Origin of the sequence: Streptomyces griseosporeus (assembly GCF_014656055.1) — a bacterium.
GTDB classification, from domain to species: Bacteria; Actinomycetota; Actinomycetes; order Streptomycetales; family Streptomycetaceae; genus Streptomyces; species Streptomyces griseosporeus.
The window spans coordinates 57672-115342 of the sequence record NZ_BNBR01000003.1 but is presented as its reverse complement, the minus strand read 5'-3'; the positions used below and the strand labels follow the sequence as shown (position 1 = coordinate 115342).

General features: G+C 72.3%; 48 protein-coding genes and 2 pseudogenes (2 of these 50 cut by a window edge). 33 read left to right on the top strand and 17 right to left on the bottom strand.

Annotation, left to right across the window (positions count from 1 at the left end; all coding sequences use genetic code 11):
* The 9 genes from frr to IE308_RS15200 form a co-directional block, all read left to right on the top strand.
* On the top strand, positions 1-387 hold the 3' portion of the coding sequence (frr, locus tag IE308_RS15240) for a ribosome recycling factor (RefSeq protein ID WP_110637143.1). It extends 171 nt beyond the left edge of the window; 387 of the gene's 558 nt are visible here — the last part of the coding sequence; its start codon lies beyond the left edge, outside the window; it ends in the stop codon at positions 385-387.
* A complete protein-coding gene (locus IE308_RS15235) occupies positions 387-1514 on the top strand; it encodes a phosphatidate cytidylyltransferase (RefSeq protein WP_110631172.1) in 1128 nt (375 codons plus the stop codon). The genes frr and IE308_RS15235 overlap by 1 nt, the downstream gene beginning before the upstream one ends.
* Before the next feature lie 159 nt (positions 1515-1673).
* Positions 1674-2123, top strand: a complete 450-nt coding sequence (locus tag IE308_RS15230; RefSeq protein ID WP_190218385.1) for an SRPBCC family protein — start codon at positions 1674-1676, stop codon at positions 2121-2123.
* A 39-nt stretch (positions 2124-2162) separates the two neighbouring features.
* Positions 2163-2684 (top strand): NUDIX domain-containing protein, encoded by a 522-nt coding sequence (locus tag IE308_RS15225; protein ID WP_190218384.1) that lies wholly within the window; start codon positions 2163-2165, stop codon positions 2682-2684.
* Between the two features lie 50 nt (positions 2685-2734).
* A complete protein-coding gene (gene rlmN, locus IE308_RS15220; protein ID WP_110631188.1) occupies positions 2735-3841 on the top strand; it encodes a dual-specificity RNA methyltransferase RlmN in 1107 nt (368 codons plus the stop codon).
* Positions 3842-4086: 245 nt separating this feature from the next.
* Entirely contained in the window at positions 4087-5169 is a 1083-nt protein-coding gene (locus IE308_RS15215) for a thiamine ABC transporter substrate-binding protein (protein WP_190218822.1), read from the top strand.
* Positions 5145-6812 (top strand): ABC transporter permease, encoded by a 1668-nt coding sequence (locus IE308_RS15210; protein ID WP_190218383.1) that lies wholly within the window; start codon positions 5145-5147, stop codon positions 6810-6812. Before IE308_RS15215 ends, IE308_RS15210 begins: the two co-directional genes overlap by 25 nt.
* A complete protein-coding gene (locus IE308_RS15205) occupies positions 6813-7832 on the top strand; it encodes an ABC transporter ATP-binding protein (RefSeq protein ID WP_190218382.1) in 1020 nt (339 codons plus the stop codon).
* Between the two features lie 25 nt (positions 7833-7857).
* Positions 7858-8649 carry a maleylpyruvate isomerase family mycothiol-dependent enzyme gene (locus tag IE308_RS15200; protein ID WP_190218381.1) on the top strand — a complete coding sequence of 264 codons (792 nt, stop codon included), beginning with the start codon at positions 7858-7860 and terminating at the stop codon, positions 8647-8649.
* A 59-nt stretch (positions 8650-8708) separates the two neighbouring features.
* On the opposite strand, the gene IE308_RS15195 is transcribed toward IE308_RS15200, so the two are convergent.
* From IE308_RS15195 to IE308_RS15165, 7 genes are all read right to left on the bottom strand, one after another.
* Complete coding sequence (locus IE308_RS15195; RefSeq protein ID WP_110631196.1) at positions 8709-9407, bottom strand: LAETG motif-containing sortase-dependent surface protein; 699 nt, start codon at positions 9405-9407, stop codon at positions 8709-8711.
* A 157-nt stretch (positions 9408-9564) separates the two neighbouring features.
* Positions 9565-10695, bottom strand: a complete 1131-nt coding sequence (locus IE308_RS15190) for an LOG family protein (RefSeq protein ID WP_190218380.1) — start codon at positions 10693-10695, stop codon at positions 9565-9567.
* 38 nt (positions 10696-10733) lie between these two features.
* The gene (locus IE308_RS15185; protein WP_110631202.1) at positions 10734-11141 is read right to left on the bottom strand and encodes a VOC family protein; all 408 of its coding nucleotides are present in this window, start codon (positions 11139-11141) and stop codon (positions 10734-10736) included.
* Positions 11142-11289: 148 nt separating this feature from the next.
* Positions 11290-12753 (bottom strand): hypothetical protein, encoded by a 1464-nt coding sequence (locus IE308_RS15180; protein WP_190218379.1) that lies wholly within the window; start codon positions 12751-12753, stop codon positions 11290-11292.
* Entirely contained in the window at positions 12735-13475 is a 741-nt protein-coding gene (locus IE308_RS15175; protein WP_110631208.1) for an ABC transporter ATP-binding protein, read from the bottom strand. Before IE308_RS15175 ends, IE308_RS15180 begins: the two co-directional genes overlap by 19 nt.
* 185 nt (positions 13476-13660) lie before the next feature.
* On the bottom strand, positions 13661-15025 hold the full coding sequence (locus IE308_RS15170; RefSeq protein ID WP_190218378.1) for an aspartate aminotransferase family protein: 1365 nt from the start codon (positions 15023-15025) through the stop codon (positions 13661-13663).
* A gap of 20 nt (positions 15026-15045) precedes the next feature.
* Positions 15046-15573, bottom strand: coding sequence for an Lrp/AsnC family transcriptional regulator (locus IE308_RS15165; protein WP_110631213.1), 528 nt, complete (start codon positions 15571-15573; stop codon positions 15046-15048).
* 175 nt (positions 15574-15748) lie between these two features.
* On the opposite strand from IE308_RS15165, the gene IE308_RS15160 reads away from it, so the two are divergent.
* On the top strand, positions 15749-17188 hold the full coding sequence (locus IE308_RS15160) for a gamma-aminobutyraldehyde dehydrogenase (RefSeq protein ID WP_190218377.1): 1440 nt from the start codon (positions 15749-15751) through the stop codon (positions 17186-17188).
* A 76-nt stretch (positions 17189-17264) separates the two neighbouring features.
* Here IE308_RS15160 and IE308_RS15155 read toward each other — a convergent pair whose 3' ends face one another.
* Positions 17265-18173 (bottom strand): DUF8832 domain-containing protein, encoded by a 909-nt coding sequence (locus IE308_RS15155; protein ID WP_190218376.1) that lies wholly within the window; start codon positions 18171-18173, stop codon positions 17265-17267.
* Between the two features lie 147 nt (positions 18174-18320).
* Here IE308_RS15155 and IE308_RS15150 point away from each other — a divergent pair, with 147 nt between their 5' ends.
* Both IE308_RS15150 and IE308_RS15145 read left to right on the top strand, forming a co-directional pair.
* On the top strand, positions 18321-18845 hold the full coding sequence (locus IE308_RS15150; protein WP_110631221.1) for an HXXEE domain-containing protein: 525 nt from the start codon (positions 18321-18323) through the stop codon (positions 18843-18845).
* A 65-nt stretch (positions 18846-18910) separates the two neighbouring features.
* On the top strand, positions 18911-19441 hold the full coding sequence (locus tag IE308_RS15145) for a hypothetical protein (protein WP_190218375.1): 531 nt from the start codon (positions 18911-18913) through the stop codon (positions 19439-19441).
* A gap of 42 nt (positions 19442-19483) precedes the next feature.
* Here IE308_RS15145 and IE308_RS15140 read toward each other — a convergent pair whose 3' ends face one another.
* Positions 19484-19843 carry a winged helix-turn-helix transcriptional regulator gene (locus IE308_RS15140; RefSeq protein WP_190218374.1) on the bottom strand — a complete coding sequence of 120 codons (360 nt, stop codon included), beginning with the start codon at positions 19841-19843 and terminating at the stop codon, positions 19484-19486.
* Positions 19844-19912: 69 nt separating this feature from the next.
* On the opposite strand from IE308_RS15140, the gene IE308_RS15135 reads away from it, so the two are divergent.
* The gene (locus IE308_RS15135; RefSeq protein WP_190218373.1) at positions 19913-20515 is read left to right on the top strand and encodes an NADPH-dependent F420 reductase; all 603 of its coding nucleotides are present in this window, start codon (positions 19913-19915) and stop codon (positions 20513-20515) included.
* On the opposite strand, the gene IE308_RS15130 is transcribed toward IE308_RS15135, so the two are convergent.
* Entirely contained in the window at positions 20512-21234 is a 723-nt protein-coding gene (locus IE308_RS15130; protein WP_190218372.1) for a glycerophosphodiester phosphodiesterase, read from the bottom strand. The two genes, IE308_RS15135 and IE308_RS15130, sit on opposite strands and share 4 nt — an antisense overlap.
* 69 nt (positions 21235-21303) lie before the next feature.
* Positions 21304-22483: pseudogene (locus IE308_RS15125) on the bottom strand (adenosine deaminase); the annotation flags it as partial.
* 64 nt (positions 22484-22547) lie between these two features.
* On the opposite strand from IE308_RS15125, the gene IE308_RS36930 reads away from it, so the two are divergent.
* The gene (locus IE308_RS36930) at positions 22548-23588 is read left to right on the top strand and encodes a DUF4190 domain-containing protein (RefSeq protein WP_229908895.1); all 1041 of its coding nucleotides are present in this window, start codon (positions 22548-22550) and stop codon (positions 23586-23588) included.
* Positions 23589-23653: 65 nt separating this feature from the next.
* Here the strand turns inward: IE308_RS36930 and ybiA are convergent, their stop codons facing one another.
* The gene (ybiA, locus tag IE308_RS15115; protein WP_229908894.1) at positions 23654-24241 is read right to left on the bottom strand and encodes a riboflavin biosynthesis intermediates N-glycosidase; all 588 of its coding nucleotides are present in this window, start codon (positions 24239-24241) and stop codon (positions 23654-23656) included.
* A 211-nt stretch (positions 24242-24452) separates the two neighbouring features.
* Here ybiA and IE308_RS15110 point away from each other — a divergent pair, with 211 nt between their 5' ends.
* The 8 genes from IE308_RS15110 to IE308_RS15075 all read left to right on the top strand — a co-directional run bounded on the left by IE308_RS15110 (position 24453) and on the right by IE308_RS15075 (position 34079).
* Positions 24453-25961, top strand: coding sequence for a gamma-aminobutyraldehyde dehydrogenase (locus tag IE308_RS15110; RefSeq protein WP_190218371.1), 1509 nt, complete (start codon positions 24453-24455; stop codon positions 25959-25961).
* A 53-nt stretch (positions 25962-26014) separates the two neighbouring features.
* The gene (locus tag IE308_RS15105; protein ID WP_190218370.1) at positions 26015-27262 is read left to right on the top strand and encodes a polyamine ABC transporter substrate-binding protein; all 1248 of its coding nucleotides are present in this window, start codon (positions 26015-26017) and stop codon (positions 27260-27262) included.
* Positions 27259-28413: an ABC transporter ATP-binding protein gene (locus tag IE308_RS15100; protein ID WP_110631249.1), complete on the top strand. Its 1155-nt coding sequence runs from the start codon at positions 27259-27261 to the stop codon at positions 28411-28413. The genes IE308_RS15105 and IE308_RS15100 overlap by 4 nt, the downstream gene beginning before the upstream one ends.
* Entirely contained in the window at positions 28413-29342 is a 930-nt protein-coding gene (locus IE308_RS15095) for an ABC transporter permease (protein WP_190218369.1), read from the top strand. Before IE308_RS15100 ends, IE308_RS15095 begins: the two co-directional genes overlap by 1 nt.
* Positions 29343-30143, top strand: a complete 801-nt coding sequence (locus IE308_RS15090) for an ABC transporter permease (RefSeq protein ID WP_190218368.1) — start codon at positions 29343-29345, stop codon at positions 30141-30143. It abuts the gene before it with no gap.
* Positions 30144-30165: 22 nt separating this feature from the next.
* Entirely contained in the window at positions 30166-31593 is a 1428-nt protein-coding gene (locus tag IE308_RS15085; protein WP_190218367.1) for an NAD(P)/FAD-dependent oxidoreductase, read from the top strand.
* Between the two features lie 134 nt (positions 31594-31727).
* Entirely contained in the window at positions 31728-32180 is a 453-nt protein-coding gene (locus tag IE308_RS15080; protein WP_190218366.1) for a hypothetical protein, read from the top strand.
* 93 nt (positions 32181-32273) lie between these two features.
* Complete coding sequence (locus IE308_RS15075) at positions 32274-34079, top strand: chitinase (RefSeq protein WP_190218365.1); 1806 nt, start codon at positions 32274-32276, stop codon at positions 34077-34079.
* Here the strand turns inward: IE308_RS15075 and IE308_RS15070 are convergent.
* Positions 34018-34860: a phosphatase PAP2 family protein gene (locus tag IE308_RS15070; protein WP_229908893.1), complete on the bottom strand. Its 843-nt coding sequence runs from the start codon at positions 34858-34860 to the stop codon at positions 34018-34020. The two genes, IE308_RS15075 and IE308_RS15070, sit on opposite strands and share 62 nt — an antisense overlap.
* Positions 34861-35002: 142 nt before the next feature.
* A complete protein-coding gene (gene gabT, locus IE308_RS15065; protein ID WP_110631271.1) occupies positions 35003-36337 on the bottom strand; it encodes a 4-aminobutyrate--2-oxoglutarate transaminase in 1335 nt (444 codons plus the stop codon).
* Between the two features lie 296 nt (positions 36338-36633).
* On the opposite strand from gabT, the gene IE308_RS15060 reads away from it, so the two are divergent.
* The 5 genes from IE308_RS15060 to IE308_RS15040 all read left to right on the top strand — a co-directional run bounded on the left by IE308_RS15060 (position 36634) and on the right by IE308_RS15040 (position 44084).
* Positions 36634-38754, top strand: coding sequence for an ATP-binding protein (locus IE308_RS15060; RefSeq protein ID WP_110631274.1), 2121 nt, complete (start codon positions 36634-36636; stop codon positions 38752-38754).
* Between the two features lie 114 nt (positions 38755-38868).
* Positions 38869-40539 (top strand): PucR family transcriptional regulator, encoded by a 1671-nt coding sequence (locus IE308_RS15055; protein WP_190218363.1) that lies wholly within the window; start codon positions 38869-38871, stop codon positions 40537-40539.
* A 40-nt stretch (positions 40540-40579) separates the two neighbouring features.
* A complete protein-coding gene (locus IE308_RS15050; RefSeq protein ID WP_190218362.1) occupies positions 40580-41146 on the top strand; it encodes an EF-Tu C-terminal domain-related protein in 567 nt (188 codons plus the stop codon).
* A gap of 216 nt (positions 41147-41362) precedes the next feature.
* On the top strand, positions 41363-42808 hold the full coding sequence (locus IE308_RS15045) for an aldehyde dehydrogenase family protein (RefSeq protein WP_190218361.1): 1446 nt from the start codon (positions 41363-41365) through the stop codon (positions 42806-42808).
* 286 nt (positions 42809-43094) lie between these two features.
* Positions 43095-44084, top strand: coding sequence for an SMP-30/gluconolactonase/LRE family protein (locus tag IE308_RS15040; protein WP_190218360.1), 990 nt, complete (start codon positions 43095-43097; stop codon positions 44082-44084).
* A gap of 78 nt (positions 44085-44162) precedes the next feature.
* Here the strand turns inward: IE308_RS15040 and IE308_RS15035 are convergent, their stop codons facing one another.
* Positions 44163-46994, bottom strand: a complete 2832-nt coding sequence (locus IE308_RS15035; RefSeq protein ID WP_190218359.1) for a glycoside hydrolase family 3 protein — start codon at positions 46992-46994, stop codon at positions 44163-44165.
* A gap of 324 nt (positions 46995-47318) precedes the next feature.
* Here IE308_RS15035 and IE308_RS15030 point away from each other — a divergent pair, with 324 nt between their 5' ends.
* The 6 genes from IE308_RS15030 to IE308_RS15005 are packed head-to-tail and all read left to right on the top strand — an operon-like array spanning position 47319 to position 56050.
* Positions 47319-49007 (top strand): extracellular solute-binding protein, encoded by a 1689-nt coding sequence (locus tag IE308_RS15030; protein ID WP_190218358.1) that lies wholly within the window; start codon positions 47319-47321, stop codon positions 49005-49007.
* A gap of 31 nt (positions 49008-49038) precedes the next feature.
* Positions 49039-50073 (top strand): ABC transporter permease, encoded by a 1035-nt coding sequence (locus IE308_RS15025; protein WP_190218357.1) that lies wholly within the window; start codon positions 49039-49041, stop codon positions 50071-50073.
* Positions 50070-51017 (top strand): carbohydrate ABC transporter permease, encoded by a 948-nt coding sequence (locus IE308_RS15020; RefSeq protein ID WP_190218356.1) that lies wholly within the window; start codon positions 50070-50072, stop codon positions 51015-51017. Before IE308_RS15025 ends, IE308_RS15020 begins: the two co-directional genes overlap by 4 nt.
* Complete coding sequence (locus IE308_RS15015; protein WP_190218355.1) at positions 51014-53017, top strand: beta-galactosidase; 2004 nt, start codon at positions 51014-51016, stop codon at positions 53015-53017. The genes IE308_RS15020 and IE308_RS15015 overlap by 4 nt, the downstream gene beginning before the upstream one ends.
* The gene (locus IE308_RS15010) at positions 53014-55290 is read left to right on the top strand and encodes a glycosyl hydrolase family 95 catalytic domain-containing protein (RefSeq protein ID WP_229908892.1); all 2277 of its coding nucleotides are present in this window, start codon (positions 53014-53016) and stop codon (positions 55288-55290) included. Before IE308_RS15015 ends, IE308_RS15010 begins: the two co-directional genes overlap by 4 nt.
* 46 nt (positions 55291-55336) lie before the next feature.
* Entirely contained in the window at positions 55337-56050 is a 714-nt protein-coding gene (locus IE308_RS15005) for a glycoside hydrolase family 12 protein (protein ID WP_110631308.1), read from the top strand.
* A 61-nt stretch (positions 56051-56111) separates the two neighbouring features.
* Here IE308_RS15005 and IE308_RS15000 read toward each other — a convergent pair whose 3' ends face one another.
* Together IE308_RS15000 and IE308_RS36925 are read right to left on the bottom strand one after the other, a co-directional pair.
* On the bottom strand, positions 56112-57128 hold the full coding sequence (locus IE308_RS15000; protein WP_190218354.1) for a LacI family DNA-binding transcriptional regulator: 1017 nt from the start codon (positions 57126-57128) through the stop codon (positions 56112-56114).
* A gap of 438 nt (positions 57129-57566) precedes the next feature.
* Positions 57567-57671, bottom strand: a pseudogene (locus tag IE308_RS36925) (NUDIX domain-containing protein) (its annotated part continues 93 nt past the right edge of the window); the annotation flags it as partial.

Sequence of the window (57671 nt, the reverse complement as noted above, 5' to 3'; positions counted from 1 at the left end):
TCCGTGCCGGAGCCGCGCATGGCGGTCGTGACGCCGTTCGACAAGAGCGCGCTGCGCAACATCGAGCAGGCGATCCGCGACTCCGACCTCGGCGTCAACCCGAGCAACGACGGCAACATCATCCGTGTGGTGTTCCCGGAGCTGACCGAGGAGCGCCGCCGCGAGTACATCAAGGTCGCCAAGGGCAAGGGCGAGGACGCCAAGGTGTCCATCCGCTCCGTCCGCCGCAAGGCCAAGGACGCCATCGACAAGCTGATCAAGGACGGCGAGGTCGGCGAGGACGAGGGCCGCCGTGCGGAGAAGGAGCTCGACGACACCACCGCCAAGTACGTCGCCCAGGTGGACGAGCTCCTCAAGCACAAGGAAGCAGAGCTGCTCGAGGTCTGATGAACGACTCTTCCTGGGGGGCGCCGCCGCAGACCGGGCAGCCTGGACACACCGGGCAGGCCGGGTACTGGGGTCCCGCGCACCAGGGGCACATGGACGGAGGACCCGTCCAGGGAGCCGCCCCGGCGGGTCCCGCGTACGATGCGCAGGACGCGCCGCACACTCGCCCCATGCCCATCGTGCCCGAGGTGTCCGCCCACGGCGGAGACCAGGACGACGACCGGGGGGCCGCTCGGCTGAGCGGCCCCTTGTTCCGCGACGAGAATCCGGAGCCCATGCACGACGCCCCCCAGCCCACGCCCGCGCCGAAGAAGAGCGCCGGCCGTGACCTGGGCGCCGCCATAGGGGTCGGCGTCGGACTCGGCGCGGTGATCATCGCGTCGCTGTTCGTCGTCAAGGCCGTCTTCGTCGGCGTCATCGCGGTCGCCGTGGTCGTCGGGCTGTGGGAGCTGACCAGCCGGCTGCAGGAGCGCAAGGAGATCAAGGCGCCGCTCGTACCGCTCGCGGTCGGCGGCGCGGCGATGGTGGTCGCCGGTTACGTCCGCGGCGCCGAGGGCGCGTGGGTGGCGATGGCGCTCACCGCGCTGGCGGTCCTGGTCTGGCGGATGACGGAGCCCCCCGAGGGCTACCTCAAGGACGTCACGGCCGGGGTCTTCGCCGCGTTCTACGTCCCCTTCCTGGCGACGTTCGTGGCGATGATGCTCACCGCGGACGACGGCCCCTGGCGCGTCCTGACGTTCCTGCTCCTGACGGTCGTCAGTGACACGGGGGCGTACGCCGTCGGCTGGCGCTTCGGCAAGCACAAGCTCGCGCCGCGCATCAGCCCCGGCAAGACCCGCGAGGGCCTGCTCGGCGCGGTCGCCTTCGCGATGCTCGCGGGCGCGCTGTGCCTGCAGTTCCTGATCGACGACGGCGTCTGGTGGCAGGGCCTGCTGCTGGGCCTCGCGGTCGCCGCGAGCGCCACGCTGGGCGACCTCGGCGAGTCGATGATCAAGCGGGACCTCGGCATCAAGGACATGGGCACGCTGCTGCCGGGCCACGGCGGCATCATGGACCGCCTGGACTCCCTGCTGCCGACGGCGCCGGTGGTGTGGCTGCTGCTGGTGCTGTTCGTGGGCTCGGGCTGACCGACACGTTCGTACGGGCCTCCGTCCTGCCGGGACGGGGGCCCGTTGCCGTATCCGGAGGCATGCCGGTTGTCGTCGCCCGGGGGATGACGACCCGGCGGGCCGGTGGGACGATTCGGCTGTAAGCCCCTAAAGGGGACCGCCCGGGAAGGGGGCATCATGTCCGGCTTCCACGAAGAGATCGACCTCGACTGCCGCCCCGAGGACGTGTGGACGTACGTCATCGACCCCACCCACCTGCCGGAATGGCAGGCGAGCGCGGTGTCGGCGGAGCAGCTCGACGACGGCCCGTTCGGGCTCGGCTCCCGCGTCCGGGTCACCCGGCACGTGGGCCGGCGCGAGATGCCGATGACGATGGAGTGCACTCAGTACGAGCCCTACCGCTCGTGGAGCGTGCGCGGCATCGACGGCCCTGTGCGGGGCAAGTTCCACGCCGAGATCACCCCGCTCGACGAGGGCCGGCGCACCCACCTCACCATGGACCTCGACTTCGACGCGCGAGGCATCGGCAAGGTCCTCGTCCCGCTCGTCGTGCGTCCGCAGGCCCGCAAGGAGCTGCCGCAGAACGAGCGCCTGCTGAAGCAGCGACTGGAACACACGGGCGCCTAGCGCACCGCAACGGGGGCCCGGCGCAGGGCCCAGCGGCTGATGTCAGTGCTGCGTGGGACCGTGTCCGACGTGGACGAACTCGTGGAACGTGTCGACGCTGAGGACCGAGTGCTGGGTGTGGTCAGCCGGAGGGAGGCCGTCCGGGCGGGCTGGCTGCACCGGGTCGGCGTGGTGGTGTGCCGCGACGGGCAGGGCCGCTTCCTCGTCCACCGGCGTGCCGAGCAGCTGTCCCGCTTCCCGGGGCACCACGAACTCGGTGTCGGGGGCGCGGCGGGAGTCGGCGAGTCCTATGAGCAGGCGGCCGCCCGCGAACTCAGTGAGGAGCTGGGGGCACGGGCGACCGTGTCCCTCCGGTTCACGTTCCTCAACCAAAGCGGGCTCAGCCCTCACTGGCTCGGGGTCTGCGATGCCGTGCTTCCGGAGATCGTCGCTCCGGACCCAGCGGAGGTGGCCTGGCACGGATGGCTGACCGAGCGCGAGCTGCGGGGGGCCTTGCGGCAGTGGACCTTCACTCCCGACAGCCGTGAGATTTTCGCTCGGTACCTTGCGAGTCAGCCGTAGCGAGCCACTGCCCCGGGTCACCCGATTGGATCTGCGACACTGGTACCACCATGCCCAAGCCCGGAGAACTCACCTTTGTCGTGCCGCGCGGAGCCAAGACGCCGCCGCGGCATCTCGCTGACCTGTCGCCCGCCGAGCGCAAGGAGGCTGTGGCCGCGGTCGGGGAGAAGCCGTTCCGTGCCAAGCAGCTCTCGCAGCACTACTTCGCGCGGTACGCGCACGACCCCGCGGAGTGGACCGACATCCCCGCCGGGTCGCGGGAGAGGCTGCGGGAGGCGCTGTTCCCGGAGCTGATGAGCGTCGTACGGCATCTGTCGACCGACGAGGGCGCCACGCGCAAGACGCTGTGGCGGCTGTTCGACGGGACGCTCGTCGAGTCGGTGCTCATGCGGTACCCGGACCGGGTCACCATGTGCATCAGCTCGCAGGCCGGGTGCGGGATGAACTGTCCGTTCTGTGCGACGGGGCAGGCGGGGCTGGACCGGAATCTGTCCACCGCCGAGATCGTCCACCAGATCGTGGACGGGATGCGGGCGCTGCGGGACGGGGAAGTGCCCGGTGGGCCCGCGCGGCTGTCCAACATCGTGTTCATGGGCATGGGCGAGCCCCTCGCCAACTACAAGAGGGTCGTCGGTGCCATCCGCGCGCTGACCGATCCCGCGCCCGACGGGCTGGGGCTGTCGCAGCGCGGGATCACCGTGTCGACCGTCGGGCTGGTGCCCGCCATTCACCGGTTCGCCGACGAGGGCTTCAAGTGCCGGCTGGCGATCTCCCTGCACGCCCCGGACGACGAGCTGCGCGACACCCTCGTGCCCGTCAACACGCGGTGGAAGGTGCGCGAGGTCCTCGACGCCGGGTTCGAGTACGTCGAGAAGAGCGGGCGCCGGCTGTCCATCGAGTACGCGCTCATCCGTGACATCAACGACCAGGCCTGGCGTGGGGACCGGCTCGGGCGGCTGCTCAAGGGCAAGCCCGTGCACGTCAACCTCATCCCGCTCAACCCGACGCCCGGGTCGAAGTGGACCGCCTCCCGGCCGGAGGACGAGAAGGCTTTCGTCGAGGCCATCGCCGCCCATGGTGTGCCCGTCACGATTCGGGACACTCGTGGGCAGGAGATCGACGGGGCCTGCGGCCAGCTCGCGGCCACCGAGCGGTAGTCTGTGCACCGTCCACATGTTCATATTCCGACAGGGGAGCGCCACAGCGCTGAGAGTGCGGCGATCGGGCCGCAGACCCTCTGAACCTCGCCCAGGTCATTCTGGGTAGGAAGTTCGGTCATCGCTCAAGCTGTTGCGCCCTGCCCGGGAGCCCGGAACCGTTACGGATCCGTGGATCCCGGGCAGGGCCGCGTCTCTTCCTGGTCACCTCCAGGAGGAATTCAGTGCAGAAGAAGAAGCGGACGATGGCCCTGGCCGTCGGTGTCGGGGTCGGGATCGTCGGCCTGTCCGCGTGCGGGTCGTCCGCCGACGGCGGCTCCGGTTCCTCGTCCGGCGGCTCCGGCGGGTCCAAGACCGTCACCGTCGTCAGCCACGACTCCTGGGCCGCGTCCAAGAGCGTCATCGCCGCGTTCGAGAAGCAGTCCGGCTACAAGGTCAAGGTGCTGACCAGCGGCGACGCCGGCCAGGCCGTCAACAAGGCCATCCTCACCAAGGACAACCCGCAGGGCGACGTCTTCTTCGGCGTCGACAACACCCTGCTCTCCCGCGCGCTCGACAACGGCCTGTTCCAGCCGTACCGGGCCAAGGGGCTCGACCAGGTCGACGCCGCCTACCAGCTCGACGCGGACCAGCACCGGGTCACGCCCGTCGACTTCGGTGACATCTGCGTCAACTACGACAAGAAGTACTTCGCCGATCACAAGCTGACCCCGCCGTCCTCCTTCGACGACCTGGTCAAGCCGGAGTACAAGAACCTCCTCGTCACCGAGAACGCCTCCACCTCCTCGCCCGGCCTCGGCTTCCTCCTCGGTACGGCCGCGCGGTACGGCGACGACGGCTGGGAGGGCTACTGGAAGAAGCTCAAGGCCAACGGCGTCAAGGTGGTCGACGGCTGGGAACAGGCCTACAACGAGGAGTTCTCCGGCTCGGCCGGCGGCAAGAAGGCCAAGGCCGACCGGCCGCTGGTGGTGTCGTACGCCTCCTCCCCGCCCGCCGAGGTGATCTACGGCGACCCCAAGCCGACGACCGCGCCGACCGGCGTGGCCACCGGCACCTGCTTCCGGCAGATCGAGTTCGCCGGGCTGCTGAGCAACGCGAAGAACACCGAGGGCGGCAAGGCGTTCATCGACTTCCTGATCTCCCGGCAGTTCCAGGAGGACATGCCGCTCAACATGTTCGTCTACCCGGTGATCAAGGGCGCCAAGGTGCCGGCCGAGTTCACGCAGTACGGGCCGGCCGCCAAGGATCCGAAGACCCTGGCCCCCGGCGAGATCGCCGAACACCGTGACCAGTGGGTCAAGTCGTGGACCTCGCTCGTACTGAGGTGACCCGGCGGCGTTCCGGGAACGCGGCGCGGCTCGCCCTGATGGTCGTGCCCGTCGCGTTCTTCGCCGTCTTCTTCGCCTACCCCGTCGCCGCCATCGTCGCCCGCGGCCTGGACGACGGCGGGGACTGGCAGCTCGGGCGGATCGCCGACGTGGTCGCCCAGCCGGACATCCGGCACGTGCTGTGGTTCACCACCTGGCAGGCGCTCGTCTCCACCGCGCTGACTCTGCTGGTCGCGCTGCCCGGCGCGTATGTCTTCGCCCGGCTCGACTTCCCCGGCAAGCAGGTGCTGCGGGCGGTGGTGACCGTGCCGTTCGTGCTGCCGACCGTCGTCGTCGGTACGGCCTTCCTCGCGCTCGTCGGCCGTGGCGGGCTGCTCGACGAGCTGTGGGGCGTCCGGCTGGACACCACCGTGTGGGCGATCCTGCTCGCCCACGTCTTCTTCAACTACGCCGTCGTCGTCCGTACCGTCGGCGGCCTGTGGGCCCAGCTCGACCCGCGCCAGGAGGACGCGGCGCGCATGCTGGGCGCCTCCCGGCTGCGGGCCTGGCGCACGGTGACGCTGCCCGCGCTCACCCCGGCCGTGGCCGCCGCCGCGCTGATGGTGTTCCTGTTCACCTTCACCTCCTTCGGCGTCGTCCAGATCCTCGGCGGGCCCACCTTCTCCACCCTGGAGGTGGAGATCTACCGGCAGACGTCGGACCTCTTCGACCTCGCCACGGCCGCCGTGCTCACCCTCGTCCAGTTCGCCGCGGTCGGCGCGATCCTCGCCGTCCACGCCTGGACGGTACGGCGGCGGGAGAGCGCCCTGCGGCTCGTCGACGCCTCCGCGACCGCGCACCGGCCGCGCGGCGCCGGACAGTGGGCGCTGCTCGCCGGGGTCCTCGTCAGCGTGGCCCTGCTGGTGCTGCTGCCGCTCGCGGTGCTGGTGCAGCGCTCGCTCGACGCCCCCGGCTTCTCCTACTACCGTGCGCTGACCAGCGAGGACGGCGGCATGTTCCTCGTCCCGCCGATCGACGCGATCGGCAACTCGCTGCGGTACGCCGTCGCCGCCACCCTCATCGCGGTCGTCATCGGCGGACTCGCCGCGGCCGCGCTGACCCGGCGGGACGCCGGCCCCCTCGTACGGGGATTCGACGCGCTGCTGATGCTGCCGCTCGGCGTCTCCGCCGTGACCGTCGGCTTCGGTTTCCTCATCGCCCTCGACGAGCCGCCGCTCGATCTGCGCGCCTCCTGGATCATCGTGCCGCTCGCCCAGGCGCTGGTCGGCGTCCCCTTCGTCGTACGGACCATGCTGCCCGTGCTGCGCGCGGTCGACGTACGGCTGCGGGAGGCGGCGGCCGTGCTCGGCGCGTCGCCCTGGCGGGTGTGGCGGGAGGTCGATCTGCCGCTGGTGCGGCGGGCGCTGCTGATCGCCGCCGGGTTCGCCTTCGCGGTGTCGCTCGGCGAGTTCGGCGCGACGGTGTTCCTCGCACGGCCGGACAACCCGACGCTGCCGGTGGCCGTGGCGCGGCTGCTGAGCCGGCCCGGCGAACTCAACTACGGGCAGGCGATGGCCCTGTCGACGATTCTGATGGTGGTCTGTGCCGCCGCGCTGCTGGTGCTGGAACGGCTGCGGGGCGCCGACCGGACGGGGGAGTTCTAGATGCTGCTCAGCCTTGACGCCGCGACCGTCCGCTTCGGCGAGCGGGCCGTGCTCGACGCGGTCGACCTGGACGTCGCCGAGCACGAGGTGGTGTGCGTGCTCGGGCCCAGCGGCAGCGGCAAGTCGACGCTGCTGCGCGTGGTGGCGGGGCTGCAGCCGCTCGCCTCCGGGCGTGTGCTGCTCGACGGGCTCGACCAGGCGGGGGTGCCCGCGCACAAACGGGGAGTCGGACTGATGTTCCAGGACCATCAGCTCTTTCCGCAGCGGGACGTGGCCGGAAACGTCGCCTTCGGGCTGCGGATGCACGGCGCGCCGAAGGGGGAAGCGGCCGAACGGGTGCGGGAGTTGCTGGAGCTGGTCGGCCTGCCGGGGGCGGGGACGCGAGCGGTGTCGGCGCTGTCGGGTGGTGAGCAGCAGCGGGTCGCGCTGGCGCGGGCGCTGGCGCCCCGGCCTCGGCTGCTGATGCTGGACGAGCCGCTGGGGCAGCTGGACCGTTCGCTGCGGGAGCGGCTGGTGGTGGAGCTGCGGGAGCTGTTCGGGCGGCTCGGGACGACCGTGCTGGCGGTGACGCACGACCAGGGGGAGGCGTTCGCGCTCGCCGACCGGGTGGTCGTCATGCGGGACGGGCGGATCGCGCAGTCGGGTACGCCGCTGGAGGTGTGGCAGCGGCCGGCGGACGCCTTCGTGGCGCGCTTCCTGGGCTTCGAGAACGTGGTGCCGGGGACGGTGGTCGGGGAGGCCGCGGACACGGCGTGGGGCAAGGTGCCGGTACCGGAGGGGTCCGCTCAGGGGCCCCGTACGCTGCTCGTCCGGCCGGGCGGGGTGCGGCTGGGGCCGGCTGCGGAGGGGCTGCCGTGCACGGTCGCCGCACGGACCTTCAAGGGCACGCATGTCGCCGTCCACCTGCAGCCGGAGGACGGGCCCCGTCTTGAGGCGGCGTGCGCGTTGCGGGACGCGCCGGAGGTCGGGGACGTGGTCGGGGTGGACTTCGACGCGGCGGAAATCGTGGTGCTGGGGTGACAGGACACCCCCTAGGTTGAGCGGTATGACGCGACTCGCCCACGAACGGTACTGTGCCGAAATCGCCCACCAGACAGGGCAGTTGAGGGCGGTGGTGACCTCGGGAGCCGACCTCGCCGCGACGGTGCCCACCTGCCCCGACTGGTCCCTCGAAGAGCTGGTGCGCCATGTCGGGGGTGCGCTGCGCTGGGTGGAGGCGACGGTGCGGACCCGGTCGGCGCAGGAGATCCCGGAGGACCGGGTGCCGGGGCTCGCCGGGCCGCACACCACCGGGGACGCCGCCGCGCTGGACGCCTGGCTCGCCGAGAGCGCCGAACTGGTGGTCGCCGCGGTGCGGGACGCCGGTCCCGAGGCGGCGGTGTGGAGCTGGACCGGGGAGCACACCGCGGGATTCTGGGCCCGCCGGATGGCGCACGAGGTGACCGTCCACCGGGCCGACGCCACGCTGGCCGCCGCGCTGCCCTACGAGGTGGCGCCCGAGATCGCCGCCGACGCGATCGACGAATGGCTGGACATCGTGCGGTTCGTCCAGCGGACGGAGCCGGAGGCGGCCGGACTCCGCGGGCGGGGGCAGACCCTGCATCTGCACGCCACCGACGCGCCCGCCGGGCTCGACGCCGAGTGGATCGTCCATCTCGCCGAGGACGGCGTGCGGTGGCGGCGGGGGCACGAGAAGGCGGACGTGGTGCTGCGCGGGCCGCTCACGGACGTCCTGCTGGCCTTCTACCGCAGGCTGCCGCTCGACGGGCCCCGGCTGGAGGTGCTGGGGGAGCGGCCGCTGCTGGAGTTCTGGCTGGAGCGGGCGACGTTCGGCTGACGGGGCAGCCGTACGGCCCGCCCCCGGGGTGGGGACGGGCCGTACGGACCGCAGAGGCGTCAGCCGTTGTTCCTGGCTCCGCGGCGGCGGAAGCCGAAGAAGACGGCGCCGCCGCCGACCACGACCAGGGCCGCCGCGATGCCGGCGATCATGCCCGTGTTCGAGTTGGCGCCGGTCTCGGCGAGGTTGGACTCGCCGGCCGCCGGGGACGGGGCGTTGCTCGGGGTGGCCGGGGCGGGCGCGGTGCTGCTCTCGCTCGCGGAGGGGGTCGGCGCCGGGGGCGTCGACTCGGCCGGGGTGGACGGGGAAGGCGACGGAGCCGGCGAGCTCGGCGTGGCCGGCGGGGTCGACTCCTCGGTGTGGCAGGCGGTGGACGGCGTGGTCAGGTTCGGCGTGATGTCCTCGTCGACCTGGTTGCCGGCCTTGACGTGAACGCGGTAGGTCGCGTTCGGCTTCCAGTCCTCGGCGAAGGTGATGGTGACGCCCTCGCGGGAGCCCTTCACCTCCTGCTCGCCGATCTTCTTCACGTCGGCGCCGTTGTTCTCGAGGAACACGGAGACGACGGCCGGGGTACCGGAGGCGTCCACGTCGGTGACGGCGATGACGCCCTTGTCACCGTCGCACTTGGCCTCGGCGGAGAACTCGTTGATGTTGCAGGCGAGCGCGTGGCCGGCGGCTCCGAGCGCGAGCGCGGCCGAGGCGGTCGCGACACCGAGGATGCGCGCGGAACGGGCGGCGGTACGGCGGGTTATGGACACGTTTGTCCTTTACGTATTGCAACTGAGGGGGGTTACGGAGGAGTTGGCCACCGATGAGGCGCGGCAACAGCTCCCCCACGAGACTCACAGGTCTATAAGCGTGCCGTAAGAAGTGTCAATGCATATGCCGGTCACGTCAGTTGGCTTTGCCCGCTTATTAACCGCCGAGACGTTTCAACGCCTCCGGCGCCTCCTCAATGCGGTCGACCAGGGCGATACGGGACGCCATCGGACGGCCCTGCGCGAGCGAGGTGAGCAGCGGCCAGGCCGGCAGCCGCTCCGTCCAGTGCGCGCTGTCGACCAAGACCATGGGGGTCGGCTCACCGCGCGAGGAGTAGTAGTTGGGCGTGGCGTTGTCGAAGATCTCCTGGACGGTCCCGGCGGCGCCCGGCAGGAACACCACGCCGGCCGTCGAGCGGGCCAGCAGCCCGTCCTCGCGCAGCGGGTTGGCGAAGTACTTGGCGATGTGCGCGGCGAAGGGGTTCGGCGGCTCGTGGCCGTAGAACCAGGTGGGTATGCCGACCGAGACACCGCCGTCCGGCCGGTCGCGGCGTATCTCGAAGGCCGCCCGCGCCCAGTCGGTGACCGACGGCGTGAAGGACGGCACCTTCGACAGCGCGACGAGCGCCTCGTCGAGCGCCTCGTCCTCGAACGGCGCCAGATAGGCGCCCAGGTTGGCCGCCTCCATCGCGCCCGGCCCGCCGCCCGTCGCCACGGTCAGCCCGGCGCGGGCCAGTTCCCGGCCGAGCCGGGCGGCACCGGCGTACTCCGGTGTCCCGCGGCGCATCGCGTGGCCGCCCATGACGCCCACCACCCGCGCGCCGACCAGGAGTTCGTCGAGCGCGTCGGAGACGGCGTCGTCGTGCAGGGAGCGCAGCATGGAGCAGAAGACGTCGCCGTCGGACTTCGTCCGCTGGAACCAGGCGTACGTGCGGGCGTCGGGGGTGGCCTCGTAGCCCCCTGGCCCGTCGAGCCCGGCGAACAGTTCGGCGGGGGTGTAGACGAACCCCCGGTACGGGTCGAACGGCAGGCCCGGTACGGGCGGGAAGACCAGCGCGCCCGCGGTGCGGACGCGGGCCGACGCCTCGGGGCTCATCGGGCAGCCGAGGAACACGGCGCCCTCGGTGTCGACGGTGAGCAGGACGTCCGTACGGCCCGTCAGATCGACGGCCTGCGCGCGGAAGCGGGCGAGCGAGCCGCGGGCCGCGACCACCTCGTCGAACTCGGCCAGGGACTCTATCTCGCGGTCGTGGGAGCCGTCGTACGGCTGGGCGGGTGTCGGATGCACCCGCCCATGCTAGGCACCCCGTGGCCGGCCCAGGGGGCTCAGCTCTCGATGGCCGACGGGTCCATCCAGATGACCTCCCAGGTGTGGCCGTCGAGGTCGTCGAAGGAACGGCCGTACATGAAGCCGAGGTCCTGGGTCTTGCCGGTGGAGGTGCCGCCGAGGGAGAGCGCGCGGTCGACCAGCTCGTCCACCTTCTCGCGGCTCTCGGCGCTCAGCGCGATCAGCACCTCGCTGCTCTTCGTGGCGTCGGCGATCTCCTTGTCGGTGAAGGTCGCGTAGAACGGCTTCGTCAGCAGCATCGCGACGATCGTGTCGCTGATCACGACGGACGCCGCGTTCTCGTCGGAGAACTGGGGGTTGATCGAGTAGCCGAGGCCGGTGAAGAACTTCTTGGCGGCGTCGAGGTCGGACACGGGCAGGTTCACGAAGATCATCTGCTGGTACATGAGGGTCTCTCCCGTCGGTGCCGGAACGGCGGTGCGTCGGCAATCGGTCGTGCGTCGTTCGATGGGGTAGACCGACGGGCGCGCCGGAACTCATCGCCGCGGACGACTTTTCCGCGGCAGATTTTTTCCGGGGTCCTCGTACGGCTGCTCAGCGGGCCAGCGGGAGCGCCGCCAGCTCGGCGACGACCAGCGTCAGCGGGCCGAACACCGCCAGCAGGGCGGCCGCGCGCAGGGCGGCGGCGCTGCGCAGCATGCCCGCCGGGGCACCCAGGCGCAGCAGCGCGGCGGTGGTGTCGGCGCGCAGCTGGCGTGCCTCGACGGCCGCGGTGAGGAGCGTGGCCACTGTGCAGCCGGCGACGAGGAGGCCGCCGAGCGTGGTGAGCGGGCCGAGGTCGCCGTCGGGGCGGAGCGTGGGCAGGGCGTACGCGGCGGAGGCCACCGCGCAGACGATGCCGAGGGGGCGGCCGATCCGGGTGGCCTCCGCCATCAGGACGCGGCCGGCGAGGAGGCGCAGGGCCCCGGGGCGGGCCGCCTGCAGCAGCCGGCCGCACAGGTGGGTGAGGCCGGGGCCGGCGAGCGCGAGGCCGATCGCGGTGAGCACCCAGCCGACGAGGACGGCGGCGGGGCCGCTGCCCATGCCTCCGGGCAGGTGCAGGGTGGTGGGCGTGGTGCCGCGGGTCGCGTACGCCTCCACGGCGAGGCCGGCCGCGAGGGTGGTGATGCCCCAGGGGAGGGTGGCGGTGGGGTTCGGCGGCGGTTCGGGGGTGCCGTCGGCGGGAGGTGCCGCCGGGTGGGTCGTGCTCTCCGGTGCTGGTGCTGGTGCCGGTGCCGGCGCCGGTGGTGCGGGGGCGCTCGGGACCTCGGTGCGGGGCGTGGGGCCCGCCGTGAGCGCGGTACCGTCCTGCGGCGGCTGCCCGGCGTCCTGCGCGGACTCACGGGCCGTCCCGACGGATGCCGTCGCCGTTGCCAGTGCCGTGGTCCGGCCCGGTCGGCTCCACCGTGCCCCGAACCGCCCGTACGCCCCGAACGTCTCCCGCGCCGCCGTCCTGCCGTACGCGCCGAACCGGCCGTAGGCGCGCGGGCGGGCCGGGCGGTGCGGGTCCTTCGGGCGCAGGGCCACGGCCACTGCCGCGGACGTCGTCACCGGGACCACCGCCAGCAGCGTCAGCGCCGCCGGCAGCGGCAGGGAGGCGTCCGCCGCCAGGAACGCCGAGGCCGCCCCGTCGAACGGCATGCCCGTCAGGTCGCCGCGCAGGTGCAGGAAGACGAGGAGCGCCAGCATCGAGCCGAGGACCGTCGACAGGGCCGTCGTGACGGCCGAGACCGCCATCAGACGGGCCGGGCCGAGGCCGATGGCGGACAGGCCGGGGCGGGGGCGGGTCGCGGGGTCGGTGCGGGCCACCGCCAGCGCGAAGTACACCGTGGCGGCCAGCGGGACCGCGCACCACGCCAGCCGGAGCAGGAGCGAGCCGGCGGAGGCGCCGGGGTGGCCGATCGCGTAGCCGAGGACGCACAGGAAGAGGAAGCCCGTGCCGGCCGACGCGGTCGCCACCAGCAGGCGGCGCAGCTGGACGGCCGGGCGGGCGCTGCGGGTCAGGCGGAGAGCGAGCACGCGGCCCGGCCTTCCGTCTCGGCGGGCGGGGGAAGGTGGACGGTCCTCACCCGGCGGCCGTCCAGGAGCTGGACCGTGCGGTCCGCGAGCGCGGCCGTCTCCGCGTCGTGCGTGGCGAGGACCACCGTGATGCCGTGCGAGCGGGCCGCCGTCGTCAGGGTGCGCAGCACGTGCCCGCGGTCGGCGCGGTGCAGCGGGGCCGTCGGCTCGTCGGCGAACAGCACCGAGGGCGCGGGGGCCAGGGCGCGGGCGATGCAGGCCCGCTGCCGTTCGGACTGCTGGAGTTCGTGCGGGCGTCTGCGGGCCTTGTCGCCGATGTCGAGGCGCTCCAGCCACTCCTGCGCGGCCACCTTCGCGCGGCGCCGGGTGGTGCCGCGCAGCATCAGCGGCAGGGCGGCGTTCTCCCACACGTTCAGCTCCGGGACGAGCACCGGCTCCGGGTCGATCCAGCCGAACCGGTCGCGGCGCAGCCGTTCGCGGGCCATCGGGCCCATGGTGTGCACCGGCACGCTGTTGAACCAGACCTCGCCCCGCTGGGCGGGCACCAGCCCCGACAGGCATCTGAGCAGCGTGGTCTTGCCGCTGCCGCGCGGGCCGCTCACGGCGAGGATCTCGCCCTCGCGCACCCCGAGGGAGACGCCCTGGAGCGCGGGCGTGCCGTCGCGGTGGGTGAAGTGCAGGGAGCGTGCCCAGAGCACGTCGTTGTCCGGCGGGGCCTCCATGGGCGTACACCTCGGTTCGGATCTGTGGTTCCCGTGTCTGTTCCCCCGTGCGGGGGAACGAAGGCAGGGCCGATCGGTTACCAGGCACGCTAAGGAGTCGGCGCGGCGAGGCCGGACAGCACGTGGCCCGGGGTGCGCCCTTCTCACTCGGAAGGGTGCACCCCGGGCCACGGGACCACGGGCTGTTACAGCTTGGTCCACGCCTCCGTCAGCGTCGCGCGCAGGATCTGCTCGATCTCGTCGAACGTGTCCTGGTTGGAGATCAGCGGCGGGGCGAGCTGGACGACCGGGTCGCCGCGGTCGTCGGCACGGCAGTACAGGCCGTTGTCGAACAGGGCCTTCGACAGGAAGCCGTACAGGACGCGCTCGGTCTCCTCGTCGTTGAAGGACTCCTTGGTGTTCTTGTCCTTCACCAGCTCGATGCCGTAGAAGAAGCCGTTGCCGCGGACGTCGCCGACGATCGGGAGGTCGTGCAGCTTCTGCAGCGTCTTCAGGAAGGCGCCCTCGTTGTCGAGGACGTGCTGGTTCAGGCCCTCCTTCTCGAACAGGTCGAGGTTGGCGAGGCCCACGGCGGCGGAGACCGGGTGGCCGCCGAAGGTGTAGCCATGCAGGAAGGTGTTGTCGCCCTGGTAGAACGGCTCGGCCAGGCGGTCCGAGACGATGCAGGCGCCGATCGGGGAGTAGCCCGAGGTCATGCCCTTGGCGCAGGTGATCATGTCCGGCACGTAGCCGAACTTGTCGCACGCGAAGGTGGTGCCGAGGCGGCCGAAGGCGCAGATGACCTCGTCGGAGACGAGCAGCACGTCGTACTGGTCGCAGATCTCGCGGACCCGCTGGAAGTACCCGGGCGGCGGCGGGAAGCAGCCGCCGGCGTTCTGCACCGGCTCCAGGAAGACGGCGGCAACCGTCTCGGGGCCCTCGAAGAGGATCTGCTGCTCGATCTGGTTGGCGGCCCAGCGGCCGAAGGCCTCGGGGTCGTCGCCGTGGATCGGGGCGCGGTAGATGTTGGTGTTGGGCACCTTGTGCGCGCCCGGCACCAGCGGCTCGAAGGGGGCCTTCAGGCCCGGCAGGCCGGTGATGGACAGGGCGCCCTGCGGGGTGCCGTGGTAGGCCACCGCGCGGGAGATCACCTTGTACTTGGTGGGCTTGCCGACCAGCTTGAAGTACTGCTTGGCGAGCTTCCAGGCGGTCTCGACCGCCTCGCCGCCGCCGGTGGTGAAGAAGACCTTGTTGAGGTCGCCCGGGGCCTCGTGGGCGAGTCGCTCGGCCAGCTCGACGGCCTTGGGGTGGGCGTAGGACCAGACCGGGAAGAAGGCCAGCTCGCTCGCCTGCCTGGCGGCTACCTCGGCCAGCTCGGTGCGGCCGTGGCCGGCCTGGACCACGAACAGACCCGCGAGACCGTCGAGGTAGCGCTTGCCCTTGTCGTCGTAGATGTAGGTGCCCTCGCCCCGGACGATGGTGGGGACCGGGGAGTTCTCGTACGACGACATGCGGGTGAAGTGCATCCACAGGTGGTCGTACGCGGATCGGCTGAGGTCCTTGGTGCTCACGTTTATCGGGTCCTCACGGGTTATCGGGTTCCCCACATGTAGGTCTGCTTCTTGAGCTTCAGGTAGACGAAGCTCTCGGTGGAGCGCACACCGGGCAGGGACCGGATGTGCTTGTTGATGACGCCCAGCAGGTGGTCGTCGTCCTCGCAGACGATCTCCGCGAGGATGTCGAAGGAGCCCGCGGTCATCACCACGTACTCCACTTCGGCCATGTCGGTCAGTGCGTCGGCGACCGCCTCGACATCGCCCTCGACGTTGATGCCGACCATCGCCTGCCGGCGGAAGCCCACGGTGAGCGGGTCCGTGACGGCGACGATCTGCATCACGCCCTGGTCGAGCAGCTTCTGCACCCGCTGGCGCACGGCGGCCTCGGAGAGCCCGACGGCCTTGCCGATGGCGGCGTACGGCCGGCGGCCGTCCTCCTGGAGCTGTTCGATGATGGCGAGGGAGACGGCGTCCAGGTGAGGACTGCCGCCGTTCCTGGACTCGCGGTGCTCCCGCGGGTCTCTGGGGTCTGCGCTTCGACTGGCCACGACCTCACTGTGCACGACGTCTCGACAGTTCCGCAAGACGTGACCGATGAAATTCGTTGTTTACGTGACCGAGACCAACGGATTTCGCAGCCGTGATGCGATCGGGGGTGTTGAAAACGTGGGCTGCCGGACTAGTCTGTGTGTCTCAGCAACTGGACTGTATGGACACCCGAACCTTGGAGGGCCGGCAGTGAGCACCGAGCTGCGTCGTCTGCGCAACTACATCGACGGTGAGTTCCGGGACGCCGCCGACGGACGGACCACCGAGGTGGTCAACCCCGCGACCGGCGAGGCGTACGCGACCGCGCCGCTGTCCGGCCAGGCGGACGTCGACGCCGCCATGGAGGCCGCCACGCGCGCCTTCCCGGCCTGGCGCGACACCACCCCGGCCGAGCGGCAGAAGGCCCTTCTGAAGATCGCCGACGCGTTCGAGCAGCGCGCCGAGGACCTCATCGCGGCCGAGGTGGAGAACACGGGCAAGCCCGTCGGGCTGACCCGCTCCGAGGAGATCCCGCCGATGGTCGACCAGATCCGCTTCTTCGCCGGCGCGGCGCGGATGCTGGAGGGCCGCTCGGCCGGCGAGTACATGGACGGGATGACCTCGATCATCCGCCGTGAGCCGGTCGGCGTCTGCGCCCAGGTCGCCCCCTGGAACTACCCGATGATGATGGCCGTGTGGAAGTTCGCCCCGGCGATCGCGGCCGGCAACACGGTCGTATTGAAGCCGTCGGACACCACCCCGGCCTCGACCGTCCTGATCGCCGAGATCCTCGGCGAGATCCTGCCCAAGGGCGTCTTCAACGTCATCTGCGGCGACCGCGAGACCGGCCGCATGATGGTCGAGCACCGCGTCCCCGCGATGGCCTCCATCACCGGCTCGGTCCGCGCCGGCATCGAGGTCGCCAAGTCCGCCTCCGCCGACGTCAAGCGCGTCCACCTGGAGCTGGGCGGCAAGGCCCCCGTCGTCGTCTTCGAGGACACCGACATCGCCAAGGCCGTCGAGGACATCTCCGTGGCGGGCTTCTTCAACGCCGGCCAGGACTGTACGGCCGCCACGCGCGTGCTGGTGCACGAGTCGATCCACGACGAGTTCGTCTCCGCCCTCGCCAAGGCCGCCGCCGACACCAAGACCGGCCAGCCGGACGACGAGGACGTGCTCTTCGGCCCGCTGAACAACCCCAACCAGCTCAAGCAGGTCGAGGGCTTCATCGAGCGGCTGCCCGCGCACGCGCGCGTGGAGGCCGGCGGCAAGCGGGTCGGCGACAAGGGCTACTTCTTCGCGCCGACCGTGGTCTCCGGTCTGCAGCAGGACGACGAGATCATCCAGAACGAGGTCTTCGGCCCGGTCATCACCGTCCAGTCGTTCCGGGACGAGGAGCAGGCCGTCGAGTGGGCCAACGGCGTCGAGTACGCCCTCGCCTCCTCCGTGTGGACCAAGGACCACTCCCGTGCCATGCGGATGTCCAAGAAGCTCGACTTCGGCTGCGTGTGGATCAACACCCACATCCCGCTGGTCGCCGAGATGCCGCACGGCGGCTTCAAGAAGTCCGGCTACGGCAAGGACCTCTCGGGCTACGGCTTCGAGGACTACACCCGCATCAAGCACGTCATGACCTCCCTGGACGCCTGATCCCGGGATGTGACGCGCGGCCCCGGACGGAGGACGGACCGTCCGGGGCCGTGGTGTGTCCTGACGCGGGCCGCGCCTAGCGCGCCGTGACCGTGAAGGCCGCAGTGCGGACCTTGTCGCCCGTCCTGAAGTCGAGGAAGAGGCGGTAGGTGCCGGCGCTCGGGGCCGCGGCGGTGAAGGAGACGGCGGGGCCGGAGGTCTCGGTGCCGTGGGCCTCCTGGTGCGGGTGCACGTGCAGGTAGGCGAGGTCGCCGGAGCGCAGGGCGACGAGGTGGCCGTAGGCGCCCAGATAGGGCTGGAGGGTCGTCACCGGGCGGCCGTCGCGGGTCACCGTGAAGGTCAGCTCGCTCTCCTCGCCCGCGCGCAGGGTGCCGCCGAGCCGGACGGTGTACCCGTCGACGGAGGCCGTCGGCGCGGGCGCGGGCGGCGTCGCGGGCCGGTAGGTGCCGGAGACGGCCAGGTCCGTGCCGAGGGTGAGGCCGTCGCGTTCGGCGGCGGGGGTGAAGTCGGCGAAGACCCGGTAGGTGCCGGCCTCGGGCAGGGCGGTGGTGGTGCTCCAGGTGCCGTCGGCGGCCCGGACGGGGTGCAGGTGACGGTAGGTCGTCAGGTCCCGTGAGGCCACGATCAGGTGCAGCTCCTTCTCGTGCTCGGCCCGGTAGGACGTCACCGGGTGCCCGTGGGCGTCCCGTACGGCGAAGCGCAGGACGCTGTCCTTCCCGGCCGTCAGACGGGGGGTGAGCAGGTCGAGGGTGTAGCCGCGCTCGGAGACCTGGAGGCCGCCGGGGGTGTGCGCGGCGGCCGCGGCGCCGCCGCCGTGCTGCTCCCCTCCGTGCTCGTCGCCCCCGTGTCCCCCTGTGTCCGCGTGCGCCGAGGTACGGCCGCCGGCGCGGGCGGAGTCGGGAGCGACGGCGTGGGCGACGCCGTAGGCGAGGGCGAAGGACGCGGCGAGCGCGGTGCCGAACGCGCCGATCTTCTTGAGGCTCATGTCGACTCCCGGACGAAAGGGTCTGGCTGCTTTGGGATGGATACCCTTGGGGGGTATGAGGTGATGTCGCCAGACTATACCCCCCACCCGTATCCGCGCACCCCGATCGGGATAGACAGGTGCCGACCGTTCACTCAAGGGGGAGCCATGGACGACCGCGTCACCGCCACCGTCACCTTCGGACTGCTCGCGGCCTGGGCGCTGCACGACGCCGAGGAGGTGGCCCTGCTGCCGGGCTGGCTGCGGCGGAACCTGCCGGAGCTGCGCGAACGCTTCCCGTCGGTGCCGGAGCGGGTGTGGCGGCAGGCCGAAGCGGTGGACGAGCGGGAGTTCGCCGTCTCCGTCGGCCTCATGGCGGCGGTCGTCACCGCCGCCTCCGCCGCCGGGCAGCTCACGGGCGGCCGCTCGGCCTTCTACCAGGCGGCGCTCAACGGCTTCGGCCTCCATGGCCTGGTGCACCTCGCCCAGGCCGCGGCGGTACGCGGCTACACCCCCGGATCCGCCACCTCGCCCCTGCTGGTCGTGCCGTTCACGCTGTGGGCGCGCGGCCGGCTGCGCCGCGCCGGGGTGCTGCGCCCCACCCGCCCGCGTGACGCGGCGGTCGGCCTCGCCGTGGCCGCGGCCGCCACGGTCGCGACGCACGCGGCGGCACGGCGCCTGCTCGGCCGGTAAGGCAGGGCGCGGCGCCCCGGGGCCGTGTTTTTGAACATGTTCAACTCGGGGCGTACGCTGCCGTCATGAGCGATACGAGTGACAGAGCCGCCCTGCTGAAGGGCATCCGCGCCTGGCTGGTCCTGTTCGTGGTCTGCCTGGTGCTCAGCGGCGCCACCGCCTTCCCGCTCGTCCACGAACTGCGGTGGACCGAGGACGCGTTGCGGGCCCTGTCCGTGCCCGAGTACCTGCCCGGGCTCATGGACTGGATCACGCGCGTCCGGCAGGGCCTCGACGCCACCGACGCCCGCTACCCCTTCGTCCTCTACGGCACCGACTGGCTCGCCTTCGCCCACCTCGTCATCGCGGTCGCTTTCCTCGGTCCCTACCGCGACCCCGTACGCAACATCTGGGTCGTGGAGTTCGGGATGATCGCCTGCGCCGGAGTCGTCCCGCTCGCCCTGATCTGCGGGCCGGTCCGCGGCATCCCCTTCTGGTGGACCGTCATCGACATGTCGTTCGGGGTGTTCGGCGTGATCCCGCTGTACGTCGTCCGACGGAAGATCAAGCGGCTGGCCGGCCTGGAGCCGAAGGCCGCCTGGGCACCGGCCGTTTGAGCCCTCTTCAGGCTTCCTGCGATGCCCGGCGTTTGAGCCCCTTCAGGGCTCCTGCGCATGCCGTTCCTGCGCGGCCATGACCTCGTCGCCGTGGGCGAACGCCCAGGCGCCGAAGGCGTCGATCGGGGCCAGCAGACTCCGGCCCAGGTCGGTCAGGGCGTAGTCGACGCGGGGCGGAGAGCCTCCGTGCGCCCGCCGGGCCACCAGGCCGTTGAACTCCAGGCGGCGCAGCGTCTCGGTGAGCACCTTCTGGCTGATCCCGCCGATGCGGGCACGGAGTTCACCGTGGCGCAGCGGCCCCTCGCGCAGCGCCCACACCACCACGGCGTTCCAGGTGTTGGCGAGCAGGTCGAAGGCGAGCCGGGCCCGGCAGTCGGCGAGGAACATCGCGTCGTCGGTCACGCACCGAATGGTGCCCGAGCCGCTGCCTACTGTCGTCGGAGATTCCCCGTACGACAGGAGGCGTGAGACATGCGGATCGGGATTCTCGGCACGGGCAACATGGCCGACGCGCTCGGCGGACAGTGGCGACGGGCCGGACACGAGGTGGTCGCCGGGGGCCGCTCGGCCGCCACCGGGCTGCGGGAGGCGGCCGGGCACGGGACGGACGCGGTGCTGGTCGCGCTGCCCTGGCAGGCCGCGACCGACGTGGTGGGCGAGCTGGCGGAAGAGCTGCGCGGGCGCGTGCTGATCGACTGCACCAACCCGGTCGGGCCGGGCTTCCGGCTGCTGACGGCCGGCGGACCGGCGGCCGCCGAACGCATTGCCGCCGCCGCGCCCGGGGCCCGCGTCGTCAAGGCGTTCAACCTGTGCCACGAGGACGTGTGGCGGACGACCCCGCCGGTCTTCGACGGCCGTCCGCTCGCCGTCCCGCTGTGCGGGGACGACGAGGCCGCGCTGTCCGTCGTACGCCGCCTCGTCCGCGACCTCGGCTGCGAGCCGCTGAACGCCGGGGGACTGGACCGGGCGGGGCTGCTGGAGGCGACGGCGGCGCTGCTGATCGGCCTGTGGGTGGGGGAGGGCGCGGACGCCCAGGCGATCGCTCCGCCGCTGGCGTTCTCCGGGGCGGCCTAGGAGCCGCCGGCCATGTCGTCCTCCGGGGCCGTGCGGTCCGAGGAGCGCAGGGCGAGGAGGAGGTCGACGCGGTTGGTGGTGATCGAGTCGACGCCGAGGTCCAGCAGGCGCCGCAGGGAGCGGCGGGTGTCCGGGGTCCACACCGACAGCAGACGGCCGTCCCGGTGGACGCGCTCGGTCAGGGCCCGGTCGACCAGGGAGAAACGGTAGTTGAGCCAGCGCGGGCGCACCGCGTCCAGCAGCGCCGGCCGGGGCGGCGCGAGCGTCGTCCAGGTCAGGGCGATCTCGGCGGCCGGGTCGGCGGCACGCACCGCGAGCATGGCCGGGGCGCCCGCGCAGTAGTACACGCGCTCCTGCGCCCCGGCCTCCCGTACGGCGTCCACCACCCGCCGGGCCGCCCGCACATCGGGCGTGCCCGGCAGGTCCAGCATGACCCGGCTGCCCTCGGTCGCCGCCAGCGCCTCCGCCAGCGTCGGCACCCCGCCGCCGGTCAGGCCGCGCACCTCGGCCGCCGACAGCGACAGCAGGGGCCGGTCGTGCTCCCACAGCCGCTTCAGCGTGTCGTCGTGCAGCAGCACCGGTACGCCGTCCCTGGTGAGCCGTACGTCGATCTCCACCGCGTCCGCGCCCAGGCGGAGCGCGGAGCGGAGCGAGTCGAGGGTGTTCTCGCGGACGCGGTAGGGGTCGCCGCGGTGGGCGACGGCGGTCACGTTCTGCATGCGCACATTGTGGTGGCAGCCGAGGGATGTCGGGGGCGACGGGGTCAGGAGGCCGACGGGACGACTGGCTCAGGAGGTGAGCCGGCCCGTGGTGTACCGGTCGATCTCCTCCTTGATCCTGGCCTTGCCGCCCTCGTCGAGGAACGACGCCTCGACCGCGTTCTTCGCCAGCTCGGCCAGGCCCCGCTCGTCGAGGTCGAGGAGACGGGCGGCGACGGCGTACTCGGTGTTCAGGTCGGTGCCGAACATCGGCGGGTCGTCGGAGTTGATCGTGACGAACACCCCGGCCCGCACGAACTCCTTGATCGGGTGCTCGTCCAGCGTGCGCACCGCGCGCGTGGCGATGTTCGAGGTCGGACACACCTCCAGCGGGATGCGCCGCTCGGCGAGGTGCGCGAGCAGCTTCGGGTCCCGCGCCGAGCTGGTGCCGTGCCCGATGCGCTCGGCCCGCAGATCGTTCAGCGCGTCCCACACCGTCTCCGGGCCGGTGGTCTCGCCGGCGTGCGGCACGGAGTGCAGGCCGGCCGCGATCGCCCGGTCGAAGTACGGCTTGAACTGCGGGCGCGGCACGCCGATCTCCGGCCCACCGAGCCCGAACGAGACCAGGCCCTCCGGGCGCAGCCGGTCGTCGGTGGCCAGCCGTACCGTCTCCTCGGCGGAGACCAGACCGGCCTCGCCGGGGATGTCGAAGCACCAGCGCAGCACGGTGCCGAAGTCGGCCTCGGCCGCCTTGCGGGCGTCCTCGATCGCGTCCATGAAGGCCCGCTCGTCGATACCGCGCCGGGTGGAGGAGTACGGCGTGATGGTCAGCTCGGCGTAGCGCACCTGCTGCCGGGCCAGGTCGCGGGCGACCTCGTAGGTCAGCAGCCGGACGTCCTCCGGGGTGCGGATGAGGTCCACGACGGACAGGTACACCTCGATGAAGTGGGCGAAGTCCGTGAACGTGAAGTAGTCGACCAGGGCCTCGGGGTCGGTGGGGACCTTGGAGTCGGGGTGGCGGGCGGCCAGCTCGGAGACGATCCGGGGGGAGGCGGACCCGACGTGGTGCACATGCAGTTCCGCCTTGGGCAGGCCCGCGATGAACGTGTTCAGCGCGCGGGCGCCGGGGTCGGCGGGAGCGGTGGAGGCGACGGCGTGGTCGGCGGAGCGGTCGGTCAAGGGGTCCTCCCCGGGACGGCGTCCCCGGGCCCTGCGGGCGACGGGACGCGGGTGATCGGCTGATCGGTGACTCGGGATCATCGTAGGCCGGAGCGGCGGCGGATCTTCCTTGGCCTTAGCATGACGGAACGCTTTACACAGAGGGGGTCCTGGGCATGTCCGACGACGCGCCGACGCCGGAACCGCGCGACGCGGTGCCGCCGGTGTCCTTGGGCAAGGCGGACACGTCCGCGGAGCAGCGGGACGCCGCACCGCCGGTCTCCCTCGGCAAGCCCGAGGGTCCGGGCGAGCCGGCCACGGCGACGGACGCCCAGGATGCGACCGAGGGAGCGCGGCCCCAGGCGTCGGCCCCGTGGGCCGCGCCCGCCGACGACGCCCAGCAGGGCCCCGGCCACACCGTCGGCGCCGGTCTGCCGTCCCCGGCGGCCCCGACCGTGCACGACCAGCAGACGATCGCCGCGATGCCGGGCGCCCCGGAGGGTGTCGACCCGGCCACGGGCGCCACCGCCCAGCCGACCGGCACGGCCGCTCCCTTCGCCCCGCCGACGCCGAGCCCCACCCCTCCGGCCGACGGCGCCGGCAATCCGTTCGCTCCACCGGCCTCCGGCACCGCCCAGCCGGCCGGTCCGGTCAACCCGTTCGCCCCGCCCGGCCCCGCGGCCCAGCCCGCCCCCGGCTCGCAGGGCAACCCCTTCGCGCCCCCCGGCGACGGCACGCAGGGCAACCCCTTCGCACCCCCCGCCCCCGGCTCGCAGGGCAACCCCTTCGCGCCGCCCGCCTCCGGCGAGCCGGTCCCGCCGCCGCCCATCGCTCCCGAGGGGCCCGGCCAGGTGCCGTACGGCTATCCGGCCGGCGGCTACGGCTACCCCCCGCAGCACGGCTACGGCGGCGCCCACAGCCCGCAGGCCCAGCCGGTCCCCGGCGGCTACTACGGCTGGCCCGGCATGGTGCCCGCGCCCAGCAACGGGATCGGCACCGCGGGGCTCGTGGTCGGCATCGTGTCGGCCGCGATCTTCTGCCTGTGGCCGGTGGCGATCGTCCTCGGCGTCCTCGGCATCGTCTTCGGCGCGGTGGGCCGCAGCAGGGCCAACCGCGGCCAGGCCACCAACGCCGGCCAGGCCCTGGCCGGCATCATCTGCGGCGTGGCGGGTGTGGTCCTCGGTATCGGCATGATGGTGCTGGTCCTGGCGACCTGAGCCGACGACGGCCCGGCCGGCCCGGATCACCGGGGTCCATCGCCGGGGGCCGGGCAAGGGCTCCCTCAGCGCACCCCGCTCCGCAATCTCTCCCGCGCCTCCATCAGCGCGAACCCGAGCAGGTTCGGCCCCCGCCACCGCTCCGGGTCCGTCGCCGCCGCGTCGTCCGCCGCGAGGCCGATGCCCCACACCCGGTCGACGGGACTCGCCTCGACCAGCACGCGCGTACCCGTGTTCAGCAGGAACTCCCGCAGGCCGGGATGGGCGGCGAACTTGTGGACGCTGCCCTCGACGACGCTCCGGAACCGCTCCCGCTCCCATATGTCCTCGGCGAAGCCGCGCACCAGCCGCCCCGCCTTCTTCGCCTGCGCGGGATGCTCCGCCGCCAGCACCTGCCGCTCGGCCTCCGCGTCGCCGAACAGCCGGGCCTTCTCGGCCATCATCCAGTGCTCGGCCGTCCCGTACGTCACCCCGTCCACCTCGAACGGCGACGGCCACCACTGGCTCAGACAGCTCGCGCCGACCTGCCCGTCGGGCCGCGGCCGGTGGCCCCAGAAGAAGAGGTACCTCACGCCCGCGCCCGCGCGGACCTGCCTGATCAGGGACTCCCAGGAGTCGATCGTCCGCATGACATCCCCCGTGATCCTTTCCATGCATGCGAGTCTGGCACGCACCACTGACACTGCGTCCTGCCTTTTCCGCCGTGACTCGACACCTGGTCGACAGATTCCGTCGCGTAACCAAAAGGCAACAACGGAATCACTTGTTGGCGTCCCATGGCTCTGTCAGGATCGGCACTCAAATCGAGCTGGAGCTACGCCACCCACCCCCGTTCGAGGGGGGTGACCGGCGGAGGAGAGCGACATGCAGTTCCCCGCACAGGAACGTTTCGGGGACGGCGCGCAGTTCATCGCGGGCCGCCTCACCCACGGCACCTCGGGCGCCACCCACGCCGTGGTCGACCCGGCCACCGGCACCGACGTCTTCACGTACGAGCTCGCCGGCACCGAGGACGTCGACGCCGCCGTCGCCGCCGCCCGCGAGGCGTTCCCGGCCTGGGCCGGTGCCACCCCCGCCGAGCGCTCCGACGCCCTGCACCGCTTCGCCGCCCGCCTGGCCGACCGCGCCGACGAGCTGGCCCGCGCCGAGTCCCTGCAGTGCGGCAAGCCGCTGAAGCTGACCCGCGAGTTCGACGTGCCGGGCACGATCGACAACACGGCCTTCTTCGCCGGCGCCGCACGGCACCTGCAGGGGCAGTCGGCCGGTGAGTACTCCGGCGACCACACCTCGTACGTCCGCCGAGAGGCGATCGGTGTCGTCGGCTCCATCGCGCCCTGGAACTACCCCCTCCAGATGGCCGCCTGGAAGATCCTCCCGGCGATCGCCGCGGGCAACACCATCGTGCTGAAGCCCGCCGAGCTGACCCCGCTGACCTCGCTGCTGTTCGCCGAGGCCGCCACCGAGGCCGGGATCCCGGACGGTGTGGTCAACATCGTCACCGGCACCGGCCGCGTGGCCGGCGAGCACCTGGTCGGCCACCCCGACGTGGCGATGACCTCCTTCACCGGCTCCACGGCCGTCGGCAAGCGCGTCGCCGAGGTCGCCACCGCCACCGTCAAGCGCCTCCACCTGGAGCTGGGCGGCAAGGCACCCTTCGTCGTCTTCGACGACGCCGACGTCGAGGCCGCCGCCAACGGCGCGGTCGCGGGCGCGCTCATCAACACCGGCCAGGACTGCACGGCCGCCACGCGCGCGTACGTGCAGCGACCGCTGTACGAGGCGTTCGTCGAGCGGACGGCCGCCCTCATGGAGACCGTCCGGCTCGGCGACCCGTTCGCCCCGGGCACCGACCTCGGCCCGCTCATCTCGCACGCCCAGCGGGACCGGGTGGCCGGCTTCGTCGACCGGGCGCGTGCCTACGCGCGCGTGGTGACCGGCGGCGAGGCGCCGGGCGGGGACCTTGCCAAGGGGGCCTACTACCGGCCCACCCTGGTGGTGGACGCACCGCAGGACAGCGAGATCGTCCAGGCCGAGATCTTCGGACCGGTCCTCGTCGTCCTGCCGTTCGACACCGACGAGGAGGGCATCCGGCTCGCCAACGACACCCCGTACGGGCTGGCCGCCTCCGCGTGGAGCCGGGACGTCTACCGGGCGAACCGCGCGACACGCGAGATCAAGGCGGGGTGTGTGTGGATCAACGACCACATCCCGATCATCAGCGAGATGCCGCACGGCGGCGCCAAGCAGTCCGGCTTCGGCAAGGACATGTCGATGTACTCGTTCGAGGAGTACACCCAGATCAAGCACGTCATGTTCGACAACACCGCGGTGGCCAGGAAGGACTGGCACCGCACCGTCTTCGGGGACCGATAGCCACGCCAAGGCCGCCGACCACGGCCGAACCCTCCCGAAAGGGCACCACGCGCATGGAGCAGTACGAGCCCGACCGCCTGACCCCGGCCCAGGTGGCCGCCATCAGGCGCAGCTACCGCAACGGCAGGGCCGCCCTCACCCGCCGTTCGCTGCTGCGCGCCTCCGCGGGCGGCGCGCTCACTCTGGGCGGACTCGGGGCGCTGAGCGCCTGCGGGATCCCCGCGGCCGGCAAGACCGCGGGCGGCACGTCCGCCGAGGACCACTCGGCCACGGAGAAGACCGTCAGCTTCTCCAACTGGACCGAGTACATGGACGTCGACGACAGCGGCAAACACCACCCGACGCTCGACGCCTTCACCAAACGGACCGGCATCAAGGTCAAGTACACCGAGGACATCAACGACAACAACGAGTTCTTCGGCAAGATCAAGCCGCAGCTCGCCGCGGGCCAGGACACCGGCCGCGACCTCATCGTCCTCACCGACTGGCTGGCCGCGCGGCTGATCCGCCTCGGCTGGGTGCAGAAGCTGGACCCCTCCCACCTACCGCACGCCTTCGCCAACCTCTCGCCGCAGTTCCGCACGCCGGACTGGGACCCGGGGCGCGCCTACTCCTACCCCTGGCAGGGCATCTCCACGGTCATCGCCTACAACAAGAAGGCCCTCGACGGCGTCGAGGTGAAGTCGGTCTCCGACCTGCTCGACAACCCCAAGCTCAAGGGCCGCGTCGGCTTCCTCACCGAGATGCGCGACACCATGGGCATGACGCTGCTGGACATGGGCAAGGACCCGGGCCGGTTCACCGACGACGACTACGACGCGGCGATCGCCCGGCTGCAGAAGGGCGTCGACAAGGGCCAGATCCGCCGGTTCACCGGCAACGACTACACCTCCGACCTCACCAAGGGCGACCTCGCGGCCTGCCTCGCCTGGGCCGGTGACGTGGTCCAGCTGAAGGCGGACAGCCCCGACGTGGACTTCGTGATCCCCGACAGCGGCTACCTGACCTCCAGCGACAACCTGTGCGTCCCCAACAAGGCACGGCACAAGACCAACGCCGAGCGGCTCATCGACTACTACTACGAGCCCCCGGTCGCCGCCCAGCTCGCCGCCTACATCAACTACGTCTGTCCCGTCGACGGCGTGAAGGACGAGCTTGCGAAGATCGACAAGGACGCGGCGGCCAACCCGCTGATCCTTCCCGACAAGGCCATGCAGGCCAGGTCCCGTTCCTTCCGCTCACTGAGCCAGCAGGAAGAGACCGCCTACGAGACGAAGTTCGCGAAGCTCACTGGGGCGTGACGACGATGAAGACGACAGACAGCAGCGGCGACGTCCGCCTCTCCGGCATCAGCAAGACCTACGGCTCCTTCACGGCCGTGCACCCGCTCGACCTGACCGTCCCGCAGGGCTCCTTCTTCGCCCTGCTCGGCGCCTCGGGCTGCGGCAAGACCACCACCCTGCGCATGATCGCCGGCCTGGAGGAGCCCACCACCGGCACCGTCCGCCTCGGCGACCAGGACGTGACCGCGCTGCCGCCGTACAAGCGGCCCGTGAACACGGTCTTCCAGTCCTACGCCCTCTTCCCGCACCTCGACATCTTCGAGAACGTCGCCTTCGGCCTGCGCCGGCGCGGCATCAAGAGCGTGAAGAAGCAGGTCGAGGACATGCTGGAGCTGGTCCAGCTCGGCGAGCAGGCCCGCAAGAAACCCCACCAGCTCTCCGGTGGCCAGCAGCAGCGCGTCGCGGTCGCCCGCGCCCTGATCAACCACCCCAAGGTGCTGCTGCTCGACGAGCCGCTCGGCGCCCTCGACCTGAAGCTGCGCCGCCAGATGCAGCTGGAGCTCAAGCGCATCCAGACCGAGGTCGGCATCACCTTCGTCCACGTCACGCACGACCAGGAGGAGGCCATGACCATGGCCGACACGGTCGCCGTGATGAACGCGGGCCGCGTCGAGCAGCTCGGCGCCCCCACCGACCTGTACGAGAACCCGCAGACCACGTTCGTCGCGAACTTCCTCGGCACCTCCAACCTGATCGAGGCCGAGGTCGACACCAAGAGCGGCGACGACATCGTCCTCAAGGCCGGCGGCGGCAAGCTGGTCCTGCCCGAGGCGCGCTGCTCCGCGCCCACCACGGCCGGCGGCAGGGTGCTGGTCGGCGTCCGCCCCGAGAAGATCTCCCTCACGCACGCCGACGACGCGGGGGAGATCCCCGAGGGCCGCAACCGGGTCACCGGGAGGATCGCCGACGCCAGCTTCATCGGCGTCTCCACGCAGTACGTCATCGACAGCCCCGTCTGCGACGAACTCGCGGTCTACGTCCAGAACGTCGAGCGCGACGGCCGCCTCGTCCCCGGCGCCGAGGTCGTCCTGCACTGGAACCCGGCGCACACCTTCGGCCTCGACGCGACCCAGGACATCGACGCGGGCATCGAGGAAGAGGCGGTCTGATGGCGACGCTGACCGAGGCGCCACCGCCTCTGACCCCGACCGCGCCCGAGAAGAAGCCGCCGCGCAAGCGGGGCCGCCTCACGCCGTACTGGCTGCTGCTGCCCGGCATCCTGTGGCTGATCGTCTTCTTCGCGCTGCCGATGATCTACCAGGCGTCCACGTCCGTGCAGACGGGCTCGCTGGAGGCCGGCTACAAGGTCACCTGGCACTTCGCCACCTACTGGGACGCCCTGTCCGAGTACTGGCCGCAGTTCCTGCGCTCGATCGCCTACGCGGCGTCGGCGACGGTGCTGTGCCTGCTGCTCGGCTACCCGCTGGCCTACCTGATCGCCTTCCGTGCGGGCCGCTGGAAGAACCTGGTGATGATCCTGGTGATCGCGCCGTTCTTCACCAGCTTCCTGATCCGCACCCTGGCGTGGAAGACGATCCTCGCCGACGGCGGGCCGGTCGTCGGCGCGCTCAACACGCTGCACGTCCTGGACATCACCGGCTGGCTCGGCTGGACGGCCGGCGACCGCGTGCTGGCCACCCCGATGGCGGTGGTGTGCGGTCTGACGTACAACTTCCTGCCGTTCATGATCCTGCCGCTGTACACCTCGCTGGAGCGGATCGACGGGCGGCTGCACGAGGCGGCCGGCGATCTGTACGCCAGGCCGTGGACCACCTTCCGCAAGGTCACCTTCCCGCTGTCGATGCCGGGCGTGGTCTCCGGCACGCTGCTGACCTTCATCCCGGCGGCCGGCGACTACGTCAACGCCGAACTCCTCGGCTCCACCGACACCCGCATGATCGGCAACGTCATCCAGACGCAGTTCCTGCGGATCCTGGACTACCCGACGGCCGCCGCGCTGTCCTTCATCCTCATGGCCGGGATCCTGCTCATGGTCACGGTCTACATCCGCAGGTCCGGGACGGAGGATCTGGTCTAAATGCCCTTCGTCAACTTCCTCAAGCGCAATCTCGTCGTCCTCGCGGGACTCGTGACGCTCGCCTATCTGCTGCTGCCGAACATCGTCGTCACGGTGTTCTCCTTCAACCAGCCCAAGGGCCGCTTCAACTACGAGTGGCAGCAGTTCTCCACGGACGCCTGGAAGGACCCGTGCGGCGTCGCCGACATGTGCGGCTCGCTCTCGCTCAGCCTCCAGATCGCGTTCTGGGCGACGCTCGGCGCCACCGTCCTCGGCACGATGATCGCCTTCGCCCTGGTCCGCTACCGCTTCCGGGCGCGCGGCACGGTCAACTCGCTGATCTTCCTGCCGATGGCGATGCCCGAGGTCGTCATGGCGGCCAGCCTGCTCACCCTGTTCCTCAACATGGGCGCGCAGCTCGGCTTCTGGACGATCCTCATCGCCCACATCATGTTCTGCCTCAGCTTCGTCGTCACCGCCGTCAAGGCCCGTGTGATGTCGATGGACCCGCGCCTGGAGCAGGCCGCCCAGGACCTCTACGCCGGACCGGTGCAGACGTTCCTGCGTGTCACCCTGCCCATCGCGGCCCCCGGAATCGCCGCGGGCGCGCTGCTCGCCTTCGCGCTCTCCTTCGACGATTTCATCATCACCAACTTCAACGCCGGTTCGACCGTCACGTTCCCCATGTTCGTGTGGGGTTCGGCCCAGCGCGGCACACCGGTCCAGATCAACGTGATCGGCACGGCCATGTTCCTCATCGCCGTCCTGCTCGTCCTGACGTCGATGGTCATCGGGAACCGCCGCAACAAACAAAAGGCATAAGCCCCCGTAGGGAGTTGAAATCATGGCCCCGAGCGCCATGAGTCGTGACAACCGATGGACGCAAGCACTCTCTGACGCCCAGCCGGTCCCGTACTGGCTGGACGACCCCGGCAGGCCCCGCCCCGAACCCGCCCTCACCGCCGCCGAGACCTGCGATCTGCTCGTCGTCGGCGGCGGCTACAGCGGACTGTGGACCGCGCTCCTCGCCAAGGAGCGCGACCCGCGGCGGGACGTGGTCCTGCTGGAGGGCCGCGAGGTGGGCTGGGCCGCCTCGGGCCGCAACGGCGGCTTCTGCGCCGCCTCCCTCACCCATGGCCTGCCCAACGGCCTGACCCGCTGGCCGGACGAGATCCACAAGCTGGAGGAGCTGGGCGCCCGCAACCTCGACGAGATCGAGCAGGCGGTCGCCCGCCACTCCCTCGACTGCGACTTCGAACGCACCGGCGAGATCGACGTCGCGACCGAGCCGTACCAGGCGGCCGAACTGCGCGAGTGGTACGAGGAGATGCGGCGCCACGGCCTCGCCGACGGCGTCGAGTACCTGGACGCCGACGAGGTCCGCGAGCAGGTGAACTCACCGACCTTCCGGGCCGGCCTGTACGACCGCCGCGGGGTGGCCATGCTGAACCCGGCCAAGCTGGTCTGGGGCCTGAAGCGGGCCTGCCTCGCCCTCGGCGTCCGCGTCTACGAGCACACCCCCGCCCTGACGCTGAAGCCGTACGGCGCCGGCATGGCCGTACGCACCCCGTACGGGCGGGTCCGCGCCCGGCAGGTGGCGCTCGGCACGAACATCTTCCCGAACCTCGTCCGGCGGGTCCGCGCCTACACGGTTCCGGTCTACGACTACGCGCTGATGACCGAGCCGCTCACGGACGAGCAGCTGAAGTCGGTCGGCTGGCAGAACCGGCAGGGCCTCGGGGACTCGGCCAACCAGTTCCACTACTTCCGGCTCTCCGCCGACAACCGCATCCTGTGGGGCGGCTACGACGCGATCTACCCGTACGGCGGCCGGGTGCGCGCCGAGTACGACGACCGCCCGGAGACCTACGCCAAGCTCGCCGGGCACTTCTTCACCTGCTTCCCACAGCTGGAGGGCGTCCGCTTCACGCACGCCTGGGGCGGCGCGATCGACACCTGCTCCCGCTTCTCGGCGTTCTTCGGCACCGCCCACCAGGGCCGGGTGGCGTACGCGGCCGGGTTCACCGGCCTCGGCGTCGGCGCGACCCGGTTCGGCGCGGACGTGATGCTGGACCTGCTGGCGGGGGAGCGGACCGAGCGCACCGAGCTGGAGATGGTCCGCAAGAAGCCGCTGCCGTTCCCGCCGGAGCCGTTCGCCTGGACCGGCATCGCGCTCACCAAGTGGTCGCTGGCCCGCGCGGACGCGCACGGCGGGCGGCGCAACCTGTGGCTGCGCACGATGGACCGGCTGGGCCTGGGCTTCGACAGCTGAGCCGGCGCCCGGCCCGGCTGTGTGACGTGCCTCACTCGAAAGAGGCGGCGCAACCCGCGTAATGCTCCCGGGGAGACCTCCCTCTCTTCCTTCCGACGCGACCGCGTCCACGGAAGAGAACGGGAGGTCTTCTCATGGCTGCGGCAAAGACGGCGGTGGAGTGGCTGGCATCCGTCGCACCGGACCCCGAGGCCTGCCGCTGGGAGTGGGAGCGCAACCCCCTCGGGGTCGCCCTGCTGCCCGCGGGCAGGGCCTGGGACGTGCTCATCCTGCCGGGCGACCTCGGCTATCCCACGCTCGACGTCCTCACCCGCATCCTCGACCGGCCCGGTCCGGTGCTGGTCGACTTCGGCGACAACCGCATGGGCTTCTTCGTCCCGCCGGGCACGGCGGCCCGCTGGCTCGGCACGGGCATCCGCACGGCCGGTCCCGGCACCTGGATCGTGGTGCCGTACCCCGGCCGGATGACCGGCAGCGTCCGCTGGCTCGTCACGCCGGACGGGTCGGGCACGCTGACCGATCCGGCGCTGCTGGAACTGGCGATGCACGAGGCGGCGGCGGGCCTGGCGAGGGAGGAGGACGACTGACCCTCCGGTACGGGAGGGCTTGACAAGAGAATTGGTCTGGACCAAGTTGGGCGCGCTCCACCCTTCCGAATTCCCCCGCGCCCGGAGGCAGTTGTGGACCGCTCCAGACCCTTGCTCGCCCTCCTCACGGCCACGGCCCTCGCCGTGCCCGCCCTCACCGCGCTCTCGTCGGCCGCCCGTGCGGCCGACGCGGACCAACTCCGCAACGGCGGCTTCGAGGCGGGCCTCGACGGCTGGTCCTGCGCGGCGAACAGCGGTGCGACGGTCAGCAGTCCGGTGCACAGCGGCAGTGCGGCGCTGCGGGCCACCCCGGCCGGCAGCGACAACGCCCAGTGCGCGCAGACCGTGACCGTGCAGCCGAACGCCCAGTACACCCTGACCGGCCACGTCCGCGGCTCCTACGTCTACCTCGGGGCGAGCGGCACCGGCACCACCGACGTCTCCACCTGGACCCAGTCCGCCCCCGACTGGCAGCAGCTGACCACCACCTTCCGCACCGGCCCGGCCACCACCAAGGTCACCGTCTACACGCACGGCTGGTACGGCACCGGCGCCTACTACGCCGACGACCTCGCCCTCACCGGCCCCGGCGGCGGCTCCACCACCCAGCCGCCCGCCGCCCCGACCGGCCTCGCGGCCACCACCGTGACCTCGGCGAGCGTGACCCTGTCCTGGACGCCGGTGGCGGGCGCGACGTCGTACGCCGTGTACCGCGACGGCACGCGCGCGCAGACCACGTCCGCCACCTCGGCCACGGTGTCCGGCCTGTCGCCCTCGACCGCGTACGCCTTCCAGGTCGGTGCGCTCAACGGCGCGGGCGAGTCCCCCCGCTCGGCGACGGTCACGGCGACGACCACCGCCGGCACCGGCGGCGGCACCCCCGGCCTCCCGCCGCACGCCCTGGTCGGCTACCTCCACGCGAGCTTCGCCAACGGCGCCGGCTACACCCGCCTCGCCGACGTCCCCGACAGCTGGGACGTCATCGACCTGGCCTTCGGCGAGCCGACCTCCACCACCTCCGGCGACATCCGCTTCACCCGCTGCCCGGTCACCGAGTGCCCGAACGCCGAGAGCGACGCCGACTTCAAGGCCGCGATCAAGGCCAAGCAGGCGGCCGGCAAGAAGGTCCTGATCTCCATCGGCGGCCAGAACGGCCAGGTCCAGCTCACCACGACCGCCGCCCGGGACGCCTTCGTCTCCTCCGTCTCGAAGATCATCGACGAGTACGGCCTGGACGGCCTCGACATCGACTTCGAGGGCCACTCGCTGTCCCTGAACGCCGACGACACCGACTTCCGCAACCCGAAGACCCCGGTGATCGTCAACCTGATCTCCGCGGTGAAGACCCTGAAGGCCAGGTACGGCGCGAAGTTCGTCCTCACCATGGCCCCGGAGACCTTCTTCGTGCAGATGGGCTACCAGTACTACGGCACCGGCAAGTGGGGCGGCCAGGACCCGCGCTGCGGCGCCTACCTGCCCGTCATCCACGCCCTGCGCGACGACCTCACCCTGCTGCACGTCCAGGACTACAACTCCGGCCCGATCATGGGCCTGGACAACCAGTACCACTCCATGGGCGGCGCCGACTTCCACATCGCCATGACGGACATGCTGCTCACCGGCTTCCCGGTGGCCGGCGACCCCAACAACGTCTTCCCGCCACTGCGTCCCGACCAGGTCGCGATCGGCATGCCGGCGTCGACGAACGCGGGCAACGGCTACGTCGCCCCCGCCGAGGTCACCAGGACCCTCGACTGCCTGACGAAGAAGACCAACTGCGGCTCGTACCCGACGCACGGCACCTGGCCGGCCCTGCGCGGCCTGATGACGTGGTCGATCAACTGGGACCGGTTCGGGAGCTGGCAGTTCCAGCGGACGTTCGACGGTTACTTCGGCTGAGCACCAGCCACAGCAGCGTCAGCAGGACCGAGCACAGGCACCAGCTCGCGACGACGTCCAGCGGCCAGTGGTAGCCCCGGCGGACCAGGCCGTACGACACGCCGAAGACCAGGACGACGCACGCGAGCTGGAGCACCCGCCGGGCCACCGGCGACGCGACGGAGGGGAGGAGGAGCAGCAGGGCGCCGCCGTACGCCACGCAGGCCGTCGCGGTGTGCCCGGAGGGGAAGTAGCCGGTGCCCGGTGGCACCACGACCGGTGGGCCGGGGCGGTCGGTCCACTCCTTCAGCGGCACGACCAGCGCCGGCACCAGGACCATGGCGAGGCCCGCGGCGAGCGGCGGCAGCCACCAGCGGTCCTGCCCGGCGGCGCGGCCGCGCCAGGCGGCGAACGCGGCGACGAGGGCCAGGACCGGCACCGCCACCTGCACGTTCCCGAGGTCGGCGAGCAGCTCGGAGAAGCGGTCGGGCTGGATCAGGACCCGGCTCAGGCGCCGGTCCGGCCCGAGCAGCGGGCCGTCGGCCAGAACCTGCCAGGTCATCAGCGCGAAGAGGACGGCCGGAAGGCCGAGCAGAAGAGTGAGCCGGAAGGAGGTCGGCCGCCCCGGAACAGGGGGGGAGGTTCCGGGGCGGCCGTCCGGACCGGAACGCCGCGCGCCCCGGGGGGTTTGGGGCGGGCGACCGTCCGATCGGTGAGGAGATCCGGAGCCGGAGGCCCCGGTGGTGTGCGCGAGGGCACGACCAGGTCGAAGCTGGGGAGGCCCCGGCCTGGCATCGCCCACAGTCCCCTGTGGGCGGGGTGTATCTCTCATCTGGGTAGAACCTACGGCAGGGGGTGCGGGTGCGACAGCCGGATCCGGCTCCTGCCATCCACCTCGCACACGTTCTTCACACGCTCTGCCTCAGGTACCCCCTTCGTGGACCTCAGATGCGGGCGAAGGCCTGCTCGATGATGTCGAGGCCCTCGTTCAGCAGGTCCTCGCCGATCACCAGCGGCGGCAGGAAGCGCAGCACATTGCCGTAGGTGCCGCAGGTCAGGACCAGCAGGCCCTCCTGGTGGCAGGCCTTGGCGAGCGCGGCCGTCGCCTCCGGGTTCGGCTCCTTGGTGGCGCGGTCCTTCACCAGCTCGATCGCGATCATCGCGCCGCGGCCGCGGACGTCACCGATGATGTCGAACTTCTCCGCCATGGCACCGAGGCGGGCCTTCATGACCGCCTCGATGTTCTTCGCCTTGGCGTTGAGGTCCAGCTCCTTCATCGTCTCGATGGCGCCGAGCGCACCGGCGCAGGCCACCGGGTTGCCGCCGTAGGTGCCGCCCAGGCCGCCCGCGTGCGCGGCGTCCATGATCTCGGCACGGCCGGTGACGGCGGCGAGCGGCAGACCGCCCGCGATGCCCTTCGCCGTGGTGATCAGGTCCGGGACGATGCCCTCGTCCTCGCAGGCGAACCACTGGCCGGTACGGCAGAAGCCGGACTGGATCTCGTCGGCGACGAAGACGATGCCGTTGTCGTTGGCGAACTTCACGATCGCCGGCAGGAAGCCCTTGGCCGGCTCGATGAAGCCGCCCTCACCGAGCACCGGCTCGATGATGATCGCGGCCACGTTCTCCGCGCCGACCTGCTTGGTGATCTGGTCGATGGCCTGCTTGGCGGCCTCGGGGCCCGCGTTCTCCGGGCCGGTCGGCCAGCGGTAGCCGTAGGCCACCGGCACGCGGTACACCTCGGGCGCGAACGGGCCGAAGCCGTGCTTGTACGGCATGTTCTTCGCCGTCAGCGCCATCGTGAGGTTGGTGCGGCCGTGGTAGCCGTGGTCGAAGACCACGACGGCCTGGCGCTTGGTGTACGCGCGGGCGATCTTCACCGCGTTCTCGACGGCCTCGGCGCCGGAGTTGAACAGGGCGGACTTCTTGGCGTGGTCACCCGGGGTCAGCTCGGCGAGCGCCTCGGCGACCTCCACGTAGCCCTCGTACGGCGTGACCATGAAACAGGTGTGGGTGAAGTCGGCGAGCTGCGCGGAGGCGCGGCGTACGACGGCCTCGGCGGAGGCGCCCACGGAGGTGACCGCGATGCCGGAGCCGAAGTCGATCAGCCGGTTGCCGTCGACGTCCTCGATGATGCCGCCGCCCGCGCGCGCCGTGAACACCGGCAGCACGGAGCCCACGCCCGCGGCGACCGCGGCGGTACGGCGGGCCTGAAGCTCCTGCGACTTCGGGCCGGGAATGGCGGTGACGACGCGGCGCTCCTGCGGAAGTGCGGTCATGCGGGGCTCCTGGATGGTACGGAGGGGTGAGACGGATGGCGTTTTACGGACTCTTGCCTTCTTTTCCGCAGGTTAAGACGGGGAGAGGGGGGTGGGCATGCTCCATGTGGGCGTTGTCGGCGCGTGTCGTTGTCCGCGATGGACATAGAAGGGGGAGGCAGGAGGGGAGCAGCCGATACGGGCCCGTCCCGGGAGGTTCCCGGACGCCCGGCCGCGTAAGCGGTGAACTCCCCTTGCCGGGGCGTTAGATTGGCTCGCTGACGGTGGACGGAACGGCTGGTCAGGGGGCACACGCGATGGACAGCGACGGGACGCACGAGGCGCGGGGCACGCGGGCGAACCCGGTGCCGCGTCCGGCGGCACCCCCGGAGGGCCCCGCCGTGCCCCCGATGCCCACGGCCCCGCCCGGAGCGCCGCCCCGGCCGGACGGCTCGGCGTTCCTGGCCTGGCTGCGGACGCCCCGGCCGAAGGCGGCGCCGGGGGTGTGGCGGTTCGGGCACGTGCCGCGGCCCGAGGAGGAACCCGAGGCGGTGCCCGCCCGCCAGCTGATCAGCGGCGCGGTGATCGCCTTCCTCGTCGGCTGGCTCATCTGGTCCCTGCTGTGGAACGGCTACCTCGGCGGCTGGTGGCTGCTGCCGCTGTACGCGATGATCCCGGACTCCTGGGCCCAGCCGCACAGCTTCGGCGCGGTCGTGGTCGTCTACGCCTACTACCTGCTCATCGCGCTGGTCATCCTGGTCGGCGTCGGCCGGCTCGGCCGCTGGGGCGAGCTGTGGCGCCGCTACGGCCCGCCCGCCTGGCGCCGCTCCGCCCCGCCGAGCCGCCCGCCCGCCCCCGAGGAGGACCCCGCCGAGTGGCCCCAGCTGCGGGCCGCCGGCGCCGTCGACGCCGCCGAACGGCTCGCCGCCGAGGCGCGCGCCGGGCTGATGCGGGACGTCGACCACGCCCGGATCGCCCGCGCCTGGCAGGGCGTGCGCAGCGGCCGGCACAGCCTCACCGCCTTCACCGGCGCGGTGCTCAGCGAGGGCGCCGCCGCCTGCCTGCACCCGTCCGGCGCCCGCGACCTGCCCGCCCGGCAGGCCCGGCACGACCTGCTCACCGGCCAGGTCCGGCTCGGCACCACCGCCGACGACCCCCGCAACCCCTACGCCTACCGCGGCGCCGGCCTCGCCCTCGGCCCCGACCTGCTCGGCACCTCCCTGCTGGCCGTCGGCCCGGCCGGCTCCGGCAAGACCGGCAGCGTGGTGCGGCCGCTCGCCGAGTCGCTGTGCCTGCACGCGCTCGCCGGGCGCGCCGCGGTCGTCGTGGTCGGCGCGGCGGGCGCCGGACTCGGCCCGGCCGACGCCTACGACGTCGTCGTCCGCATCGGCAACCCGGAGTCGGTGTACGACCTCGACCTGTACGGCGGGACCACCGACCCGGACGAGGCGGCGGCCGTGCTCGCCGAGGCGCTCGTCGGGGACCTCGCCGATCCGCACCCCGGCAGCGACAGCCGGCGCTCCACCACCGTGCTGGCGCAGCTGCTGGGCCCGTTCCGGGCCGTCCACGGGCGCTTCCCGTCCGTACCGGAGCTGCGGCAGCTGCTCGACGGAGCACCCGGGCCGCTCGCCGAGCTGCGCAAGGGGCTCCAGGCGAGCGGGCACGCGTCGCTGCTGCGCGAGCTGGACGCCCGCGAGCGGCAGCTGGCCCACCCGGGCGACGTCGCCGGGGTGCTCGCCGACCGGATCGCGCTGCTCGACCGCCCCGCCTTCGCCGGGTTCTTCGACACCTCGGGCAGCTCACGGCCGTTCTCGCTCAAGGCCCTCGACCACCCGGTCCGGGTCCGTATCGACCTGCCCCAGCGCGGGCACGCCGACGCCTCCCGCATCCTGTCCCGGCTGGTCCTCGCCCAGTTCACGGCGAGCGTGACGGTACGGGAGGACCGCTCGCTCTTCGCCTGCCTGGTACTGGACGACGCGACCGGGGTCGTCACCCCGGAGGCGGTGCGCGGCATCCAGCGGCTGCGGTCGGCCGGCGCCGGTGCCGTGCTCACCCTGCGCACACTGGACGACGTACCGCGTCCGCTGCGCGGGCCGCTGCTCGGGGCCACCGGGTGCCGGGTCGCGCTGTCCGGGCTCACCCCGTGGGACGGGCAGGACTTCGCCGAGGTGTGGGGCAAGGAGTGGACCGAGGCCCGGGACGTCACCGACCGGCAGATCATCGCCGAGACCCCGGCCGGGAAGGCCGTGCACATGCTGCGCCGGGTGATCACCGGCAAGGCGCCCACCGCCCGCGCCGTCACCGTCCGCCAGGTCGAGCGGGAACGCTGGTCCGCCTCCGAGCTGGCGCACGCGGTGCCGCCGGGGCACGCCGTGCTGTCCCTGACCGACGTCAACGGGGAGCACGCGCCGCCGCTCCTGGTGGACCTGCGCGGGTGACGGGATCCGGCCACAGTACGCACACATGGGGTCGTACGGTGAGGCAGAATCGCCATAGGTCGTTCATACGTGACGGCCAAAAGATCACAGAGATCTCACCTACTTGAAGGCCTCATGCCCCCCACCCTCGCCTCCCTCGTCCACCACTCCGCGCTCAAGCTGACCGTGCGGGCGGGGGAGGACCGTCTGGACGTGCCCGTGCGGTGGGCCCATGTGAGCGAACTCGCCGACCCCGTCCCCTACATGGAGGGCGGCGAGCTGCTGCTGATCACCGCGCTGAAGCTGGACGCCGAGGACCCCGAGGCGATGCGCCGCTATGTGAAGCGGCTCGCCGGCGCGGGGGTGGTCGGGCTGGGCTTCGCCGTCGGCGTCAACTACGAGGAGATCCCCGCCCCGCTCGTCGAGGCCTGCGCCGAGGAGGGGCTGCCGCTGCTGGAGGTGCCCCGCCGCACCCCGTTCCTCGCCATCAGCAAGGCCGTCTCCGCGGCCATCGCCGCCGACCAGTACCGGGCCGTCACCGCCGGGTTCGCCGCCCAGCGCGAGCTGACCAAACAGGCCCTGAACGCCGGGCCCGAGGGGCTGCTCGGCGCGCTCGCCGCGCAGGTCGACGGCTGGGCGGCGCTCTACGACGCCTCCGGTGCCGTCGTCGCCACCGCGCCCGAGTGGGCCGGCCGCCGGGCCGCGCGGCTCACCGCCGACGTGGAACGGCTGCGCGAGCGGCCCGCGCCCGCCTCCTCCGTGGTCGGCGGCCCCGACCACGAGGACCGCGTCGAGCTGCACTCCCTCGGCACCGGGCGCCGCCCGCGCGCCGCGCTCGCCGTCGGCACCGCCGCCGCCCTCGGCACCGCCGAGCGCTACGCCGTGCACTCCGCGATCGCCCTGCTCACCCTCACCACCGAGCGCTCCCGCTCGCTGCACGCCGCCGAGCAGCGCATCGGCGCGGCCGTGCTGCGCATGCTGCTCGCCGGGGAGCCCGACCACGCCCGCGCGGTCGCCGGGGACCTGTACGGCGGGCTGCTGGACGCGCCCTTCCGGCTGATCGTCGCCGAGTCCGCGTCCGCGTCGGCCGCCCGGGCCCACGCCGACGCGCACGCCCGCGTGACCGGCACCAAGCCGCCGTCGGCCACCGGCGCGACCGCCCCCGGGGCGTCCGGGGACCCGCTCGGCGGGCTCGCCGAGAGCGTGGAGGCCGCCGCCGCCCGCGCCGGCGAGGCCGTCCTCGTCGTACCCGAGGGGGAACGGCTCGTCGTGCTCGCCGCCGACGAGGGCGCCGCCGTGGCCGCCTGCACCGAGTACGCGGCGGCGCTGGAGGCCGCCCGGGCCGTCGAGACCCGCGACCAGGGCGCCGCCGACGAGGACGAACTCGTCGTCGGCCTGTCCGCGCCCGCCGGGCCGATCGCCGCGTCCGCCGCGTACAAGCAGGCCGAACAGGCCCTGTCGGTGGCGCGGCGGCGGGGCCGGGTGTGCGTGGAGCACGAGCAGCTGGCCGCCGGGTCCGTGCTGCCGCTGCTCGCCGACGACGCGGTGAAGGCCTTCGCGGACGGCCTGCTGCGGGCGCTGCACGAACACGACGCCACCGGCCGCGGCGACCTCGTCGCCTCCCTGCGGGCCTGGCTGTCGCGGCACGGCCAGTGGGACGCGGCCGCCGCCGACCTCGGCGTCCACCGGCACACCCTGCGCTACCGGATGCGCCGCGTGGAGGAGATCCTCGGCCGCTCCCTGGACGACCCCGACGTGCGGATGGAGCTGTGGCTGGCGCTGAAGGCGACGGCGGGGGAGCAGTAGGTGGCGTGGGGGAGCGGTACGTGACGCGGGGGAGCGGTACGTGACTCAGGGGGCGGTGCCGTTTCTGATGGCGGTCGCGGACGTCTTCCCGCTGCGTCAGGGGCGGCTGGTCATGGCGGCGGGGCGGATCGAGCGGGGTGCCGTCCGCACAGGCGACGCGGTGGAGATCGTCGGCTCCGGCGCCGGCGGCACCGCCATCGTGACCGGCATCGACGCACACGGGGCCGGCGTCCCCGAGGCGTGCGCCGGCCGCACCGTCGGGCTGCTGCTGCCCGGCGCGACGGCGGTCCGCCGCGGGCACGTCCTCGCGGCGCCCGGCACGATCGGCGCCTGCGCCGAGTTCACGGCGGAGATCGACCTGCTGTCCGAGGACGAGGGAGGCGCCGACGTGCGCTCCGGCGAGACACTGGTCCTCCACGTGCGCACCGACGTCGTGCCCGGCACCGTGCACCTACTCTCCGGCCCCGATGTCCTGCCGCCCCTGCACCGGGCCACCGTCCGGATCGCGCTCGGCCACCCCGCGCCCCTGGAACCCGGCCACCGCTTCGCGTTCCGCCACCACGGCCGGGCCGCCGGCACCGGCACCGTGCTGCGGCTGGGGTCCTGAGCCGCGCGTCCTGAGCCGCGACCCTGAGCCGCGCGTCCGGAGCCGCGACCCTGAGCCGCGCGTCCTGAGCCGCGGGGACGAACCCGACGGGCCAATCCGTAGTACCCCCACCCCTCCACCACTACGTTTCGGACAAGCCCCCGACCGCCCGCGCGCCCCTACCGTGGACCACGTCAGCCAAGAACACCCCCAACGCGGAAGGGCCGGGACTCGCACATGACTTCCACCCACGCCTTCTGGCTCGCCGGCCGCCAGGCCACCGGCGAGGACACCTTCGACGTCACCTCGCCGTGGGACGGCCGGCTCGTCGGCACGGTCGCCGTGCCCACCGAGGCGCAGGTCGAGGAGGCCGTGGCCGCCGCGTACGCCGTGCGGGACGAGTTCGCCGCCACCCCGGCGCACGTGCGCGCCGCCGCCCTGGACCACGTCAGCAGGCGCCTCGCCGAGCGCACCGAGGAGATCGCCCAGCTGATCTCCGCCGAGAACGGCAAGCCGATCAAGTGGGCGCGTGGCGAGGTCGGCCGCGCGGTGTCCGTGTTCCGCTTCGCGGCCGAGGAGGCCCGCCGCTTCAACGGCGGCGACGGCCAGCGCCTGGACACCGACGCCGGCGGCCAGGGCCGCCTGGCGATCACCCGCCGCTTCCCCAAGGGGGTCGTGCTCGGCATCGCGCCGTTCAACTTCCCGCTGAACCTGTGCGCGCACAAGGTCGCCCCGGCCATCGCGGCCGGCGCCCCGATCATCCTCAAGCCGGCCCCGGCCACCCCGCTCTCCGGCCTGATCCTCGGCGAGCTGCTGGCCGAGACCGACCTGCCGGCCGGCTCCTGGTCGATCCTCACCGTGCCGAACGACCGCATGCCCGCCCTGGTCCAGGACGAGCGGCTGCCGGTCATCTCCTTCACCGGCTCCGACAAGGTCGGCTACGCGATCATGGACTCGGTGCCGCGCAAGCACTGCACGCTGGAGCTGGGCGGCAACGGCGCGGCCGTCGTGCTGGCCGACTGGGCGAGCGACGAGGACCTGGACTGGGCCGCCACCCGCATCGCGACGTTCTCCAACTACCAGGGCGGCCAGTCCTGCATCTCCGTGCAGCGCGTGATCGCCGACGCGTCGGTGTACGACCGCCTGCTGCCGCGCATCGTGGCCGCCGTCGAGGCCCAGGTCACCGGCGACCCCTCCGACGACAAGGTGGACGTCGGCCCGCTGGTCAGCGAGGACGCCGCCAAGCGCGTCGAGAGCTGGGTGGACGAGGCCGTCACGGCCGGCGCGAAGCTGCTCGCGGGCGGCAAGCGGGACGGCGCCTCCTACGCCCCGACCGTCCTCGCCGAGGTCCCGGCCGACGTCACCATCGCCTGCGAGGAGGTCTTCGGGCCGGTCCTCACCGTGCAGAAGGTGGACGGCGAGGCCGAGGCGTTCGCCGCGGTCAACAGCTCCAAGTTCGGCCTCCAGGCGGGCGTCTTCACGCACGACCTGCAGACCGCCTTCCGCGCCCACCGCGCCCTGGAGGTCGGCGGCGTGGTCATCGGCGACGTCCCCTCCTACCGCGCCGACCAGATGCCGTACGGCGGCGTCAAGCAGTCCGGCGTGGGCCGCGAGGGCGTGCGGTTCGCGATGGAGGACTACACCTACGAGCGCGTCCTCGTGCTCACCGGTCTCGCCCTCTGAGCCGACCACCCCTCAGCCCGACGGCCTGAGCCCACTGTGCGGGGGCTCAGGCCGTCGTCATGCCCGGTCGCCGCACCGCGCCGGGTCCCCGGGTCTGCGGCGAGGGTTCCACGCGGCCCCGCGGCGACGGTTCCCGCCGTCACCCACCCGCGCGGTAACCGGCCCCCAGGTGTAGCCCGCCGGGGCGAAAGCGGGGAAGCGGGCGCCTGCCCAAGGGCCTCATGCGGTCACACCTCTTCCGGGCGCCGTGCGCCGGCGCCCCCGCACCGCACGAAAAGAGGTCCGCATGCCCCGACCGTCCCGCCTGGCCGCTGCCGTCACGGCCGCTCTCGCCCTGAGCCTGCTCGCCGCGGCTCCCGCGGTGAGCGACCAGGACGCACCGCTGCAGGCGCGCATCATCGCCCACTTCGACCTGGCCGCGGGCCAGACCCCGGAGAACATCGCCCTGGAGCCCGACGGCTCCGCCGACCTGACCTTCGCCTTCGCCCGCCAGGTCGCGCGCGTCACCCTGCGCGGCGACACCCGCGTCCTGGCCACCCTGCCGGCCGTGGCGAACCCGAACACGCCCCTGCTGCACAACGCGCTCGTGCTCGGCATCGCCCGCGCCCACGACGGCACCCTCTACGTCAACTACGCCACCGGCACGAGCCTGACCGGCGTCTGGCGCCTCGCCCCCGACGGCAGCGCGCCCGTGCAGATCGCGCACCTGCCGGCGAACGGCCTGCCCAACGGCCTCGCCCTGGACGAGCGCCGGGGCGTGCTGTACGCCGCCGACTCGGTGCGCGGAACCGTCTGGCGCGTCCCGCAGCAGGGCGGCACGCCCACCGCCTGGGCCACCGGCACCCCGCTCAGGCCGCTGCCCGCCCCGCCCGCGAGCGGCTTCGGCGCCAACGGCATCAAGGTCCACCACGACGCCGTATGGGTGTCCAACACCGACCGCGGCACGCTGCTGCGCATCCCCGTGCGCGCCGACGGGTCCGCCGGCGCGATCGAGACCCGGGCGACCGGGCTCGGCGCGATCGACGACTTCGCCTTCGCCGGCCACCACTCGGACACCGTGTTCGCCGCCCTGATCCAGGCCAACCAGGTCGTGCGGATCCGCCCGGACGGCGACCGCTCCGTCGTGCTGACCCGTGAGGACGGGCTGTCCAACCCGACCTCCGTGGCCGTGCGCGGCCGGTCCGTGTACGTGCCGAGCGCGGCGTACTTCACGCAGCAGGACCCCAACCTGCTCCTCGCGCACCTGCGCGGCCACTTCCCCCGGCTGCCCGGCTGATCCCGCCGTACGGCGCGGGCCCGGCACCGGAGCGCTCCGGTGCCGGGCACCTTGCCGTGCCGGCCTGCTTCCGGACCCTCAACCGGAGAAGCCGACGTGCGCGAGCCGCAGCGGGCCGCGCAGTCTGAGGCGGACGTCGTGCACGCCCTCGGCGGAGAAGGCGGCGGTGACCGCCGTGTAGTCGTACACCCCGCCCCGCCGGTCGCAGGTGAGGACCGCGAGCGCCGGGCCGCCGTCCAGGGCCACCTCGACCGTGCCCTCGCCCGCGACCTCGGCCCGCACTTCGCTCAAGCCGGTGCCGAAGTCGCAGGCCCGGTAGACCAGTTCGGCCGTGCCGTCCGCCGCCGGTGTCACCGCGTCGCCGGCGGTCCTCGTCCGGTCGACGATCTCGGTGCCGCTCTGCTCGTCGAAGGCGGCCGCGTCCAGGCCCCGCTCGCGCACCGGGCGGGGCGCGCCCGGCTCGCCGGCCGGCGTCACGGTCGTCCGCAGCCGTACGTCCTCGCTGGAGGCGCCGGCCAGCAGCTCGTACGGCCCCGGCTCCAGCCGCCACCGGTTCTGCGCCACGTCCCAGAACTCCAGCGTGGACAGCGGCACTTCGAAGGTCAGCCGCTCCGTCGCGCCCGGGGCCAGCGTCACCCGCCGGTGCGCCAGCAGCTCGCGGCGCGGGCGCGGCACCGACGGGTCGGCGGCACGGCCGTAGAGCTGGGCCACCTCGTCGGCGGCGACCCGCCCGGTGTTGGTGACGGAGAAGGAGACGCGCAGCGCGTCGTCCCCGGCCCGCACCTCCAGATCCGTGTAGCCGAAGCTCGTGTACGACAGGCCGTGGCCGAACGGGAACAGCGGCCGCCCCTCGAAGTAGAGGTACGTCTGCCGGGCGCCGATCACGTCGTAGTCCAGCAGGTCGGGCAGGTCCGCGTCGTCGGCGTACCAGGTCTGCGGCAGCCGTCCGGCGGGGGAGACGTCACCGGCCAGCACCCGGGCCAGCGCGGTGCCCGCCGCCTGGCCGCCGTGGGCCGTCCACAGCACGGCCGCGCAGCGGGACGCCTCGACCGCGTACGGGTAGGCCGACACCAGGGTCAGCACGGTCCGCTCGTTCGCCGTGCGGGCCGCGCGCAGCAGCCGCTCCTGATGGGCCGGAAGCCGCAGCGTCGTACGGTCCTCGGTCTCCCGGCCGTTGATGTGCGGGTCGTTGCCCGCGACCACCACGACCACGTCAGCACGGGCCGCGACGCGCGCCACCGCGTCCTCGCCGCGCTCGGACACCACCACCGTGAAGACCTCCGGCTCGTCGTCGTCCGACGCGGCAACCTTCACGCCGTCGGCGGCGACACAGACAGGGCGACCCGTTCCGAGGTGCTTCAGGAGGTGACCGTTCCGGTGGGGTTCCAGGCGGAACGTCTCCTGCACGACCCAGCCGCCCGGCTGATCGGCGGAGGCGCGGACGTAGCCGTCCTCCGCGACCGACAGATAGCGGCCGTCGGGCGCGCGCAGCGTCAGCACGTCCCCGCCCCAGTCGGCCAGCGCCAGCTCGCTGCCGGTCGCGTCCGCGGTCAGCGGCGGCAGGTCGGTGCGGCCCGCGAGCAGCGCCGGGTCCAGCGCGCCCTCGGCACCCCGGGCCTCGTCGGGGGCGTCCGGCGCGTCCGGAACCCGCAGGAACGCGCCCGCCGACGTGCGCAGCCGAATCCGGTCCACGCCCTCCGCGAACTCCACGCGCTCCGCGCCGAACCGCTCGTACAGGCCCTCCAGCGGGGTGGAGCGGTGCAGCAGCGTGCCGCTGTACCAGTCGAGCTTGCACTCGTCGGCGAGCAGCCCGACCACCGCGATCCGGGTGTCCGGCGCGAGCGGCAGCACGCCGTCGTTGCGCAGCAGCACGATCGCCTGCTCGGCCGCCTCCCGCGCGAGCGCCCGGTGGTCCGGGGTGTCGAAGGCTCCCGGCTCGTCCCACCCGTCGAACTCGCCGAGCCGGAACCGCACCGACAGCTGGCGGCGGACCGCGGTGTCGATGTCGGCCTCCGTCAGCAGCCCCCGGTCGTAGGCCCCCTTCACCCGGGCGGTGATCCGCGCGGGGTCGGAGCCGTGGTCGGTGAAGCTGTCCACGCCGGCCCTGAGCGCCGCGGCCGTCGCCTCCTCGTGGGTGTCGAAGTAGTGCTCGGAGTCGACCAGGTTGGACGGCGCGCCCGCGTCCGAGCAGACCAGCAGCTCCTCCTCGGTCCAGGTGCGCAGCTGCTCCGCGAGGTACGGGGAGACGTGGTTGGGGCGGCCGTTGACCAGGTTGTACGCCGGCATCACCCCCGCCACCGCGCCCGCCTCCACCGTCTCGCGGAAGGCCCGCAGGTCGTACTCGTGCAGCACGCGCGGGCGCACCGAGCTGGACGTGGTGTCGCGGCGCGTCTCGTTGTTGTGCGCCAGCCAGTGCTTGAGCACCGGGGCGGTGCGCCAGTACACCGGGTGGTCGCCGCGCAGGCCGCGGGTGTACGCGGTGGCGATCGCCGACGTCAGCTTCGGGTCCTCGGAGTAGCCCTCCTCGTTACGGCCCCACAGCGGGTGGCGCAGCAGGTTCACCGTCGGCGACCAGACGTTGAGGCCGACCCGGTCGTCCCGGGCCCGCATCGCGCGGACCTCCTGGGACACCGCGTCGCCGACGCGCCGCACCAGCTCCGGGTTCCAGGTCGCGCCGAGCCCCACCGCCTGCGGGAACACCGTCGCCGGACCCATCCACGCCACCCCGTGCAGCGCCTCCTGGCCGGTGCGGAACGCGGCGATGCCCAGGCGCTCCACAGCGGGCACGAACTGGTGCAGGAAGGAGATCTTCTCATCGAGCGTCAGACGCCCCAGCAGATCGTCGATGCGCTTCCCGAGCGGCAGCTGCGGATCGCGAAACGGCAGGGCGGGCGCGGTCGGTGCGGTCACGTGGTGATCCCCTTTCGAAGCGCTTCGATGCTCAGTGCGCGGGCGGTCGGGTGTCAAGAGACCGCGTGGCAACACCTCCCTTTGCGGGCTGCAAAACGTCCGAGGAATGTTGGGAGCGGGCCTTGTGCGCCCCTCCCCTTTCACTTAACCTCGCAGCAACATCGAAGCGCTTCGACGCGTCAGCGCCGCCGCCGGGAGGCCGTGTCCGCCCCCGGCACACGTCGGAGGACCGCTTCCGCTCAGCCAGTCCCACCGGTTCCAGTGAAGACACCGCAGCCGACGGCCACCGCCGGGTGTCCTGGTGCGCCATGAAGGGTTGACGCAATGACGCCGAACGCCGCTTCCTCCTCCGCCCCGAGCCGGAGAAGCTTCCTCGCCTCCTCCGCGGTCGCCGCCGCAGCGGTGGCCGGAGGGATGCCGCTGCTCGCCGCCTGCGGTGGTTCGGACACGGGCTCGCGCGAGGGCACCACCTCGGGCAAGGACGCGAAGAAGCTGCTCCCGGCGTACGTGGCGAGCAACGTCGTGGCGCCGGACATCCCCGCGAGGAACGGCTCCGCGCTCGGCTTCACCGCCAAGCTCGACCTCGCCACCCTCAAGACGTCGGTGCCGAAGAAGCTCGGCAAGGGCGGCAAGGTCACCGTCATGTCGCCGTTCTGGGGCTCCCCGCCGAAGCAGGGCAACGCCTACTACCGGGCGATGAACGACCTGATCGGCGTCGACGTCGTCTGGCAGAACCAGGACGGCAACACCTACGACCAGAAGCTCGGCGCCGTCCTCGCCTCCAGCGACGTCCCGGACGTGGTGGTCGTCCCCGGCTGGAACATGGGCGGCAAGATACCCAGCGCCATCATCGGCAAGTTCGCCGACCTCGGGCCCTACCTCTCCGGCGACGCGGTCAAGGAGTACCCGAACCTCGCGGCGATCCCGACCGACGCCTGGCAGCGCTCCCTGTTCGGCGGCAAGCTGCGCGGCCTGCCCATGCCGACGCCGTCGGCCCCTTCCATGGTGCCGCTGTACCGGCAGGACATCTTCGCCAAGGAGGGCTACGAACTCCCCAAGTCCTGCGACGAGTTCATGGCCCTGGCCAAGGAGATCACCAACGCCAGGGCCAAGCGGTGGGCCTGCCTGGACATGAAGTGGACCGCCTTCCAGGCCTTCGGCGTGCTGTCGGGCAGCGAGAAGCCGCTCGGCTGGAACCTCGTGGACGGCAAGCTCGTCAACCGCATCGAGACCGAGGAGTTCCTCGAAGCGCTGGAGTGGTCCCGCAAGCTCTTCGCCGCCGGGGTCGTCCACCCCGACTCCAAGCTGGGCAAGAACGCCCCCGACCCGGGCCCCAAGTTCGCGGCCGGCGAGTTCCTGATCTACCCCAACAACATCTCCCAGTGGTGGGGCCGCACCGCCGAACAGGCCACCCAGAACCCCGAGTTCAAGATCTGGGGCATGGACGTCTGGGGCCACGACGGCGGCAACCCCACCCTGTGGGCCGAACAGCCCGCCGGCATCTTCGCCTTCGTCAGCAAGAAGGCCTCCGAGTCGGTCATCCGCGACGTGCTGGCCGTCGCCAACGTCACCGCGGCGCCGTACGGCACCAAGGAGTACATGATGACCAACTACGGCGTCGAAGGGACCCACTACACCGTCAAGGACGGCGTCCCCACCAAGACCGACCAGGGCAACATCGAGGTGATGAACGCCTACGTCATGGTCGCGAGCCCCGCCGCGACCATCGCCCACCCCGACTTCCCCGACGTCGCCAAGGGCCAGGTCGAGTGGCAGCAGCGGATGGGCGCCTTCGCCAGGAAGTCCTCCTTCTGGGGCATGCAGATCACCGAGCCCGCCCGCTACACCAACCTCTCCAACGACGTCGAGCAGCTGGAGGACGACATCGTCCGCGGCCGCAAGAAGATCAGCGACATGCAGCAGTTCGTCTCCGACTGGAAGAGCAAGGGCGGCGACAAGCTGCGCGACTGGTACAAGAAGGTCCTCGACGACAACGGTTCCGCGGCGAGCTGACCCCGGCGGCACTGAGGCAAGGAGAACGGCCGTGTCCCACAGCACGGTGCCTCGGAGCAGGGCCGAGGCCGACCCGAGCGGCACCACCCCGGCGGCGCCCGGCACCGCCGCCGGGCCCGCGCGGAAAGACCCCCGCGGCAGACCGGGCCTGCGGGCCCGCTTCCGCCGCGACCGGCTGCTGCTGCTGATGACCCTGCCGGCCCTCGCGCTGGTCCTGGTCTTCAACTACATACCGATCCTGGGCAACATCGTCGCCTTCCAGGACTACGACCCCTACATCAGCGACAACGGCGTCGTCTCCATCCTGAACAGCCCCTTCGTCGGGCTGGAGAACTTCCGGCGGATCTTCGAGGACTCCGCGTTCTGGAGCGCGGTCCAGAACACCTTCGTCCTCTTCGCGCTCCAGCTCGTGCTGTACTTCCCCATCCCGATCCTGCTCGCGCTGCTCATCAACAGCGTGGTCAGGCCCCGGGTGCGGGCCGTCGCCCAGGCCGTCCTCTACCTGCCGCACTTCTTCTCGTGGGTGCTCGTCATCGCCGTCTTCCAGCAGCTCCTCGGCGGCGCCGGACTGCTCTCGCAGCTGCTGCGCCAGCACGGCTACGACGGCCTCGACATCATGACCGACCCCGGCACCTTCAAGTTCCTGGTCACCGCCCAGTCGGTGTGGAAGGACGCCGGCTGGGGGATCATCGTCTTCCTCGCCGCGCTCTCCTCGGTCAGCCCCGACCTGTACGAGGCCGCCGCGATGGACGGCGCCGGCCGCTGGCGCCGCATCTGGCACGTCACCCTGCCGGCGCTGCGGCCCGTCATCGCCCTGCTGCTGGTGCTGCGCGTCGGCGATGCCCTGACCGTCGGCTTCGAACAGATCCTGCTGCAACGCGACGCCGTCGGACCGGGCGCGAGCGAGGTCCTCGACACCTTCGTGTGGTGGAACGGCGTCCGCAACCAGGACTTCGGCTACGCGGCCGCCGCCGGCCTGATCAAGGGCGTCGTCAGCATCGGACTGGTCCTCGCCGCGAACAAGGTGGCCCATCTCATGGGCGAGCAGGGGGTGTACAAGAAGTGACCGCCGTCCTCGACGAACCCGGCGCCCACGCCGCGCCGAAGACGCGCTGGTGGACCGCCCCGCCCCGGCCCGCGTGGGAGGAGCAGCCCACCAGGGCCGGACTCGCCGGCAAGGGCATCGCCCTCGGCTTCGCCTGCCTGGCGATCCTCTTCCCGCTGTGGATCGTCGTCGTCACCAGCCTGTCCTCCCGCAGGACCATCGACCGGGCCGGCGGACTGGTGATGGTCCCCGAGGACATCACCTTCGTCGCCTACCGCGAGCTGCTCGGCGGCGGCCAGGTCACCCGCGCCGCGATCATCAGCGTCGTCGTCACCCTGGTCGGCACCCTGTTCTCGATGACCGTGTCCGTGCTGTGCGCCTACGGCCTGTCCCGCAGCGGCACGCTCGGCCACCGCTGGATCCTGATGACGCTGATGGCGACGATGTTCTTCAGCGCCGGCCTCATCCCGACCTACCTGCTGGTGCAGACCCTCGGCCTGACCGACACCTATCTCGCGCTGATCCTGCCGAGCGCGGTCAGCGTCTTCAACATCCTGGTCCTGCGGGGCTTCTTCATGGGCATCTCGCCCGAACTCATCGACAGTGCGCGCATCGACGGCGCCGGTGAGCTGCGCATCCTGTGGCAGATCGTCATGCCGCTGTCGCGCGCCGTCCTCGCCGTCATCACGCTGTTCTACGCCGTCGGGTACTGGAGCGCCTGGTTCAACGCCTCGCTGTACCTGAACGACCAGGACATGATGCCGCTGCAGAACGTCATGATCCAGCTCGTGCAGAAGCAGGAGGCACCCGTCGGACTGGGGCAGGCCATCAAGACCGGTGAGCTGTCCGGGCTGGCCGTGCAGATGGCGGTCATGGTGATGGCGCTGCTGCCGGTGGCCGTCCTGTCGCCCTTCGTCCAGAAGCACTTCCGCAAGGGCATGCTGACCGGGGCGGTGAAGGGATGACCCACCCGCCGGCCCCGGAACCCCGCACACGGCCCACCCTCGCCACCGCCACCCGCGGCCGCATCCTCTTCGGCGGCGACTACAACCCCGAACAGTGGCCCGAGGAGACCTGGCAGGACGACGTCCGGCTGATGAAGGACGCCGGCGTCAACTCCGTCACCGTCGGCGTCTTCTCCTGGGCCCGGCTCGAACCCCGCCCCGGCGAGCGGGACTTCGGCTGGCTCGACCGGCTGATGGACCTGATGCACGAGCACGGCATCGGCGTCGTCCTCGCCACCCCGACCTCCGCCCCACCGCCCTGGATGGGCCGGCTGCACCCCGACACGCTGCCCCGCGACGCGGACGGCCGCATCGAGTGGTGGGGCGGACGCCAGCACTTCTCCCACTCCAGCGCCACCTACCGGCGCTACGCCGCCGCCATCACCGAGGACCTGGCGGCCCGCTACGGCGCCCACCCGGCCCTGACGATGTGGCATATCAACAACGAGTACTGCACCGCCGACCACGGCGACGAGGCCGCGGCCGCCTTCCGCCGCTGGCTGCGCGAGAGGTACGGCACTCTCGACGCCCTCAACACGGCCTGGGGCACCGCCTTCTGGAGCCAGGGCTACGACAGCTGGGACGGGATCATCCCGCCCCGCCGCGCCCACTACCTGAACAACCCCGCCCAGGTGCTGGACTTCCGCCGCTTCACCTCCGACATGCTGCTGGAGTGCTTCACCGCCGAACGCGACATCGTCGCCCGGCACACTCCGCAACTGCCGGTCACCACCAACTTCATGCCGCTCTTCGCCGGCCAGGACGGCTGGCGCTGGGCCGAGGAGGAGGACGTCGTCTCCGTCGACCTCTACCCCGACCCGCGCGACCCCCTCGGCGGCCGCGCCGGCGCGCTCGTCCAGGACCTCACCCGGTCCCAGGCCCGCGGCCCGTGGATGCTCATGGAACAGGCGGCCGGGCCGGTCAACTGGCGGGGCGTGAACCACCCCAAGCCGCGCGGCCTGAACCGCCTGTGGTCCCTGCAGGCCGTCGCCCGCGGCGCGGACGCCGTCTGCTACTTCCAGTGGCGGCAGTCCAGGCAGGGCGCCGAGAAGTTCCACTCCGGCATGGTCAGCCACGCGGGGGAGAACGGCCGTACCTTCCAGGAGGTCAGGGAGATCGGCGCGGACCTGCGCAGGATCGCCCCGTACACGGTCGGCACGCGGCTGACCGCCGACGTCGCCGTCCTGCACGACTGGCACGCCTGGTGGGCCTCGGAGCAGGACGGCCGCCCCTCCACCCGGGTCGACCACACCGCCGTTCTGCACGCCTGGCACGGCGCCCTGTGGGACGCCCACCTCACCGCCGACTTCGCCCACCCCGAACACGACCTCACCGGCTACCGATTGGTCGTCGTCCCGCAGCTGTACCTCCTCACCGACGCGGCTGTCGACAACCTCCTCGCCTACGTCCGTCAGGGCGGCACCCTCGTCTGCGGCTTCCTCACCGGCGTCGCCGACCAGGACGACCGGATCCGCCCCGGCGGCATGGACCCCCGGCTGCGCGAGCTGCTCGGCGTCCGCACCCTGCACGAGTGGTGGCCGCTCGACGAGGGCGAGACCGTCACCTGCGCGGACGGACTCACCGGCACCCTGTGGTCGGAGGAGCTGGAGGCCGCCGAGGACGCCGTCGTCGAGACCGTCTACCGCGGCGGTGAGCTGGACGGCCTGCCCGCCGTGCTGCACACCGGCCGCGCCTGGTACGTCTCGATGCTGCCCGAGCCGGACGACCTGCGCCGTCTGCTGGAACGGATCGCCGCCGGCGCGGGCGCCCGCCCGCCGCTCGACGGCCTGCCCGCCGGCGTCGAGGCGGTCCGGCGCGGCACGCTGCTGTTCCTGCTGAACCACGGCCGCGCCCCGGTCACCGTCCCCGTGCCCGGCACCCACCGCGACCTGCTCACCGGCAGCCGGGTCAGCGACGAGGTGACGCTCGGCCGCTACGGCGTGGCGGTGCTCACGTCATGATGCACCCTACGTACCCGCAGGCCCCGGTCCACGGCACCTGGGAGCCGGCCCCCGCCGCCCGCTGGGAGGACGCCTTCCTCAGCGGCAACGGCCGGCACGGCGCCCTTGTGTTCGGCGATCCGAACGACGACCGGGTCATCGTCACGCATCACAGCCTGGTCCGCCCCAACGGCGCCGAAGACGCCCGCCCGCCCGAGCTGGCCGCCGCACTGCCCGCCCTTCAGGACCGGTTGCTCGCCGGGGACCTCACCGCCGCCGAGGAGTTCACCGACGGCCGCCCGCTCCAGTGGGTGCAGCCCTTCCACCCCGCCTTCCAGGTCCGCCTCCGGCGGTCCGCCGGCGCCGTGGACGGCTACCGCCGGTCCGTCGACTTCACCACCGGCGAGACCCGCGCCGAGTGCGCCGGCTGGACCAGCCGCGTCTTCGTCTCCCGCGCGGACGACGTGATCGTGCAGTACGTCACCGGGCCCGGGCTCACCCTCGGCATCTGCCTCGACCACCACCTCCCGGGCGCGCCGAAGAAGCTCGGCGTCGGCCACGGCGCCCTGCTCACCCCCGAGGGCGCCGTCCTCAGCCTGCGCGCCCGCTACCCCGGCGGCGACCGCGCCTACACCGGCGTCACCCTCGTCGCCGTCACCGGCGGCACGACCGCCCTCACCCCGCCCGCCGCCGCCGTCCAGGGCGCCGAGGCCGTCCTGCTGCTGACCCGGGTCCGCCGGCACACCGGCGAGCTGGACGTCGCCGAGGAGATGCGCGCCCTGCGCGACCTGCTGACCACGCCGGGACGGCCGTACGACGACCCGCCGACCGTGCCCGGGCGGTCGTACGAGGACCAGTTGGCGGCGCCCGGGCGGTCGTACGACGACCTGCTCGACCGCCATCTCGCCGCGCACCGCACCGCCTACACCCGCGTCACCCTCGACCTGAAGGCCGACCCGGCCGAGCGCGCCCTGCCCGGCTCCGCCCTGCTCGCCCGCCCCCGCAGCGCGGCCCTGCTGGAACGTCTCTTCGCCGCCGGCCGCTACCACCTGCTGTCCTCCTCGGGCCTCAACCCTCCCCGGCTCACCGGGCTGTGGACGGGGGAGTGGGACACCGCCTGGTCCGGCGCGTTCACCACCGACGCCAACCTCAACCTGCAGACCGCCTCCGCCGCGGCCGCCGCCCTCCCCGAGGTCACCGAGGCCCTCGCCGCCCTGATCCACCGCCAGCTGGACAACTGGCGTGACAACGCCCGCGCGGTCTTCGGCGCCCGCGGCGTCGTCGCCCCCGCCCACACCGACGGCGAGTCCGGACACGCGTACCACTTCAGCCGCGAGTACCCCCTGCACCTGTGGACGGCCGGCGCCGACTGGCTGCTCAAACCCCTCGTCGACCACGACGAGACCTACGGCACCCAGGACCCGCGGACCACCGCCGCACTGGAGCAAGTGGCCCTGTTCTACGAGGACTTCCTCACCCGGACCGACGGCGACGGGCGGCTCGTCGTCGTCCCCTCCTACTCGCCCGAGAACCGGCCCAAGGACGGCAGCTGGGGCGCGCTCGACGCGGCCATGGACCTCTCCGCCGCCCGCCACGCCCTGCACACCGCCGCCGACCGCCACCCCGGCCGGGCCGGGCACTGGCGGGCGCTCGCCGACCGGCTGCCCCCGCACCGGATCAACGACGACGGCGCCCTCGCCGAATGGGCCCGCCCCGGCCTGGAGGACACCTACGACCACCGTCACCTCAGCCACCTCTACGGCGTGTGGCCCCTCGACGAGATCAACCCCTACGACACCCCCGGCCTCGCCGAGGCGGCCCACCGCGCCCTCGAACTGCGCGGCCGCGAGAACGACTCCGCCCACGGCCACCTCCACCAGGCCCTGATCGCGGCCCGGCTGCGCGACGCCGGCCACGTCGCCCGGGCCCTGCACAGCGTCCTGGACGGCGACTACTTCCACGCCTCCCTGATGAGCGCCCACTACCCCCGCCGCGACGTCTACAACGCCGACGCCGCCCACACCCTGCCCGCCGTGATCGTCGAGACGCTGGTGCACTCCACCCCCGACCGGCTGGTGCTGCTGCCCGCGCTCCCGGAGGGCTGGCCGGCCGGCGAACTGCGCGGTGTCCGCACCCGCTTCGGCGCCGAACTCGACCTCGCCTGGAGCCTCGACGGCGCCACCGCGCACCTGCGGCCCCACCGCACCCGCCGCATCGAACTGAGGACTTCCTCCGGCGCACGGCCGCTCGACCTCGTCGCCGGAGAAGACCGCGTCCTCACCCTGAAGACCTGAGGACGGGGTGACCCCCGCAATTCCCCCCACCCATGGAAGGGACACCATGGCAACGCGCACGCTCCGCAAGGCCACGATGGCCGCCCTCGCCCCCGCGCTGGCCCTCGGCGCCACGGTCGGCCTCGCCTCCGCCCCCGCCTCGGCCGCCGTCTGGAACACCTGCGACCAGTGGGGCAACACCACCCTGAACGGCTACACCCTCTACAACAACATCTGGGGCTCCGGCGCCGGCAGCCAGTGCGTCTGGGCCAACTCCGGCACCAACTGGGGCGTGTGGGCGAACCACCCCAACACCGGCGGCATCAAGTCCTACCCGGACTCCAAGAAGGTGATCAACAAGTCGATCACCTCCCTCACCTCGCTGACCAGCAACTACAACGTCACCGTCCCGTCGTCCGGCGCGTACAACACGTCGTACGACATCTGGGACACCGACTACGACTACGAGATCATGCTCTGGGTCAACAAGACCGGAGCCGTCGGCCCGCTCGGCACCTCGCAGGGAACCGTCACCCTCGGCGGCCACACCTGGACCGTCTACAAGGGCACCAACGGCGCCAACGAGGTGTTCTCCTTCATCCGCACCTCGAACTCCACCTCCGGCACGGTCAACATCCTGCCGATCCTGAAGTGGATCAAGGACACCAAGGGCTGGTTCGGCAACGAGACCATCGGGGACGTGCAGTTCGGCTACGAGATCACGTCGTCGTCCGGCGGCCTGAACTTCACCACCAACAACCTGACGGTCAGCGGAAGCTGAGATGGGCGGAGGGCCGGCTTCCCGCGCGGGAGGCCGGCCCTTTTCTCGTGTGGAGTGGCGCTCAGACCGCCGGCGTCGGTGCCGGGCCGGTGCTCGCCCGGACCGTCAGCTCCGGCGCGATGAGCACGACGTCGTCGGTGCCGCGTCCGTCGAGCTTGGCGACCAGTCGCTCGACGGCGTTGCGGCCCATCTCCTGGGCGGGGACGGCGACGGACGTCAGCCGCACCGAGGCCTGCACGGCGACCTGGTCCGGGCAGATCGCCACCACGGACACGTCCTCGGGCACGGCGCGGCCCTGCTGGCGCAGCAGGGCGAGCAGCGGCTCGACCGCCGACTCGTTCTGCACGACGAAGCCGGTGGTGGCCGGCCGTTCGTCGAAGATCCGGGCGAGGGTCACGGCCATCGCGTCGTACCCGCCCTCGCAGGGCCGGTGCAGGACGCGCAGCCCCAGGTCCTTCGCCCGCGTGCGCAGTCCGTCCAGGGTGCGCTCGGCGAACCCGGTGTGCCGCTCGTAGACCGCCGGGGCCTCGCCGATGACGGCGATGTCCCGGTGGCCCAGCCCGGCGAGGTGCTCCAGGCAGAGCGCGCCGGTGGCGCCCCAGTCCAGGTCGACGCAGGTCAGGCCGGTGGTGTCGGCGGGCAGACCGATCAGCACGGACGGCTGGCCGGAGCGGCGCAGCAGCGGCAGCCGCTCGTCGTCGAGCTCCACGTCCATGAGGATCATCGCGTCGGCGAGCCCGCTGCCGGTGACGCGGCGCACGGCGTCGGGACCCTCCTCGCCGGTGAGCAGCAGGATGTCGTACCCGTGGGTGCGGGCGGTCGTGGCGACGGCGATGGCGATCTCCATCATCACCGGTACGTACATGTCCGTGCGCAGCGGGATCATCAGCGCGATGATGTTCGACCTGCTGCTGGCGAGCGCGCGGGCCCCGGCGTTGGGGTGGTAGCCGAGTTCGCGGATGCTCTGCTCGACCCGCTGCCGGGTGGTCGCCGAGATCGACCGCTTGCCGCTGAGGACATAGCTCACCGTGCTCGCCGACACTCCGGCGTGCTGGGCGACCTCGGCAAGGGTGACCATCCGGCTCTCCAAGCTCTGTGAAGCGCTTCGACAGCGCGCGTGACCTACAGGTGCGGGCGGGGGGGAGACTCGACAGTAGCCCCGAGAAAGGCCGGGTGTCCATACGGCGTCGAAGCGCTTCGACACAGTACGCCTCACTCGGGGTCGTGCTCCTCGTCGACGTCCCCGAGGTGCAGGGGTCCGGCGCCGGCGCTTCCGTCGAGGACCGGCGGCAGCAGCCGGGCGAGCCGCTTGGGCCGGACCGCCTCCCGCGTCGCCGCCAGCTCCGCGACGGACCACCAGGCGTGGCCGCCGCGCCCCCTCGTGGTCGACGCGGATCCCCGCGGCCTCGTCGGCCGTCACCCGGGCCAGACGGTACTCCTCGTACTGGTCGAAGGCCTGTCCGTCCCAGCTGAACCGAGCGCGTCGCGTCCACAGCAGTGGCCCCAGCCGCGAGGCGGCGAGCCGCAGCCCCGTCTCCTCCCAGGTCTCACGCAGCGCGGCAGAGACGTAGTCCTCGCCGTCCTCCACCTCGCCGCCGACCGTGTACCACCACCGCGCCCC

Bases quoted from the DNA above. Each gene is read 5' to 3' on its own strand.
- rlmN (WP_110631188.1), top strand. From the start codon at position 2,735: ATGCCCAAGCCCGGAGAACTCACCTTTGTCGTGCCGCGCGGAGCCAAG.
- IE308_RS15090 (WP_190218368.1), top strand. From the start codon at position 29,343: ATGCCCTTCGTCAACTTCCTCAAGCGCAATCTCGTCGTCCTCGCGGGA.
- IE308_RS15085 (WP_190218367.1), top strand. From the start codon at position 30,166: ATGGCCCCGAGCGCCATGAGTCGTGACAACCGATGGACGCAAGCACTC.
- IE308_RS15145 (WP_190218375.1), top strand. From the start codon at position 18,911: ATGAGCGATACGAGTGACAGAGCCGCCCTGCTGAAGGGCATCCGCGCC.
- IE308_RS15080 (WP_190218366.1), top strand. From the start codon at position 31,728: ATGGCTGCGGCAAAGACGGCGGTGGAGTGGCTGGCATCCGTCGCACCG.
- IE308_RS15060 (WP_110631274.1), top strand. From the start codon at position 36,634: ATGGACAGCGACGGGACGCACGAGGCGCGGGGCACGCGGGCGAACCCG.
- IE308_RS15155 (WP_190218376.1), bottom strand. From the start codon at position 18,173: ATGAGCCTCAAGAAGATCGGCGCGTTCGGCACCGCGCTCGCCGCGTCC.
- IE308_RS15005 (WP_110631308.1), top strand. From the start codon at position 55,337: ATGGCAACGCGCACGCTCCGCAAGGCCACGATGGCCGCCCTCGCCCCC.
- IE308_RS15000 (WP_190218354.1), bottom strand. From the start codon at position 57,128: ATGGTCACCCTTGCCGAGGTCGCCCAGCACGCCGGAGTGTCGGCGAGC.
- IE308_RS15185 (WP_110631202.1), bottom strand. From the start codon at position 11,141: ATGTACCAGCAGATGATCTTCGTGAACCTGCCCGTGTCCGACCTCGAC.
- IE308_RS15150 (WP_110631221.1), top strand. From the start codon at position 18,321: ATGGACGACCGCGTCACCGCCACCGTCACCTTCGGACTGCTCGCGGCC.
- ybiA (WP_229908894.1), bottom strand. From the start codon at position 24,241: ATGGAAAGGATCACGGGGGATGTCATGCGGACGATCGACTCCTGGGAG.
- IE308_RS36930 (WP_229908895.1), top strand. From the start codon at position 22,548: ATGTCCGACGACGCGCCGACGCCGGAACCGCGCGACGCGGTGCCGCCG.
- IE308_RS15055 (WP_190218363.1), top strand. From the start codon at position 38,869: ATGCCCCCCACCCTCGCCTCCCTCGTCCACCACTCCGCGCTCAAGCTG.
- IE308_RS15235 (WP_110631172.1), top strand. From the start codon at position 387: ATGAACGACTCTTCCTGGGGGGCGCCGCCGCAGACCGGGCAGCCTGGA.
- IE308_RS15030 (WP_190218358.1), top strand. From the start codon at position 47,319: ATGACGCCGAACGCCGCTTCCTCCTCCGCCCCGAGCCGGAGAAGCTTC.
- IE308_RS15105 (WP_190218370.1), top strand. From the start codon at position 26,015: ATGGAGCAGTACGAGCCCGACCGCCTGACCCCGGCCCAGGTGGCCGCC.
- IE308_RS15040 (WP_190218360.1), top strand. From the start codon at position 43,095: ATGCCCCGACCGTCCCGCCTGGCCGCTGCCGTCACGGCCGCTCTCGCC.
- IE308_RS15225 (WP_190218384.1), top strand. From the start codon at position 2,163: ATGTCAGTGCTGCGTGGGACCGTGTCCGACGTGGACGAACTCGTGGAA.
- IE308_RS15205 (WP_190218382.1), top strand. From the start codon at position 6,813: ATGCTGCTCAGCCTTGACGCCGCGACCGTCCGCTTCGGCGAGCGGGCC.
- IE308_RS15135 (WP_190218373.1), top strand. From the start codon at position 19,913: ATGCGGATCGGGATTCTCGGCACGGGCAACATGGCCGACGCGCTCGGC.
- IE308_RS15015 (WP_190218355.1), top strand. From the start codon at position 51,014: ATGACCCACCCGCCGGCCCCGGAACCCCGCACACGGCCCACCCTCGCC.
- IE308_RS15010 (WP_229908892.1), top strand. From the start codon at position 53,014: ATGATGCACCCTACGTACCCGCAGGCCCCGGTCCACGGCACCTGGGAG.
- IE308_RS15110 (WP_190218371.1), top strand. From the start codon at position 24,453: ATGCAGTTCCCCGCACAGGAACGTTTCGGGGACGGCGCGCAGTTCATC.
- IE308_RS15130 (WP_190218372.1), bottom strand. From the start codon at position 21,234: ATGCAGAACGTGACCGCCGTCGCCCACCGCGGCGACCCCTACCGCGTC.
- IE308_RS15045 (WP_190218361.1), top strand. From the start codon at position 41,363: ATGACTTCCACCCACGCCTTCTGGCTCGCCGGCCGCCAGGCCACCGGC.
- gabT (WP_110631271.1), bottom strand. From the start codon at position 36,337: ATGACCGCACTTCCGCAGGAGCGCCGCGTCGTCACCGCCATTCCCGGC.
- IE308_RS15095 (WP_190218369.1), top strand. From the start codon at position 28,413: ATGGCGACGCTGACCGAGGCGCCACCGCCTCTGACCCCGACCGCGCCC.
- IE308_RS15230 (WP_190218385.1), top strand. From the start codon at position 1,674: ATGTCCGGCTTCCACGAAGAGATCGACCTCGACTGCCGCCCCGAGGAC.
- IE308_RS15200 (WP_190218381.1), top strand. From the start codon at position 7,858: ATGACGCGACTCGCCCACGAACGGTACTGTGCCGAAATCGCCCACCAG.
- IE308_RS15175 (WP_110631208.1), bottom strand. From the start codon at position 13,475: ATGGAGGCCCCGCCGGACAACGACGTGCTCTGGGCACGCTCCCTGCAC.
- IE308_RS15215 (WP_190218822.1), top strand. From the start codon at position 4,087: ATGGCCCTGGCCGTCGGTGTCGGGGTCGGGATCGTCGGCCTGTCCGCG.